This window comes from Microcoleus sp. PH2017_09_SFU_O_A (genome assembly GCF_020738625.1).
Lineage (GTDB): Bacteria > Cyanobacteriota > Cyanobacteriia > Cyanobacteriales > Microcoleaceae > Microcoleus.
In genome coordinates this window covers 1-56,598 of sequence record NZ_JAEQCF010000013.1, presented here as the reverse complement: position 1 = coordinate 56,598, position 56,598 = coordinate 1, and the positions used below count along the sequence as shown (strand labels likewise).

General features: G+C 45.1%; 58 protein-coding genes (1 of these 58 only partly in view). 26 read left to right on the top strand and 32 right to left on the bottom strand.

The window, feature by feature from the left end; all coding sequences use genetic code 11:
* Together JGK16_RS07765 and JGK16_RS07760 are read left to right on the top strand one after the other, a co-directional pair.
* Positions 1 to 3,480, top strand: the 3' portion of a protein-coding gene (locus JGK16_RS07765) for a hypothetical protein (protein WP_293190125.1). Its footprint begins 30 nt before the window's first position; the window shows 3,480 of its 3,510 coding nt (coding positions 31-3,510); the start codon falls outside the window, past its left edge; its stop codon occupies positions 3,478 to 3,480.
* Positions 3,470 to 4,642, top strand: coding sequence for a hypothetical protein (locus JGK16_RS07760; RefSeq protein WP_293190124.1), 1,173 nt, complete (start codon positions 3,470 to 3,472; stop codon positions 4,640 to 4,642). Before JGK16_RS07765 ends, JGK16_RS07760 begins: the two co-directional genes overlap by 11 nt.
* A gap of 157 nt (positions 4,643 to 4,799) precedes the next feature.
* Here JGK16_RS07760 and JGK16_RS07755 read toward each other — a convergent pair whose 3' ends face one another.
* The 3 genes from JGK16_RS07755 to JGK16_RS07745 all read right to left on the bottom strand — a co-directional run bounded on the left by JGK16_RS07755 (position 4,800) and on the right by JGK16_RS07745 (position 12,411).
* The gene (locus tag JGK16_RS07755) at positions 4,800 to 6,914 is read right to left on the bottom strand and encodes a TIGR00300 family protein (protein ID WP_293186324.1); all 2,115 of its coding nucleotides are present in this window, start codon (positions 6,912 to 6,914) and stop codon (positions 4,800 to 4,802) included.
* Between the two features lie 423 nt (positions 6,915 to 7,337).
* Positions 7,338 to 10,493, bottom strand: coding sequence for a PAS domain-containing protein (locus tag JGK16_RS07750; RefSeq protein ID WP_293186322.1), 3,156 nt, complete (start codon positions 10,491 to 10,493; stop codon positions 7,338 to 7,340).
* A 979-nt stretch (positions 10,494 to 11,472) separates the two neighbouring features.
* The gene (locus JGK16_RS07745; RefSeq protein ID WP_293190123.1) at positions 11,473 to 12,411 is read right to left on the bottom strand and encodes a glycosyltransferase; all 939 of its coding nucleotides are present in this window, start codon (positions 12,409 to 12,411) and stop codon (positions 11,473 to 11,475) included.
* A 308-nt stretch (positions 12,412 to 12,719) separates the two neighbouring features.
* On the opposite strand from JGK16_RS07745, the gene JGK16_RS07740 reads away from it, so the two are divergent.
* Together JGK16_RS07740 and JGK16_RS07735 are read left to right on the top strand one after the other, a co-directional pair.
* Positions 12,720 to 13,922, top strand: coding sequence for an argininosuccinate synthase (locus JGK16_RS07740; protein ID WP_293179989.1), 1,203 nt, complete (start codon positions 12,720 to 12,722; stop codon positions 13,920 to 13,922).
* 269 nt (positions 13,923 to 14,191) lie between these two features.
* Positions 14,192 to 14,818, top strand: coding sequence for a Uma2 family endonuclease (locus tag JGK16_RS07735; RefSeq protein ID WP_293190122.1), 627 nt, complete (start codon positions 14,192 to 14,194; stop codon positions 14,816 to 14,818).
* 39 nt (positions 14,819 to 14,857) lie between these two features.
* Here JGK16_RS07735 and JGK16_RS07730 read toward each other — a convergent pair whose 3' ends face one another.
* A complete protein-coding gene (locus JGK16_RS07730) occupies positions 14,858 to 15,637 on the bottom strand; it encodes a pentapeptide repeat-containing protein (RefSeq protein WP_293190121.1) in 780 nt (259 codons plus the stop codon).
* A 159-nt stretch (positions 15,638 to 15,796) separates the two neighbouring features.
* Here JGK16_RS07730 and JGK16_RS07725 point away from each other — a divergent pair, with 159 nt between their 5' ends.
* From JGK16_RS07725 to JGK16_RS07715, 3 genes are all read left to right on the top strand, one after another.
* Positions 15,797 to 16,231, top strand: coding sequence for a hypothetical protein (locus JGK16_RS07725; RefSeq protein WP_293190120.1), 435 nt, complete (start codon positions 15,797 to 15,799; stop codon positions 16,229 to 16,231).
* Positions 16,232 to 16,360: 129 nt separating this feature from the next.
* The gene (locus JGK16_RS07720; RefSeq protein WP_293190119.1) at positions 16,361 to 16,618 is read left to right on the top strand and encodes a hypothetical protein; all 258 of its coding nucleotides are present in this window, start codon (positions 16,361 to 16,363) and stop codon (positions 16,616 to 16,618) included.
* A 2-nt stretch (positions 16,619 to 16,620) separates the two neighbouring features.
* Complete coding sequence (locus JGK16_RS07715; RefSeq protein ID WP_293190118.1) at positions 16,621 to 17,532, top strand: hypothetical protein; 912 nt, start codon at positions 16,621 to 16,623, stop codon at positions 17,530 to 17,532.
* Between the two features lie 117 nt (positions 17,533 to 17,649).
* Here JGK16_RS07715 and JGK16_RS07710 read toward each other — a convergent pair whose 3' ends face one another.
* From JGK16_RS07710 to JGK16_RS07690, 5 genes are all read right to left on the bottom strand, one after another.
* Entirely contained in the window at positions 17,650 to 18,078 is a 429-nt protein-coding gene (locus tag JGK16_RS07710) for a hypothetical protein (RefSeq protein ID WP_293190117.1), read from the bottom strand.
* 80 nt (positions 18,079 to 18,158) lie between these two features.
* Positions 18,159 to 18,731, bottom strand: a complete 573-nt coding sequence (locus tag JGK16_RS07705; protein ID WP_293190116.1) for a Uma2 family endonuclease — start codon at positions 18,729 to 18,731, stop codon at positions 18,159 to 18,161.
* A gap of 74 nt (positions 18,732 to 18,805) precedes the next feature.
* Positions 18,806 to 19,426, bottom strand: a complete 621-nt coding sequence (locus tag JGK16_RS07700) for a Uma2 family endonuclease (protein ID WP_293180010.1) — start codon at positions 19,424 to 19,426, stop codon at positions 18,806 to 18,808.
* A gap of 63 nt (positions 19,427 to 19,489) precedes the next feature.
* On the bottom strand, positions 19,490 to 20,224 hold the full coding sequence (locus tag JGK16_RS07695; RefSeq protein ID WP_293190115.1) for a hypothetical protein: 735 nt from the start codon (positions 20,222 to 20,224) through the stop codon (positions 19,490 to 19,492).
* A gap of 197 nt (positions 20,225 to 20,421) precedes the next feature.
* A complete protein-coding gene (locus JGK16_RS07690; protein ID WP_293151269.1) occupies positions 20,422 to 21,045 on the bottom strand; it encodes a DedA family protein in 624 nt (207 codons plus the stop codon).
* Between the two features lie 345 nt (positions 21,046 to 21,390).
* Here JGK16_RS07690 and JGK16_RS07685 point away from each other — a divergent pair, with 345 nt between their 5' ends.
* A complete protein-coding gene (locus JGK16_RS07685) occupies positions 21,391 to 21,735 on the top strand; it encodes an STAS domain-containing protein (protein WP_293180016.1) in 345 nt (114 codons plus the stop codon).
* 97 nt (positions 21,736 to 21,832) lie between these two features.
* On the opposite strand, the gene JGK16_RS07680 is transcribed toward JGK16_RS07685, so the two are convergent.
* From JGK16_RS07680 to JGK16_RS07670, 3 genes are all read right to left on the bottom strand, one after another.
* Positions 21,833 to 22,486: a hypothetical protein gene (locus tag JGK16_RS07680; RefSeq protein ID WP_293180019.1), complete on the bottom strand. Its 654-nt coding sequence runs from the start codon at positions 22,484 to 22,486 to the stop codon at positions 21,833 to 21,835.
* On the bottom strand, positions 22,479 to 23,033 hold the full coding sequence (locus tag JGK16_RS07675) for an Npun_F5560 family protein (protein WP_293151059.1): 555 nt from the start codon (positions 23,031 to 23,033) through the stop codon (positions 22,479 to 22,481). The genes JGK16_RS07680 and JGK16_RS07675 overlap by 8 nt, the downstream gene beginning before the upstream one ends.
* A 413-nt stretch (positions 23,034 to 23,446) precedes the next feature.
* The gene (locus tag JGK16_RS07670; protein WP_293190114.1) at positions 23,447 to 24,040 is read right to left on the bottom strand and encodes a class II aldolase/adducin family protein; all 594 of its coding nucleotides are present in this window, start codon (positions 24,038 to 24,040) and stop codon (positions 23,447 to 23,449) included.
* A gap of 514 nt (positions 24,041 to 24,554) precedes the next feature.
* Here JGK16_RS07670 and JGK16_RS07665 point away from each other — a divergent pair.
* The gene (locus tag JGK16_RS07665) at positions 24,555 to 24,761 is read left to right on the top strand and encodes a hypothetical protein (protein WP_293190113.1); all 207 of its coding nucleotides are present in this window, start codon (positions 24,555 to 24,557) and stop codon (positions 24,759 to 24,761) included.
* 275 nt (positions 24,762 to 25,036) lie between these two features.
* Here JGK16_RS07665 and JGK16_RS07660 read toward each other — a convergent pair whose 3' ends face one another.
* Entirely contained in the window at positions 25,037 to 26,032 is a 996-nt protein-coding gene (locus tag JGK16_RS07660) for a hypothetical protein (RefSeq protein WP_293180025.1), read from the bottom strand.
* Between the two features lie 175 nt (positions 26,033 to 26,207).
* Between JGK16_RS07660 and JGK16_RS07655 the strand changes: the two genes are divergently transcribed.
* Positions 26,208 to 26,465: a hypothetical protein gene (locus JGK16_RS07655; protein ID WP_293180028.1), complete on the top strand. Its 258-nt coding sequence runs from the start codon at positions 26,208 to 26,210 to the stop codon at positions 26,463 to 26,465.
* Positions 26,466 to 26,885: 420 nt separating this feature from the next.
* Here JGK16_RS07655 and JGK16_RS07650 read toward each other — a convergent pair whose 3' ends face one another.
* The 3 genes from JGK16_RS07650 to psbN form a co-directional block, all read right to left on the bottom strand.
* The gene (locus JGK16_RS07650; RefSeq protein WP_293180031.1) at positions 26,886 to 27,797 is read right to left on the bottom strand and encodes an MBL fold metallo-hydrolase; all 912 of its coding nucleotides are present in this window, start codon (positions 27,795 to 27,797) and stop codon (positions 26,886 to 26,888) included.
* 1 nt (position 27,798) lies between these two features.
* Positions 27,799 to 28,899 (bottom strand): chorismate synthase, encoded by a 1,101-nt coding sequence (gene aroC / locus JGK16_RS07645; protein ID WP_293151084.1) that lies wholly within the window; start codon positions 28,897 to 28,899, stop codon positions 27,799 to 27,801.
* A gap of 254 nt (positions 28,900 to 29,153) precedes the next feature.
* Positions 29,154 to 29,285: a photosystem II reaction center protein PsbN gene (gene psbN / locus JGK16_RS07640; RefSeq protein ID WP_193971847.1), complete on the bottom strand. Its 132-nt coding sequence runs from the start codon at positions 29,283 to 29,285 to the stop codon at positions 29,154 to 29,156.
* A 216-nt stretch (positions 29,286 to 29,501) separates the two neighbouring features.
* On the opposite strand from psbN, the gene psbH reads away from it, so the two are divergent.
* The 6 genes from psbH to JGK16_RS07610 all read left to right on the top strand — a co-directional run bounded on the left by psbH (position 29,502) and on the right by JGK16_RS07610 (position 31,967).
* Positions 29,502 to 29,705, top strand: a complete 204-nt coding sequence (psbH, locus tag JGK16_RS07635) for a photosystem II reaction center protein PsbH (RefSeq protein WP_293127124.1) — start codon at positions 29,502 to 29,504, stop codon at positions 29,703 to 29,705.
* A gap of 150 nt (positions 29,706 to 29,855) precedes the next feature.
* Entirely contained in the window at positions 29,856 to 30,107 is a 252-nt protein-coding gene (locus JGK16_RS07630) for a TatA/E family twin arginine-targeting protein translocase (RefSeq protein WP_293180036.1), read from the top strand.
* Complete coding sequence (pth, locus tag JGK16_RS07625; RefSeq protein WP_293190112.1) at positions 30,108 to 30,770, top strand: aminoacyl-tRNA hydrolase; 663 nt, start codon at positions 30,108 to 30,110, stop codon at positions 30,768 to 30,770.
* Positions 30,767 to 31,033: a DUF3146 family protein gene (locus JGK16_RS07620; protein WP_293190111.1), complete on the top strand. Its 267-nt coding sequence runs from the start codon at positions 30,767 to 30,769 to the stop codon at positions 31,031 to 31,033. Before pth ends, JGK16_RS07620 begins: the two co-directional genes overlap by 4 nt.
* A gap of 130 nt (positions 31,034 to 31,163) precedes the next feature.
* Complete coding sequence (locus JGK16_RS07615; protein WP_293190110.1) at positions 31,164 to 31,532, top strand: type II toxin-antitoxin system RelE/ParE family toxin; 369 nt, start codon at positions 31,164 to 31,166, stop codon at positions 31,530 to 31,532.
* Between the two features lie 105 nt (positions 31,533 to 31,637).
* A complete protein-coding gene (locus JGK16_RS07610; RefSeq protein ID WP_293190109.1) occupies positions 31,638 to 31,967 on the top strand; it encodes a helix-turn-helix transcriptional regulator in 330 nt (109 codons plus the stop codon).
* On the opposite strand, the gene JGK16_RS07605 is transcribed toward JGK16_RS07610, so the two are convergent.
* Complete coding sequence (locus tag JGK16_RS07605) at positions 31,929 to 32,249, bottom strand: S-layer protein (protein WP_293190108.1); 321 nt, start codon at positions 32,247 to 32,249, stop codon at positions 31,929 to 31,931. The genes JGK16_RS07610 and JGK16_RS07605 overlap by 39 nt on opposite strands.
* A gap of 56 nt (positions 32,250 to 32,305) precedes the next feature.
* Between JGK16_RS07605 and JGK16_RS07600 the strand changes: the two genes are divergently transcribed.
* The 3 genes from JGK16_RS07600 (at position 32,306) to JGK16_RS07590 (ending at position 33,507) form a co-directional block, all read left to right on the top strand.
* Entirely contained in the window at positions 32,306 to 32,536 is a 231-nt protein-coding gene (locus JGK16_RS07600) for a hypothetical protein (protein WP_363319191.1), read from the top strand.
* A gap of 139 nt (positions 32,537 to 32,675) precedes the next feature.
* Positions 32,676 to 33,140, top strand: coding sequence for a hypothetical protein (locus tag JGK16_RS07595; protein WP_293190107.1), 465 nt, complete (start codon positions 32,676 to 32,678; stop codon positions 33,138 to 33,140).
* Positions 33,130 to 33,507: a HEPN domain-containing protein gene (locus JGK16_RS07590; RefSeq protein ID WP_293190106.1), complete on the top strand. Its 378-nt coding sequence runs from the start codon at positions 33,130 to 33,132 to the stop codon at positions 33,505 to 33,507. Before JGK16_RS07595 ends, JGK16_RS07590 begins: the two co-directional genes overlap by 11 nt.
* An 85-nt stretch (positions 33,508 to 33,592) precedes the next feature.
* On the opposite strand, the gene JGK16_RS07585 is transcribed toward JGK16_RS07590, so the two are convergent.
* From JGK16_RS07585 to JGK16_RS07560, 6 genes are all read right to left on the bottom strand, one after another.
* Entirely contained in the window at positions 33,593 to 33,913 is a 321-nt protein-coding gene (locus JGK16_RS07585; RefSeq protein ID WP_293190105.1) for a DUF5615 family PIN-like protein, read from the bottom strand.
* Position 33,914: 1 nt separating this feature from the next.
* The gene (locus tag JGK16_RS07580; protein WP_293202927.1) at positions 33,915 to 34,133 is read right to left on the bottom strand and encodes a DUF433 domain-containing protein; all 219 of its coding nucleotides are present in this window, start codon (positions 34,131 to 34,133) and stop codon (positions 33,915 to 33,917) included.
* 87 nt (positions 34,134 to 34,220) lie between these two features.
* On the bottom strand, positions 34,221 to 34,466 hold the full coding sequence (locus JGK16_RS07575; protein ID WP_363319189.1) for a hypothetical protein: 246 nt from the start codon (positions 34,464 to 34,466) through the stop codon (positions 34,221 to 34,223).
* A complete protein-coding gene (locus tag JGK16_RS07570) occupies positions 34,438 to 34,860 on the bottom strand; it encodes a hypothetical protein (RefSeq protein ID WP_293190102.1) in 423 nt (140 codons plus the stop codon). Before JGK16_RS07570 ends, JGK16_RS07575 begins: the two co-directional genes overlap by 29 nt.
* Positions 34,853 to 35,071, bottom strand: coding sequence for a hypothetical protein (locus tag JGK16_RS07565; RefSeq protein WP_293180061.1), 219 nt, complete (start codon positions 35,069 to 35,071; stop codon positions 34,853 to 34,855). The genes JGK16_RS07570 and JGK16_RS07565 overlap by 8 nt, the downstream gene beginning before the upstream one ends.
* A 63-nt stretch (positions 35,072 to 35,134) precedes the next feature.
* Complete coding sequence (locus JGK16_RS07560) at positions 35,135 to 35,971, bottom strand: type II CAAX endopeptidase family protein (RefSeq protein WP_293190100.1); 837 nt, start codon at positions 35,969 to 35,971, stop codon at positions 35,135 to 35,137.
* A gap of 212 nt (positions 35,972 to 36,183) precedes the next feature.
* Between JGK16_RS07560 and JGK16_RS07555 the strand changes: the two genes are divergently transcribed.
* The 5 genes from JGK16_RS07555 (at position 36,184) to JGK16_RS07535 (ending at position 42,424) form a co-directional block, all read left to right on the top strand.
* Positions 36,184 to 37,632 carry a GTP-binding protein gene (locus JGK16_RS07555; RefSeq protein WP_293180065.1) on the top strand — a complete coding sequence of 483 codons (1,449 nt, stop codon included), beginning with the start codon at positions 36,184 to 36,186 and terminating at the stop codon, positions 37,630 to 37,632.
* A gap of 132 nt (positions 37,633 to 37,764) precedes the next feature.
* Positions 37,765 to 39,165 carry a 3' terminal RNA ribose 2'-O-methyltransferase Hen1 gene (locus JGK16_RS07550; RefSeq protein WP_293190098.1) on the top strand — a complete coding sequence of 467 codons (1,401 nt, stop codon included), beginning with the start codon at positions 37,765 to 37,767 and terminating at the stop codon, positions 39,163 to 39,165.
* Positions 39,166 to 39,224: 59 nt separating this feature from the next.
* Entirely contained in the window at positions 39,225 to 39,485 is a 261-nt protein-coding gene (locus JGK16_RS07545) for an AbrB/MazE/SpoVT family DNA-binding domain-containing protein (RefSeq protein ID WP_293180071.1), read from the top strand.
* A complete protein-coding gene (locus tag JGK16_RS07540) occupies positions 39,479 to 39,802 on the top strand; it encodes a type II toxin-antitoxin system PemK/MazF family toxin (protein ID WP_293180074.1) in 324 nt (107 codons plus the stop codon). Before JGK16_RS07545 ends, JGK16_RS07540 begins: the two co-directional genes overlap by 7 nt.
* A gap of 12 nt (positions 39,803 to 39,814) precedes the next feature.
* On the top strand, positions 39,815 to 42,424 hold the full coding sequence (locus JGK16_RS07535) for a polynucleotide kinase-phosphatase (protein ID WP_293190096.1): 2,610 nt from the start codon (positions 39,815 to 39,817) through the stop codon (positions 42,422 to 42,424).
* 153 nt (positions 42,425 to 42,577) lie between these two features.
* Here the strand turns inward: JGK16_RS07535 and JGK16_RS07530 are convergent, their stop codons facing one another.
* Together JGK16_RS07530 and JGK16_RS07525 are read right to left on the bottom strand one after the other, a co-directional pair.
* Positions 42,578 to 43,381, bottom strand: a complete 804-nt coding sequence (locus tag JGK16_RS07530) for a Uma2 family endonuclease (protein WP_293190095.1) — start codon at positions 43,379 to 43,381, stop codon at positions 42,578 to 42,580.
* 113 nt (positions 43,382 to 43,494) lie between these two features.
* On the bottom strand, positions 43,495 to 45,174 hold the full coding sequence (locus tag JGK16_RS07525; RefSeq protein ID WP_293190093.1) for a mechanosensitive ion channel: 1,680 nt from the start codon (positions 45,172 to 45,174) through the stop codon (positions 43,495 to 43,497).
* Positions 45,175 to 45,251: 77 nt separating this feature from the next.
* Here JGK16_RS07525 and JGK16_RS07520 point away from each other — a divergent pair, with 77 nt between their 5' ends.
* Positions 45,252 to 45,716 (top strand): SRPBCC family protein, encoded by a 465-nt coding sequence (locus JGK16_RS07520; protein ID WP_293180086.1) that lies wholly within the window; start codon positions 45,252 to 45,254, stop codon positions 45,714 to 45,716.
* Between the two features lie 162 nt (positions 45,717 to 45,878).
* Here JGK16_RS07520 and JGK16_RS07515 read toward each other — a convergent pair whose 3' ends face one another.
* Positions 45,879 to 46,556, bottom strand: a complete 678-nt coding sequence (locus JGK16_RS07515) for an alpha/beta hydrolase (RefSeq protein ID WP_293180089.1) — start codon at positions 46,554 to 46,556, stop codon at positions 45,879 to 45,881.
* A 318-nt stretch (positions 46,557 to 46,874) separates the two neighbouring features.
* Positions 46,875 to 47,696, bottom strand: a complete 822-nt coding sequence (locus JGK16_RS07510; protein ID WP_293190092.1) for a transglutaminase-like domain-containing protein — start codon at positions 47,694 to 47,696, stop codon at positions 46,875 to 46,877.
* Between the two features lie 489 nt (positions 47,697 to 48,185).
* Between JGK16_RS07510 and JGK16_RS07505 the strand changes: the two genes are divergently transcribed.
* Positions 48,186 to 49,406 carry a hypothetical protein gene (locus JGK16_RS07505; protein ID WP_293190091.1) on the top strand — a complete coding sequence of 407 codons (1,221 nt, stop codon included), beginning with the start codon at positions 48,186 to 48,188 and terminating at the stop codon, positions 49,404 to 49,406.
* Between the two features lie 223 nt (positions 49,407 to 49,629).
* Here the strand turns inward: JGK16_RS07505 and JGK16_RS07500 are convergent, their stop codons facing one another.
* From JGK16_RS07500 to JGK16_RS07480, 5 genes are all read right to left on the bottom strand, one after another.
* Positions 49,630 to 51,120, bottom strand: a complete 1,491-nt coding sequence (locus JGK16_RS07500) for a hypothetical protein (RefSeq protein WP_293190090.1) — start codon at positions 51,118 to 51,120, stop codon at positions 49,630 to 49,632.
* A gap of 143 nt (positions 51,121 to 51,263) precedes the next feature.
* A complete protein-coding gene (locus JGK16_RS07495; protein WP_293180101.1) occupies positions 51,264 to 51,965 on the bottom strand; it encodes an FHA domain-containing protein in 702 nt (233 codons plus the stop codon).
* Between the two features lie 345 nt (positions 51,966 to 52,310).
* Positions 52,311 to 53,591: a VWA domain-containing protein gene (locus JGK16_RS07490; protein ID WP_293180104.1), complete on the bottom strand. Its 1,281-nt coding sequence runs from the start codon at positions 53,589 to 53,591 to the stop codon at positions 52,311 to 52,313.
* Between the two features lie 561 nt (positions 53,592 to 54,152).
* Positions 54,153 to 55,127, bottom strand: coding sequence for a protein phosphatase 2C domain-containing protein (locus tag JGK16_RS07485; protein ID WP_293190088.1), 975 nt, complete (start codon positions 55,125 to 55,127; stop codon positions 54,153 to 54,155).
* A 238-nt stretch (positions 55,128 to 55,365) separates the two neighbouring features.
* Positions 55,366 to 56,541 carry a tetratricopeptide repeat protein gene (locus JGK16_RS07480; protein WP_293180109.1) on the bottom strand — a complete coding sequence of 392 codons (1,176 nt, stop codon included), beginning with the start codon at positions 56,539 to 56,541 and terminating at the stop codon, positions 55,366 to 55,368.
* Positions 56,542 to 56,598: the final 57 nt, after the last annotated feature.

The following is a 56,598-nucleotide window of genomic DNA, read 5'->3' as shown; positions in this document are numbered from 1 at the left end:
AAATCTTTCTACCAATCCGAACCCTTAATCGCCCGGTTAAGAGGGATTATCCGAGATTATCCCGAAGGCGTTGGCATTATCAAAGAGTTGATCCAAAATGCTGACGATGCTAAAGCAACGCGGGTAGAAATTACTCTCGATTGGCGGCAGCATCAGCCTAAACAATTGCCTGACGATCGCATGATACAGCTCATGGGGCCGGCGATGCTAGTCTACAACGATCGCGTTTTTACAGACAAAGACTTTGACAGCATCCGCAGCCTCGGACAAAGTGAAAAAGCGCGAGACTTGCAGAAAACGGGTAGATTTGGCGTCGGGTTTAATGCCATATATCACGTTACAGATTATCCCAGCTTCGTTTCGCGCGATCGCATTATTTTTTTTGACCCCCACGGCGCAGCTATCCCCGGCACTTCCAGACAAGAACCCGGGCGCGAGTGGAATTTAGCAAACACTAAATGGTACGAAAAATATCCCGATTTTATGCAAGTCTACGCAGCGGGAGGATTGCCATTAGGAGAGACAAATTTTCAAGGCACTTTGTTTCGCTTGCCTTTAAGAACCGCAGAACACGCGAAAAATAGCGAAATTCGCAAACAAGCTTTCACCGAATCCAACATCAAAGAACTGCTAGACGAACTGATTAATTCAGGTGAAGAGTTACTGCTATTTTTGAAATCTGTTCAGGAAATTAGAGTTTACGAAATTCCCGCCAACAGTCAAGAAACTAGGCAAGAAATTCTCGCAATTGTTACCCAGAACCAGCAAGAAGTACGAGAAGCACGCCAACTCCTCCTCGATGCAATTCCCGATACACCAGACAAATTGCTGGAATTGTGCCACCATAATCCAGCAGGTTTAGTATCAGTTTCATACCGCCACGACATAGAAACAATTAGCCGGAATCGAAATACCAAATCAACTTGGAGAACAGTCAGTTTAATTCGGACAGACGAAGGCGGGGAGTTGGCAAAAGTCATACAAGCAATGTACGAAAGCCAAGAAAAAGTATTGCCTTGGGCGGGCGCTGCTGCAAGAATTAATGCTGTGAGTACCGAGGGAAATCCTCAACCTGTCAACGGAAAAGTTTACTGTTTTTTGCCGCTTCCCCTCGAAACCGGGCTACCTATTCACATTAATGGTTTTTTCAACTTAAATAGTTCGCGCGACAACCTCAGCAGCGACAGCGGACAAACTGGAAAAGATAGACCGAGATCTATTTGGAACCATCTACTCGCACAGCACGTTTTGTCCCACGCTTATGCTAATTTAATTGTTGATTTAGTGCAAGATATCGGCAGGTATCAGCCAGAGGGATTTTACAAGTTTTGGCCTGTTGGCAAAATTACTGTCAGCAAAGCTCTCGAAGAACTGCACCGCTGTGTCATACAGTTATTGTATCAGAGATTAGTTGTGCGATCGGCTGTAGAACACACTGTAACTGAACGTCAATTCAGCGGGGTAGCGATGTCACAAACAAAATGGGTGACACCTCCGACAGTTAAAAATTTACCCTCGAAAAAGTGGTGGGACGAATTATTAGCAGCAATGCGCGCCGACAATATCGACATTCCCGAACCGCCATTACCAGATTCAATTTTAGCAGCTTTTAAAGATGCAGGTTTGCCATTACAAACATTCACTCCGGCTAATCTGCGCCAGCACTTAACTGAAAACAAACAGCTAGGTGTGCCGTTGCAAGATGCACCGAAACCCAGCCTGCAAAATAGACAGTGGATTGCGAATATGCTGCGCTATTGCATCAGCGACAATCATCGAGATTTGCGCGGTTTGCCGCTAGCTATTCTCGCGAATAATACTTTACAAGTATTTGGTTACAACCCGATAGGCACTATTTACTTTTCCGAGGATACATCAAGGCAGATATTTGCCAATCATCTAGAATGGTTTTTGCACCGAGATTTAACTAATGTAGTGCCTCGACATAACATGATTGGTGTGTCAGAAATGAATGCTACAGAAGTAGCTAAAAAATTGATTCATGTCATTAGTTCAACGCAGTCAGAATGCGATTGGCAAGCTGATGCACTACATCCACCAAATACAGACTGGTTGACTCTCGTATACAATTATTTTTCTAATATCTCGCCTAGATATCTGTCGTCAGAAACAGTCGAGGAATTAAAGAAGGTTCCGCTGGTTCCGGGAAATGATGGTAAGCTCCACAAAGGAGGAACTGCGGGAACTCCTTTGTTGTGCGGTGATAATATTGCAGCGGAAATCATCGAGGCTGTACAGTATTTTGGGGTGACGCTTGTCCGAGCACCGGCAAAACTTGAAAGTGCGATCGCCCAATTTGCCCAAAGACACAAAAATCTGTTAGTCTATTTTCTGACAGGCCCAGATGTCCTAGACACGGTATCTTCGCGGTGCGATCGAGGTTTGCCACCCTACCACCAACAGCATTATACATCTCTCCTCAACTTCCTAGCAGCTTCAGAACCAACAAATTACGACCAAGATAGCCTCCACAAGCTGCGTCAACTTCCAATTTACCCCACAACTTCCCACGAAATCGTTTCCCTCAACGATGAAAATGTCTACCTTCCGGGCGGCGGATACGAACCGCCGGAAATTGCAGGTACGTTGAGGCTTTTACGGACAGAAAAAAACCAAGAATGGCTGCGACTGTTCCAATTTTTGCAAGTTCCGGTACTCAATCGTGCTAGACTGATTCGCGAGTGTTTGTTACCTGAGTATGCCTCATTAGCGCCGGAAGAACAATTAATCGCGCTGGCGTGGATTCGAGAGCATCTCACTGAAGCTTATAAAGAACTAGAAAAGGCAGGAGAGGATGCTTTTTCATTCAAAGAAGAGCTGAAAAAGGCGCGTTTGGTACGCTGTAGCGATCGCAGATTGCGCTCTGTCGAACTAATTTACAATCCCGAAAGTCAAGTAATCCGCAACATTCTCGGAAATTTAGCAGCTATTCCAGATATGGAATTTTACTCGCAGGATTATCCACTGTGGCTCGAATTCTTTGAGAATTTGGGAATGCGAAAAACCTTGAGTGCAGATGACATTGTAGTTTGTGTTGACAATCTAATTCAAACTGCGAATCGTTCAGGTGCAGGCGCAGTAACCGATGCTTCGATTGCGGTTTTTAACTATATCATTGATAATTGGGATGCACTAAAATATACCTCAATTGGAAACACCAACAAAACACTGGCTGAAACACTCGCAGATAAACCTTGGCTTCCTGTTGAGCAAAATCCTCAAAAGTTAAGCCAATATCCCGCCGCTGCTATACCTGAACCGAGGCTGTATCGCGCTAAAGATGTCTGTTTCATTCAAGATGTTCGGTTAGTTGCAAGCCAAAGATTCGTATTTGCACGCCCTCAGCGGGATTTGCTGAAACCCGAAATCAAAACAGCACTTGGTTTTATGCCTGTAGATACAAGTACAGTTATTGACCACTTTGATACATTAATAAAAACTTGGGAAAATGACAGTTGAAATCACAATATCCGACGATTTAAACGCACAAATACAATCAGTCAAGGCAATTTACAAATATCTTGATGAGACTTTCATCAAAGGCAGTATTTCCAGCGAACAACGCCAGCAAATTCAACAGCGATTTGCTGGGCGTCAATGTCTGTGGGATGATTCTAGGGGCAAGTTTTGGCGGCCGAAACACGCTTTTTTGGATGACGTGCCTTTTTTCGGGAACCGCCGCACAACGATAGATGTTTCTCATCCATTTTCCGAAGTCTATCAGCTTTTAGGACAAGGGCGATCGCCCGTTGTGCAAGATTACCTAGATTTTCTCGAAGAATTAGCAGCCGAATACAGCAATACGCCGTTAAACGCAGCAGACAAAAACTATGCAATCGAGGTAATCAGTCGCCTAGAATCTCAACAGTCATTAGAAGGCCGTCCAGTTAAAAATCCACCGATTCTTACTGCAAACAACACACTTGCTCCCGCCTGTCAAGTTCTCATCCCGGACGCACCTTGGCGCAAAGATTATATTGACTCCAATCAGATACTGCACCAGCAAATCTCCCCAAAGTTTGCCAAATTAGCCGGAAGTCTTTCTTTATTAAAAGATGTGATTGAACGTCCGGCGGCAGTCAAAAATGCCTTAAATGCTCAAAGTAATGATTGGTGTCGGGAATGGCAAAAAACTCTCAATTCTCCGGAATTAATCTCTGGTTTAAAGCGGCTGATTTTTCACGAGTATGACTCTGAACCAATCCTCGATATCGTCTGGATTGCTAAAGCTCAAGTTTTGCCAGCCAGTCAAATAGATGTAGATTTATTCTGGAAGGGTGAAACAAAAATCGCTTCAGCTATACCGGGAACTCAATACTTTGACGAGTTCAAGAAAATATTTCATATTATCAGCAGCGGTAGCAGATACATTATGCTATGCTATTTAGCAGAAAGTATTAACGCTCAACTCGGCGAATATGCAGTGCAAAATCTGCTCCCGTTAGCAAGTATTCTGGATGCTGAGCCGCATCATATTAATGGTTTGCTCAACGAGTTGCGAATTCGGTCTTTACCGGGCGATTTGTCTCCCGTCACCGCAGCTAATTCGGAAATTAAATCCCCTCCAAGTTCCAGCGGCGATAAAAAGGGCGATAGTTCAATTTATTGGGGCGCTTTTTGAGCGAAAATAATCAGCATTATCGGCTAAGGAAGGTGCTTGTGGCGCACCCTACCAGCCTCTATTATTCAGTCCCTCTGAGCTCGGACATTGTTTGTGTAGACGCGGTTTCAACCGCCGAGTCTACACGGTTTAAATCGCCGATTCTAAATCGATTCAGTTACACCGATTGAGTTACATGATGGCGGCTAGTCAACTTATCCAATTGATTCACCAACAAACTCAGGAACAATCCCACATCGGTGACAACTCCAGTAGATTCGATCGACCCCCGATCGCTCAATTTCGTCACCACAGCCGGATTAATGTCCACACAGACCATCTTTACACCCGCAGGAGTCATATTTCCCACACCGATCGAATGCAGCATAGACGACAGCATTAACACCATATCCGCGCCCCGTAACAGCTCAGTATACTCTTCTTGAGCCTTCACCAAATCCATTTGCGTGTCGGGAAGCGGCCCGTCATCGCGGATCGAACCAGCCAGCGAAAACGGTATATTATGCTTCACACACTCGTACATTACACCGCTAGTAATCACGCCTGCTTCAACGGTTTTAGCAATACTGCCATAACGGCGCACAGTGTTAATCATTTTCAAGTGGTGGCGGTGTCCGCCGCGCACAGCTACGCCGCGTTTCATGTCAACTCCCAAAGAAGTTCCCATGCTAGATTGTTCCATGTCGTGAACTGCGATCGCATTTCCACCTAACAATGCTTGTACGTAACCTTCGCGGATCAAATGCGCTAAATGTTCGCCGCCGCCGGTGTGAATCACCACAGGCCCCGCCGTCACCACAACTTTACCGCCCCGATCGCGAATTTGGCGCAATTCCCACGCTACTTGTTCCACTACCAATTCTACCCGGCGCTCGCTAGAAACGCTACCGGACATAAAGCTAAATTCTTGAGAATTGCGCTGTTCCCGCGATTCTGTTTTGCGGATAGTACGGATACCAACCACATCAACAACGACTTTTTCACCTATTTTTAAATCGCGCAACAATTTGCACGTAGCCACCGGGCCTTCTGCGGTTTCAGTAATTGCAACTGCACCATCCATCCGCTGATTTCGCGCTTTCACCCACTGACCGTTTACCCGCACTTCTGTAGGATAAATGGTACTAACGTAAAAGTCGTCTGGGCCGACACCATCTTGCACGACATCTTCTAAAATAGCGTCGCAAATCTCTTGCGGCGGTGGCACTGCACCCAAGTCAATCAGCAATCCCATGATTTCTTCCATCACATCGTGGGAAGGTGCCGAAACTTTCACATCCGCGGATGATGTGCTTTGGCGCTGTTCTCCTAAATTGAAATTGAGCACTTGGAAACTGCCACCGTTTTCGATAATTAAGTCTAAAGCGCGGCTGATTAAACCGGCATCAAGCAGGTGACCTTCCATGCGAATGGCACGGCTTTCTACCATCACGTTTGCCGATCGATCTTCTTGCACAGGTTCATTCACCCGCAGCGTCAAACACTTACAGGCGCCACCCGCTTTCAAAAATTCGCTCATCGGCGTTTCAATGACTTTGAAGCCCGCTTGAGTGATGCGCTTGTTTAAGCCTTCGCTCACCTTATTCATTACCACAACTTTGTCAATATTCACAGCATTGCAAGCAAAATTAGCGGCATCTGCTTCTTCGATCGCAATCCGTTTTTCCGGCGCTACTCGCATTTCAATTAAGCGGTTTGAGTAAGAGTCAAATGCTGCTGGATAGTAGAGCAAATATCCGCCTGTGAGCGGACAAAAACAGGTGTCTAGGTGATAGAAACGTTCGTCTACTAAACGCAGCGACAGCACTTCAATGTTCAGCCAGTTTGCTAGCAACGGATGCGAGTCGAGTTCGGAACGGAAGCCGTATCCTGCCCACAACCAGCGTCCTTCGCGATCGAGCAAAGCGTCACCAGCACCCTCAAACGGCAAGTCTTTCGGGAGTTCGTGCACGGTGAAACCTTGGTTTTCAAACCATGCTTTGAAATAGGGTTCTTCGCCTTGGCGTTCCTTGTGATAGAAGCGGCTGAGGACAAAAGTATTGCCTAAAAGTAAGCCAGCGTTGGCGGTGAACACCATATCCGGCCAGCCTTTTTCGGGCGGTACCAGGTCTACAACGGCGTTGTCTTTCAACACGTGGTAAAGTTTCTCCCACTGTTCGACGGCGCGATCGCGCGATGATTTGTGTACGTTACCCTCCATCCAAGGGTTAATCACGTAATCTACATCGTAGTGGTCGGGAGCGCACATCAGGAAGCGAATTGAGTCGGTCATAATTCAGTTAAAATGTGGTAGATGCTACAGACTTAAGTTGAGATAGTATGTATGAAATCAACTGTAAAATTCACTCCCAAGAGAAAGAGTGCAACGTCTAGCAGCGAAAAAAGTAGCTCTCAATTATATCACAGTTAGGTTAAAATCAAACTCAGCCACAGACGGTTTGCATGAAATATCGGATAAAATTTCAGGTTTTGACATTATTTTCGGTAAATTACTCTTCATAAAAGGTTCGTAGTGAGGACTTTAGTCCTTCTTTCTGAGGGGATCATCTCATTTTTGCAAAAAGCATTTTTTCTTTCATTTCTTTCAGTGCGAGCGTCCCGCTCGCGTGCTTTATAAAGCACGCGAGCGGGGACAGCACTACAAATGCAAAACTGAGATGCTCCCGAAAGAAGGACTTTAGTCCTCACTACAAACCTATTTTACTTTCAACTTTTTTTGCGAAATCGGCAGTTCGATCGCAAATTCTGTACCTCGGTCAACTTCTGAATGACACCACAAATTACCGCCATGGCGGTCTTTCACAATTTGGTAACTAATCGACAATCCCAAACCAGTGCCACTGCCGATCGGCTTTGTACTAAAAAATGGGTCAAACATCCTTGACTGAACCTCAGGACAGATACCGGGCCCGCTGTCAGCAATCCGCACGCACACTTGATTTTCGCTGCTGACTTCCGTAATAATGCGAATCTGATTAACTTTGTCATTACAGGCTGCTGATGACTCTTCCACAGCATCGATCGCATTTGACAGCAAATTCATAAATACCTGATTTAATTGCGCCGGATAACACTCAACATTGGGCAGTTCGCCGTAATTTTTAACAACTTGAATTTCCCGACGTTTTGGCTGTGACAGCAATCGATGCTGCAAAATCACCAAAGTGCTCTCTATCCCTTCATGAATATCGATTACTTTGCGCTCTTTTTCATCGAGTCTCGAAAAGTTTCGCAAGGACAACACGATCTGCTTAATTCTGTTAGCACCTGCTTGCATTGAAGCCAGCACTCTGGGGAAATCCTCAGCGATAAAATCCACTTCTATTTCTGCCAATCTTTCGGCAATTTCTGGCACTGGTTCGGGATAATTTTGCTGGTAAAGCTGGATCAATTTTACCAAATCGTTAGCGTACTGTGCGGCGGGAATAATATTGCCGTAGATGAAGCTGACGGGGTTATTAATTTCATGGGCAACTCCCGCCACCATTTGCCCAATACTTGACATCTTTGCGGCTTGAATCAGTTGTGATTGAGCATTTTTTAAGTATTCCAGAGTTTGTTCTAACTGTTGGGCTTTTTCTCGTTCTCGCTGTTCGCTATTTCGCAAACTTGCTTCGGCTTGTTTGCGATCGCTAATATCGATATGCGTGCCCGTCATCCGCAAAGGATTTCCCGAATCATCACGTTCCATCACCTTAGCTTGAGCCAAAATCCACTTCCATTCACCGATTTTTTTCAGCATCCGAAATTCTGCTTCGTAGGTCGGTTTTTTGCCTACCAGATGAGCATTTATCGCTGCTGTAGCCAGAGGCAAATCATCTGGATGTACAAGTCTTTCCCAGGCTGCATAACTATTTTCTATTTCCTCTACTTCATATCCCAGCATCGTCTTCCACCGTGAATTCAAATAGACTTCTCCCGTGGCAAGATTCCAATCCCACAATCCCGTCGCACTGGCTTCAAATGCCAGGTAAAAACGTTCTTCGCTAATTTGCAGCGCTGCTTCCGCTTCTTTGCGATCGGTGATATCCATTACTGTTCCAAACAGTTTAATTACTTCTAGGGATTTGTTAAAAATAGCTTCTCCCCTTGTTTCGAGGTATCTAATTTGACCGCTGGGATGCAAAATTCGCAACTCTTTTTTGTAGGAAGTTCCCTGTGAGATACCAAGGCTGACAGTTTGTTGAAACAACTCTCTGTCCTCTGGATGATACATCTGTAAAAGTTCGATATATGTCGGTTCAGGTGCGGCTGAGTCCAGACCAAAAATGCGGAATACTTCTTCCGACCAAATATTTTTATTGGTGACGAGATCGAATTCCCAATTGCCGATATGGGCAATTTTCTGGGCTGCTGCTAGACTAGCTTCGCTTTGTTGCAATTTAAGTCGCTGCTCTTTATCTTGTTCCAGAAGATTGGCTTGAGCGATCGCAATTCCCATTTGTGCAGCGACAGCTTTCAATAATCTGATCTCATTTTGCGTCCAGTGGCGGGGCTCATCGTACTGGTGCAAGCACATCATTCCGTTGGGTTTTCCCTGGTAGGAAGTGCGGATGGCTATCATCGACTTCAAACCTATTTGACGGCACAAATCAGTAACATTTTCCAGCAGCGGTTCAGCAAAAACATCGTCAGAAACTACAGGTTTATCTTGAGACAACACCAACTGAGCGTGAGGATTTCCCAGGACGGGAATTTCTACTACATCGCACAGCGTTGCTGATTCAGATTTCCTGTACTGAGTCATACAATAGATGCGGGGCAGTGGGTGTTCTTTGTAGGTGTGAATCAAGCAAGAATCGGCATTAAAAACTCGACCTATTTGAGCAGCCGCTGTTTGATAAACTTGGTCTTGCTTTAAGCTGTAGCGAATTTCGAGAGTAATTGTTTCTAGCAGAAATCTTTGCTTGATTTGCCGCTCCAAAGCAGACAAAGCTGTTTTAAGATCGAATTCTGCTTGTTTGCGATCGCTAATTTCAGTAGCAGTTCCCAGAATTTTCCAAGGTTTGCCCTCCACCGTCCTTGAAAACACCGTATCCCGGCTAAAAAACCAGCGAAATTCACCATTTTTGTGTTCTATTCGGTATTCAAACTCAAAGCTTTCACCATCTTTTGATGTCTGAATCCTCCTCATATGTTCTGAGAATGCTGGCAAATCGTCAGGGTGTATTAAGTTAGGAAGAAATGCTGCTGGCATTTGCTGTATTTCTTCCAGCGAGTAGCCAAGATCGATATATAGTTCGCGATTGAGATACAGAATTCGCTGTTCTATCACATCGTAAACGTACAAAACATTAGGATTCATTTTAATTACTGCCGACAGCCATTGCTGACTTTCTCGCAGTTGTGCTTCGACCCGCTTGCGTTCTTCTATTTCTGCTTCCAGCCGCGCATTTTGTGCTACTACTTGCCGAGAAAGCCTGCTCAGATGCATTTGACTTTCGACGCGAGCGACCAATTCTTCTATTTGAAATGGTTTAGTAATGTAGTCTATAGCTCCCAGCGAAAAAGCTTTAACTTTATCAAAAGTTTCATTTAAAGAGCTGATAAAAATTACAGGAATATCTTTGGTTTCAGGAGCAGCTTTTAGCTGTTTGCAGACTTGATAGCCATCTATACCGGGCATCATAATGTCCAGCAAAATTAAATCCGGTGGAGTCGATCGCGCAAACTTAAGGGCTAATTTTCCATCTAGTGTTGGCCGCACTTGATATCCCCGCTCGGACAACAACTTGGATAAAAGACGCAAGCTTTCTGGGTGGTCGTCAACAATTAAAATGTTTTGTTTTAAGCCAGATATTTCAGATTTTTTTGTTGTTATTTTGGCGTATTTTTGGTCAATTTTATTCACGATAACCCCTCAGAGTCTTAGGAATATCTACGCAGCTTTTCTATCTATAGCGTTTACTATTTTGTTTTCATATGATAATTTTGCTGCGTAATATAGTGTGTATTAATCAAATTGTAAGAATCATTAAAGCGCAAGTGCTTATAGGTAGAACTATGAGCTTGCGGCAACAATAAAATTGGGTAGATGTTGATTTATGGCGCGAATTTGAGCAGTATAAGTTTCTATCAGCTCCGCATCCTGTTTATCAATCGCTGGTCATTCTATTTTAGATTGGAGATTTCGGGATCAGACGTTCGATCAGGGAAATCGTCCAACGATTTTAGATTTACAAGGGTAGATGAATCTGGGAGATTGAACTTTTATCTAAAATTTTGGAATGCTCGTGACAGAAGAATGTGAGACGGTATCCGTTTTTGGACAGGAGTCAATGAGTGGCTGTATGCGATGCTTTTATTAGCTATGGCAGCATAAATCAGACACACAGCTTCCCTTTTGTGCTATGCCAGTGGCACTGTCCGATCGCCTGCCAACATAGCGCACCCCTTAATTTGTATTCAGTCTATCAAAAATGTCTGCATCTTTAATTCTTTGTTTCAGCAAATTATTGCAGGCGATCGAGAAAACAGCCGATATTCCTCAAATCAGGCATAAATCCGGCAAATTTCATTAAATATAAAATTCAAACAGTGATTAGAACGCGGTTTCGCTACTATTGGGCTAGTTGCTCAATGTTTGTTTTTAAGTATATCTACTGGCTCTGCACGGCAAGCAAATCGAGCCTGACAACCTGCTACCGTATCTTAAGTTTTGTTGAGGCGTTGGCGCGATCGCCTGTACAGCATCTAGATTGTCTGCGATCTTAAAGGAGGAGAGGATTTGACGAGTAGGGAATAGGGCCTTGAAATCTACAATTTAAATGCCGTACAGCTTACTCATCAGTCAATATCAATCTAAAATCTAAAATCTAAAATGGCACGATCTATGGCATCTTTGTAGGAGCGTGCAATTCATCGCAAGCAGCATACACGGCTTTGACATTATACCAATTCAGAAAAATTCGAGCAATTTCTAAAGCTAACTGCGACTTACCTCGGTCAATCAACCACTGCAAAAAAGGTTTCATAGTGCGCTCGTTCAGCATCCCGCCCAAAGATAAAACTCCCCACAGTATTTGGTGCAAAACAGTCATTTGAATCATCAGCCGCACTTCCCAAGTGGGGTGTTTTTGATAAAACAAAACTCCCATTCTTCCGCGCTGAATTTCTCGGTCAATCATCCCAGGAATTTGCTCTAAACTAAAAGGTGGATGCCAGTGATAGCCAACAGCAGTCGGACATTTAATCAATTTTAAACCTAATTTTTTCAACCTGACACCCAATTCTAAATCTTCCCATCCGTAAAGTTGAAAGCGAGTGTCAAATAGTCCAGCTTCCAGTAGCCAGTGACGGGCGATGCCGACATTTCCCGTGGCAAAATAAGCAGCCGAAAAATCAGTTATTTTGTAAGGTTCGGCAGTGGGATTGTCGAAATTGCAAGTATTAATCACGCTGCCGTAAGTAAAAACCGCATCAGTATCTTTGTAAGCCTGTAGCAAAGCATCTGCGTGTGCTTGCAAAAAATCCTTTGTAACGACTAAATCGCTATCAATAAAAATAATTGTCTCGCCTTTAGCATCTTCAACGCCCAAATTCCTGGCGGCGGCGGGGCCTTGATGAGATTGACAGATCGATCGCACGTGCGGCAAAAACTCAGCATCTGCGGCCAACCAGTCGATCGTCCCGTCCGTCGAACCGTCATCGACTACAATCACCTCATAATCTGTGACAATGTTATCAAACTGCTGATTTTCTAGAGCCAGTAGACATTTTGCCAAAATCGGTTTACGATTGTACGTCGGAATCACAACACTAAAAAACACGGCTTTACCCCATCGCCACAGTTACCGTATCCCACGGTAGCAGATTTTTCGCAGCAAGTCCTCAGAAAAATAGGCAAGTTGAGCAAAAAAAGAATATCTAAATCTGTACTATTTCTGACAAGAATCGAGGTCAATTAGGTGCATAATACAAAGTTGGTTAAATATCACATCTTGCACCATTATCCAGAACAGGCAAGATGCCTGTTCCACAAAAATTTAATTTTATGGTGGGGTGGGCATCTTGCCCGCCCTAAAAAGCTTAGTGATAATGGTGCAAGATGTCAGTTAAATTCAGGATGTAAATAGCAATGAGTCGCGCTAAAAAAGTTGTGCTAGCATATTCCGGCGGAGTCGATACTTCTGTCTGCATTCCTTACCTGATGAAGGAGTGGGGAGTCGAAGAGGTAATTACTCTGGCGGCGGATTTGGGACAGGGAGATGAATTAGAACCCATCCGCAAGAAAGCTTTAGCATCTGGTGCTTCGGAATCTTTGGTGATTGATGCTACGGAAGAATTTGTCAAAGATTATGCCTTCCCAGCAATTCAAGCTAACGCGCTTTACGAAAATCGGTATCCGCTATCTACGGCGCTAGCGCGCCCGCTGATTGCTAAATTGTTGGTAGAAGCTGCCGAAAAATACGGTGCGGATGCGATCGCCCACGGTTGTACTGGTAAGGGAAATGACCAAGTACGGTTCGATGTGTCGATCGGCGCACTGAATCCCAAGATTAAGATTTTAGCACCAGCGCGGGAATGGAAAATGAGCCGCGAGGAAACCATCGCCTACGGTGAAAGATGCGGTATTCCGTCGCCGGTGAAGAAGTCTTCACCTTATAGTATCGATCGCAATTTGTTAGGAATGGCGATCGAAGCCGGCATCCTCGAAGATCCTTGGGCGGAACCGCCGGAAGAGGTGTTTTTGATGACAAAGGCGATCGAACAAACTCCCGACACACCCGAATACATCGAAATCGGTTTCGACTGCGGAAAACCAGTCAGTTTAAACGGCAAAGAATTAGCACCAGTCGCCCTAATTACCCAACTCAACGAAATAGCTGGAAATCACGGAGTCGGCCGCATCGACATGATTGAAAATCGTGTAGTCGGGATTAAATCGCGGGAAATTTACGAAACACCAGCGATTTTAGTTTTGATGCACGCGCACCGAGACTTAGAAAGTTTGACTTTGACAGCAGATGTCACGCGATACAAGCGCGGCATCGAAGAAACCTACAGCCAAATGATTTACAACGGCCTTTGGTACAACCCTTTAAAAACAGCTTTAGACGCATTTATTCTAGACACGCAAAAGCGAGTAACTGGAACCGTGCGCCTAAAAATGTTCAAAGGAAACGCCACAATTGTCGGCCGCAAATCCGAGAATTCGCTGTACAGTTTCGACTTAGCAACCTACGGCGCCGAGGATGAATTCGACCACAAGGCTGCGGAAGGATTTGTCTACGTTTGGGGATTGCCAACCCGCATTTGGTCGGAGAAGAATCGGGGTTAGAATGTGTTAACAGGACTTGTGCAAAGAAACCGGGTTTCTATCAAAAATCTTTGCTTTCTAAACTAGAGATTTAGGAAGAAACCCGGTTTCTGACCTCGGCATCCAGCAAGACTGACAAACAAAGTCCCAGCAGAGTGGGACTAAGAGTAAGGTGGGCAATGCCCACCTTATTTGTTAAAATATGGATCAAATAATTTAAAAATCCTAGTGGGTTTGGTATAATAGAAGTGGTCGGAATCTACAATCATAAAAAACTCAATATAAAGCCAATGGTTGCAAATCAAAGCCAAAATTACATCTCGCCGGAAGAGTATCTGAAATTAGAAGAAATCAGCCAGGTTAAACATGAGTATATTCAGGGCGAAACCTACGCAATGGCGGGTGCAAGTGATGCTCATGTAACTATTAGTGTCAACTTAGTTACCTTGTTGAGAAATCATGTTCGGGGTAGTGGCTGTCGTGCTTATATGTCAGACATGAAAGCTAGGATTGAATCTAGGAATATTTATTACTATCCCGACGTGATGGTAACGTGCGATGAACGGGACAAAGCATTTCAATCTTTTAAAAGACATCCTTGTTTAATTATCGAGGTTTTGTCAACAGGAACTGAAGGATTCGATCGCGGTGATAAGTTTGCTGACTATCAAGAATTAGAAACGCTTCAGGAGTATGTGTTAATTAGTCAAAAGCGGCAGCGGGTTGAGTGTTTTCGCCGCAATGCTGAGGGGTTGTGGGTTTTGTATTCTTACACCCAAGGAAGCGAAATTCACTTGGCTAGTGTTGACTTTCGCACTAGCATGGATTCTATCTATGAGGATGTAATCTTTACCAACGAAAGTCAGTCGGCGATTGAAATCGCTTCTACACAAACGAAGTCCGCCTTCGCGGACTGAAGAATAGAATGGATATTATGGTAGGATTTGGTATCATAGCTATGCCTGACTTAATATTTCCAAAAACTCCTGTACAACTAGATCGGGTTGTTCGCTGCATCGGGTAGCATCGTAATGTTTGACAAGACTGATGCCAGAATCTATGAAAAGCTGGCACATTTCATCTTCTGTTGCGTTTTGATGCGATGATTCGCTGTCAATTTTCAGCATCCCTAATTTACCTTGATGAAATATCAGAAAGTCAGCTTCTTGGTTTTGTCTCCCTTCTGGTGTTGCGAGTCGGAGTTGGGAGTTGGGGATGAAGAGAGTGGATGTGCGATCGAGTATTTCGGCAATTTTCACTTGTGCTTCTGAATGGAAGCAAAAACCGTTCCAGTTAATTTCGTTTTCTGAGTCAGATAATTCAGTTTCACTGTCAGAAGTTATTATTTTATCTAAATCAGTTTGAACATAATCAGCTTCATTTAAATTGGCGAATAATCTTGCTCCACTTAAGTTTGCTCCGCTGAGATTAGCACCAGTGAGATTAACTTCGATGGTTAGATTTCGCTGTAGATTCACTTTACCTCGTCCTAAGTATCGTTTCAATACTGACTTGAGATTATCTTTTTTAACTTTTTCTTCTAGTGCTTTTGAAAGTAGTTTCCATAGTTTAGCACCAGCATCTTTGATATAATCATAATCATAACCTGTGCTTGTAGCAATTTCCATATAAGACACCCCTTCCCAAGATTGACGAAACACTAGCTCTTGAACTTTGTTGAGGCGATCGTAGTTGAGGGCTGTTTCTGCGATCGCTATGGCTTCGTCAACGGTCATATGTTAAAGTCCCTTACTAGCGGAGCGTTAAGGTAGGCTGAGTATAGATTGTACCGCAACAGGGAACAAATCTTACTTTTTTATTACTTTTTTATTACTTTTTCTCACTGTAAAAGCTGATATTAAGTCGGTATAGTTTAAAAAACTAATGAATTTTATATGGAACCTGTAACATTGACAGCCGGGGCGATCGCAACTTTGGTCTTAGTCAAAGCCACTGAGAAGGCTGGTGAAAAGCTAGGTGAGCTAGTCGTTGAGAAAGCTGGTAAGTTGCTATCACTGCTTAAGACAAAGTTACCGAGAACAGCAACGGCTATAGAAGTATCTGAACACCAGCCCTTAGATTATGGCAAGGCTGTTCTTGAGTTAGAAGCAGCCATGAAAGACCCGGAAGTCGCTAAAGCAGTCGAGGAAGTAGATACAGCAGTAAAGGCAGACCCGGAAGTTGCTAAATTAGTTGAAGATGTTGCAAATACCCTTAAGTCTAAATCACCAAGCACTCAAAATTTTATGAATATAGTAGAAAAAGTAGTGAACTTTGCTCAGGGAGATAAAGCTTCCATTGTTATCGAAAACCAGAACATCAACATATGACCGGAGTCGCCCGCTAGTTTACGGGAAAAGCAGAAACATACTTTTGATAGCTTTGTCAAAAAAATTGCCGATGACTACATCTATTTAGAATATCTGCCTCCTCGTGTAGCCGATCGAAAGTGGGAAGTTGTGAAATCTGCTTCTGTAGAAGAATTTGGAAAAATTGAGTTAAAGGCTCTTAAGCTAGTTGTTAGCTATTGCTACTATTTTAGTAAAGGTTTTCCAAGACCTTCAGCAGAATACCAAGCTATCACAAGTCGAGAAGATTACTATTATATGGCAAGACAGTTAACAACAGAAGGCAAATTAAGGGTTGGCAGTGCTAAGCTAAGCTCTATCATAAAAGACTCAAAAATGGCTGAAATAATCCGATCAATGGAGGCATAAAAATGACAGTAAACCAGTCAGAAAAAACTAAATTAATCCGACAGTATTTTGAATGCTTAAAAAAACGAAGAACAGCCACTGAATCATTTGGAGAACAAGTGATTGCAGATTTCTTAGAACACTTGAAAAATAAGAGAGCGCCAAGAGAAGGAATTTTTGTGTACGTTGTAGTAGGAGGATTATTAGTATCACTTTTAATCAGTCCTACATTGACTTTTATTCTGGCTGTAGTAGTTTTAATTATAAGTCAACAAAAAACACCTGTCAAAATCAAGATGACAATAGACGAAGAAAGACAAATCGATAAATGGCTCTTAGAAGGCAAAAGAAAACTCTTCCAAAAAGCTCCCAATGAATTAGGTTTGATTTTAGGAGTAAATCCACCTCAAGCTCTTAATGTAGTCTTGAATCAAGATGCTCCTATAGCACTTTGTACTGGATTTATAAAAGATAGCCCTTCTTCACAAGACACTCAAGATTATTTAATTGAAGATTACTTTGTGGAGAAAGGACTAGATGGCAATACTAGATACAGTATTCATGTATTTCTGGTGATTTTCCTATGTAAAAATTTTATGGCATACTACAAGTGTCATTGGAATTTTATCAATAATGTGGAAACTTTAGTTGAAACAGGTGAGTATCTATATGACACAATTGTTTCTGTAAAGACCCAGGAAATGTCATTAGCAATGCCAGGGAATGATACTGGAAACAGGTTAACATACAAGAAAATTTTGCAGATTAGCACTACAGACAGCAAAGACATTGAGTTTCCAGTTATAACAGACATAAGGTTGACTTCCGACCAAGATAGCATAACAGTTAAAGATGCAGCACATATTATTCGTGAAATGCTGAGAGAAAGACGTATTGATATGCAAATAGTGAAGCCGTTTGATGCAGATGATTGAGAATAATATAGGTAATAGCGAACTTTTACGATCGCACTTTCTATTCTCTCATTTGTTCACAGCACTCTTTGACGGATGGGTAAATAGGTTTGTGAAGTGCGATCGCACCCAGGTCAATTACCACATAAACAGTTCTTTGTCAACATAAACATCTTTCCCCAAAACCGTCAGCGGCATCATCTCCCCGCTGCCAAGCAAATCAATTGAAACCCCATCTCGAATCAAGATTTTAAACAATTCCTCGTCATCTTTTATCAAACTAGCATCTAACTCAATAACTTGACCTTCTTCCCTCATTACCTCCAATAAATCAGCAGTAGATACCTGAAATATTTCCTGATTATTGCACCGCGCAGTCAAGCAATTGCCGTAACTGCCCGTAGCTTCAATATCTGATATTACCCATTGCTTTAAGAGATAATTTTTATCTAAATACTCAAGGATTTTTGCAACTCTCAATTCCAGTTTTTCCTCTGCTTCGCAGCAAAGTGTCACAGCCCATTTTTGACCAATATTGTAGGTAATAGCCGACTTTTCAGATTTCATAATGCTTCCGGGATTCTACTATATCACTTCACTCTTCAGACTCAAAATCCACGCGATCGAACATTTCACCCAACGACATCTTAACTCAATCCAGGAACATCCTCATACAAAGCAGAGATTGGACACTGAAAATTGATACTAGCCAACTCCAGACATTCCCCCTCACCGCAGGAAGAAAAAACCCAACGCCCTTCCACATCGCGACGGTAGCAATCTACATTCATCCGTTGTTGACCGATTAACACATATTCTTGTATAGTTGAGAGCGATCGATAATCCGCAAATTTATCTCCTCTGTCAAACGCCTCAGTTGTTGGAGATAGGACTTCCACAATTAGCGAAGGATAGCAGATAAAATCGGCAACAGAAGTAGTATCTCGTTCATCGCAAGATACAGCTACATCTGGATAATAAAAAGTATTAATTGTCTCAAATCTTAGTTTTGTATCGGCCATAAAAACCAGGCAACCAGTCCCGCGCAGATGATTTCTCAGCCGAGTTGCTAAATTTAGACAAATCAAAACGTGGGGATTACTAGCCCCTGCCATTGCATAGATTTGTCCGTTCCTGTATTCATGCTTGATGGGACTTACCAGTTCACCTTCTAAATAGTCTTTAACTGAAACGTCAGGATGATTTTTGCTGGCAATCATTACGTTTTCCTCGATTTTTATGATTAAATTTACTCGCTTAATTCGATCTTACTTAATCATGTTTTTTATGGCTACTAATCAGACTCCGACTCAAAATCCACGCGATCGTACATTTCGCCCAAAGACATCTCAAACTGCACCGAGCTCAACACCAGAACCGCTTCAGCACCATCATACTCAGACAAAACCCACTTATTGTCATCCGTCTTAGAAAACTGTTCGACGTGCATCTCGTACTGATCGATCAAAATATACTCCCTCAAAGTGGGAATCGATCGCAAAAGTTTAAATTTTTCACCTCGATCGTAATTTGCTGTCGATTTCGATAAAACCTCAGCCACCATCACCACATTAGTAATCGCATCTTTCCTCCCCTCCGCAAACTCCAGCTTACCCGCAACCACCATCACATCAGGATAAGTACAAAATTGCTTTTGTGGTATCCACAAACGCAAGCCCAAAGCAAATAAATGATAATGTTTCTGTCCTTTAAAAGCAAAATTCAAAGGAGTAATAATATCACCTACTATCATATTGTGGTTGGCGGAATTCGCAGGCATTGGTAATATTTGACCGCGACAATATTCACTTTTGTCCTCTGCTGCTTCTTCTAAAGCAAAATACTCGGCTGGAGTGTAATAAGGTTGTGGCTTACTCTCAATTACTTCTTCGCGAATTTCTGTTGATGCCGTCATACTACATCCTCCTGCGATCGTACTCACAATTATAACCGGATTATCCGCAATCAAAACAACCGCTCAAAGCTCACTATCTGTCATTTTAATTACCTTCCCCTCAAACTCAAAACCCCTCTCCCAACCATCCAAATACTTATCCATATTAGGCTTGAACCACAGCGCCGCTTCCCCGTGTCCCAACTCCACCGCCCGATCGACTAATTCATACCAATGTGTCAGAGGCTTCCCCGTCGCTTCCACCGCTTGCAAATAATCCCAAACCACCTTTGGCACTGATACCGGCGACACCGCATACCTCAACAATTCCTGTGCACCCTCCGGCGAAACAATCACATTATTCTCAACCCAAATCATACCCACATCCGCCGCCTCTTCCCCTTGCCAATTCACCTCGCCTCTCAAAACATAACCCCAAGGTTTGATAAAATTGTCAATCAGATACTGCAACCATTCCACATAATCATAAAATTTTTCCATGCCATTCCACTGAATCCCCCCGCCGTCAGCAGTCGGAATCCACTGACACCACAAACCGGGCTGAGTCTTTGGCGGGCGGTTGTAATTTACGATCGACAATTCCGACTCTTCATCCCACTTTTCATTGACAAAATAGCAGCCTTCTTCGCCCACAGGCAAACCCACGGCTGTTCTCGCCGCATCGGGAACATCTTGCAAAATTTCAGGATTTCGCTTCATTCGCCTCGTCCGAGAAAACTCTAATAAATAAAGAGTTTCGCTATCCAATAACCGCTGATTTAAATGAAATGTGCCTTCAAAGATTGTAGTGTATCCCATGATTTCTATCTATTATAAATGTAGAGATATCGAAGTCTACCTCAGAATAAGTTTTATTGTTTGTGGAACGGGCTTCTAGCCTGTTCCTGACATTGGTGTAAAATATAAGTTTAACCTCAGATGTTACACTATTTTAAGAACGGGCAAGATGCCCGTTCCACAAGAAGATTGAGTCTTTTTGAGAAGAGTCTCCAACCCTACTTAGTCTTGTCCAAATTCCGCGACTCCAACCAAATAGGAATTGCAATCCAAGCAACTGTTAATAGCAAAGCAACTACCGCAAATTGAGCAGCCCAACCTACTAACTTCTCTAAAGACACAACCTGTCCTAAGAAGTATGACAAACTTACCATTACGGATGCCCAGCTTGCGGCACCCAAAATATTGAAGAATGAAAATTGCAAAAAGGGCATTTCTGCAATTCCCGCTAGGGGGCTGGCAAAAATTCGCAGCAGTGCGATGAAACGGCCCAAAAATACGGCTTTAGCTGCATTTTCGCTAAACTTTTCTTTTAAGTCAAACAGTTGTTCTTCCCGAAAGCGGAAGATTTTTCCCAGCTTCAGCAGCAGGGGCCAGCCGCCGTATCTGCCGATCGCATAACCGAAATTTCCCCCCACAGTCGCACCGGCGATCGCACTTCCGAGCACGTACCAGTAATTCAGTTCCCCGCTGCCAGCCAAAAATCCGCCAGCAATCGTAATTGTCTCGCCTGGAAGAGGGACTCCCAGATTTTCTAGCAAAATCCCGAAAAATACAGCCCAGTAGCCGTAATCTCGCGCCAATTGCTGAATAGTCTCTAACGATAAAAACTCAAAAGACATTTCGATATTGCCTTCGTAAACTTTTGCAAAGCTCAATACTTTTATATATTGGCTCGATTCGGCCAATAGTGCAATCTTTCGCTGTGATGAAAAACACACTACACTTGCGATCGCCCGCTCAAGCAAAAACTAACCTTTCAGAGATAATCAATTAATCAGGAATTGTTGCGCTTGCATTCCGATCGAAAGCCAGTCATCTTACTTAATCTACCACAAGTGCGATCGCCTCCGATTATTTAGTCAGCCCGATCGCCTCTTGAAACTTTAGCTGAAATTATTCTGTCTTTTGACAGAAGCAGCAAATCAATTTACTTAGTCGCATTTTACAATCTTAGGGTAACAGTTATGCAATTTCCCAACTTCCACCAACACATCGTGCTTCAGCCTCAAAACTGCCTCGACTCCCAAGCCGGTAGTCTCCTGCAACAACAGCTAGCAGAAATTTTGCCCGATCGCCACAATCTGTGGGTAATTGACATGACTAGCGTCGATTTCATCGACAGTTCGGGGCTGTGCGCTTTAGTCGGCGGGCTCAACGCCGCCCGCCACCGGGGATGCCGCCTGGTTATTTGCAACCTCTCAGTTACAGTCAGGCTCATTTTTGAAATTACTCAACTCGACCAACTATTTGAAATTTTTGACACTTTCGAGCAAGTTATTTCAATACAAACTCCCGCTTTAGTTGCTTAATAAAAATTCTACTATCTCCCGTTAATTACCCATAATTAGGTTCGTAGTAAGGACGAAGAGTCCTAATTGATTCATCAAGAAAGGACTAAAGTCCTCACTACGAACATAAAGAAGTAATTTGCATATCGTAAATAGGCTTATTTGTCAAGCAATACCAATAACAGACAAATAAATCCGGTACTTGAACGCCGACAGAAGCGATCGCAGGTGCAGCCGGAAAAGGCAAAAGTCGATCGAAACAAATCCTGTCCCCAACGAACCCGAACTGCATCAAATAAGTCGCCGGCGGCGCATTTAAAAGATCCACGAGCAAGCGGAAAGCCAACTCGTACAACTGCTGCCGCCAAACATCAGACAAATGCAGCGGTTGAGAGTAACTCAACTCGCTCGACAACTTGTCAGATTCCCCAGCGATCGCCTCAGCATACAGCGGCCCCTTTGCCGTCAACACCACCGGCAGCCAAAAATTGCCATCGCCGACGGACACTTGTAGTTCCCGAGCCACTCGATCGCGCGCCGCCGCAACATTAGCGCCAAATCGAAACACATCTTGACCCGGAAAAACCAGATTGGACGGAACATCCAGCGTCAAAGGGCAAACGATCGCCCCCGAAAGAGCGATCGCGCCAGAATTGAGTTCAGAAATCGCACATATCTCGACTTCAGTTAAAGGATCGGATTGAGCGATCGCAGCCTTGAGGCGATCGGCCGAGCCTTGTTCGTAGCCTGTTACAATCACAACTTTAGGCATTGCCAAAGCTCGGCATTTGAATACCGCGATCGTCCTCAGGATCGACGCTGGGCAGATCCAGGCCCTTAGCCTTGCGGTTGCGTACCGCCAGACGGTAAGTCACGCTCTGTAACTCAGTGTGCAACTGGTTGTTTTCCTTTTGCAGTTGCTGCAACTTTTCCTTAATCGGCTCGATCCGCTCGGCAAACTTCTGGCGGTAAACTCCCGGCAATTCCTGAACCACCTGTTCGAGCATTCTAGAGCGATCGGTCAATTCTTGCACCGACTGTCGCAGTTGGTAAACCTCAGCATCGCGCTCGGCGATTTGTTCTTGATAAAAACCAACTTGCTCTTCCACGGCTTGCAATTGTTCTCGCATCGCCTGCATTTGAGCTTGGTGGCGATCGGAAACTTCCGGCGCCGGGACAAAACTCGAATTTCCCTTGACCAGTCTGAAAAGTTCTTGAGATAACTGCTGCACCAATTGGTCGCGCATTTGCAGCTCTTCGGTGAGACGAGATACCTCTGATTGCAGTTCTTTTGAGCTTACAAGTTTCGTCTGATTCACAATGGCCCTCAGTTTTTACATTATATATTTCTTTAAAATATCTTTACCTTACCTCAGAGGCAAGAGGCACTTGAAAAGTTTTGAACCCGCAGTCGCTAGAGCGATCGGTGACAAATCAACGACCAAGCCCAGTTTAACCCCGATCGGCACCAACATCAGCCGATTTTAGATTTTAGATTTTAGATTTTATAAGGGATTGAAGCGCACACCTACAGTTGCATGATTGCGGTTTGAGTCAAATATTTGGTTAAAAAAACCGCTTTTGAGAGACAAGTTCATCTGTGTGGCCTCGCTTACCTCAGAAACCAGGTTTCTGCGTAGATTTCTTATCCCTGTCGCAAAATTGGTAGAAACCTGGTTTCTAACTACATATCACGATGAGCTTTTTCTGGCAAGAGTGCGAGATCTCCAGTTTACCCGATCGCCGCCGAGAGCACTTTGCCAGCTTCATCCAAGGTGCCGCCAAAACAGATAATTCCGTCCTCGTGACCGGCCATGGCCAGAATTTTGCGATCGGCCAAATTCTCCTCGTCAAAAAGTCTAAACATTTCTAGCGCCATTTGAGGAGTGCCATAGGGTATCTCTTTTCTAGTAGTAGGAATTTTAAACAGCAGTTGCTGCCATAGTTGAGGATTGTGAACGTGAATTATCGCACGCACATCATCTCTGCGAAGGTACAGTGCAGCGTGAGTTAGAGACTCCGACGAAGCTGGTACGGGGCCGCGACAGCCGAGGAAATTTTGTTCTAAGTTAAATTCGGTAACAGTACAATAAAATTCAGGCCCCAGATTTGGCAAGTGTGCCGTCTGGGTGCCTGAAATAATGAACTGACAAGAATTGCCAATTCTGATACTGATGTTACCAAAACCAATACTATTTTCGTAGACGCCTATTAGTCCCCAAGAGTGGAGTCGATCGCGCCAGTCCATCAAATCTGCTATGTTCTCGGCAGCTAAAGGATCTGCCTCTTGCCATTCGCAGCGGTACTTAACGACTCCTTCATCCATCTATTTTTATTCCTAGCAAATCCACGACACACAAGTCAGCTTCTGAGACTTCACCGAAGTTGTCAAACTGTTTTTTTGTCTGCTGCCTTCTGTCGAGAGTGCCTGAGTGCCTTCAATAATTTACATTCCTGTGTCACCGTAATTGGCGATCGACATTAGCAAAAAGTATACTACGCAAGAAGAACAAATTATTCCAAACATCATAAGTCTAGCCTCAACAGGTCATTGCAAAAGTGGAAGGTAAAAACACACGCTTTCAGGCTGGGAGTTTGATTCTTGGCTCTTGCTAGATCGAGTCTCTTATGTGAAACTATCTAACTTCCCTCAACAAGTTATTGCTTGAGATTACAGTATTTCTACTGAGCTTGTTAACCCTCTCAACAATATTTAACGATCGAGTAGTCCTTTATCCGGAAACTTAGGTAAAATCAACCGTACATTTACTTATTTTTTATTATATAGATATTTAAGTGAGCTGAACACAAAATCAAAAAAGTTTACCAAATCAACACAAATGCCAGCCGATCTGGAGTTGTTAATTACTGAAACCCTTGCTATTATTGCTTTTCCGTTTTCTCATACAACTCAATCAGGTTCAGCTAAGACCGTCCGATCGCCAAAACAAGCTGAAACCCTTGCTGTGATTGATTTTTCCTTTTCTCGTATCGCTCAATCAGGTTCAATTAAGACCCTCCGATCGCCAAAACGATGTGAAAAATAGACACGGAGATTGCTGTCACGCGCGATCGCAATTAAGTACGTCGGCGCTCTAAAAGGCAACTATGTTAAGGATCGTAAAGTATCCAAATGGGAAGAAACCAGAACTCGTCAGTCTATTTACATACTGTTACATGGTTCTGTTTAATCTCGCCGACCTAACCAAAAAAACCTTAACTGCAACATCTGCTCGCCGTTGTTTACCCCAAAAAAGCAAGCCGATCGAGCAGTGGCTCGATCGGCTAAACTCTTCTGTGGAGGGCTCGCGCCCGCAGCCCTTTAAATGTGGAAATGATACAAAATGCTGCCGTCGTCTTTAATTTCACAGTTGGCATTAAAGACTTCAGCTTGTTGGTTCAAAAAACGCTGGGCGACATCCGGCGACAGCCGCGTCTCCATCGCAAACCGTACCAGAGTGATTTCGCCGCTGCCTTCCTTGATCAGTCGGTACAAAGCACTTTGGAGCCTTTCGCTCTCTTCTCGCTGAAAAGCTGCTTTGTTCCTCCAATCCGCCACTGAAGGAATCAAACCGCGACTTACCAAAATCGCTAACAGCAGGCCAACTCCCACAATCAGAGGCACAGTTGGATCGCTCGTGGGCGTCGCCACAATTTGTGGCGCTGTAGCGGCGGCCAAACTGCTCACCATTTCTTTTTCCGAGGCTTGCGTATCCGCCATCGCAAGCTGAGTTTTGTTGTAAACGTCTTGCTGAAGCTTCATTTGCTGCAACAGGCGAGCGCGCTCTCTTTCGTATTGGTCGAGTTTTTGCTGAGCTTGTTTCAGGTCTTGAGTGACTTGTGCCAAGCGTTGGTTGAGCGTCTGATTGACTGATTGCCAGCGATATCTGTTAATCAGCCGGCTTTTTTCAACCATGCCCTTCATCAACATATCCGCTGTTTTGATTGCTTGCTGCTGATCGAGCGAGCGATACCCAACAGCAATCTCTAGCGGTTGTTCCGGCTTAGAAATCTGGACGCTAGCATTTTGTCGAACTTGCTGTGGCGACAGTTTAACTGCATCTGCCACTGCTTTGACAACATTATCTGCCAGTAGAACATCCGGAGTCAGTTGCTCTCCCTGCTTGAGAATTGTCGTGCCCGTGCTCGAAAATTTGACTGGCGGATTGTTAGAAGTGAGAGTGCCTTGGGCCATGAATCCGGGTGGCGGAGCTAGGCGGTAGGCAAGGGCCCCTGAAATACCCATAATTACAGCGAAACTGCCTAAGGCAATCCATCTGTACTGATTTGCTGAAGATCTAAAACGTAAATTTCCCATTTTGATAGTCAAGTCATAACTTTCACTTTGCTTGCAGCTAGTCCCAAACCAAAGAGCGATAGTCTCTTTCTTTTGAGTGAAATTGACTGCTGAAAAATTCCTCAGATTGTAACGAAAAGCTCTCAAATCGGCTTTTCAGAGTTGCCAATATTCATGTTCGGAAAAAAGCATCGCAATGCTGTATTTTTTCGTAAATCTAACCTCAGCTTTTATCTTTAGGAATTCTCAGAAAATTACTGGGCGATCGGGATTTGGGAAGTTTGCTGCCACCAGCCGCTCATCGCGAGAGTCTGCTCTCACGAGCTTTGCCGTGTTTGTTGGCACTCAAAACGTTGACCTTTTCGCCTCTGGCAATCCTCCAGTTATTTTACTTCTTGCTGTGCATTTTGCGGAAGCGATCGGGCCAGATGCGTCGTTACTCGATCGCAAATAATAGCACGTCGCAATAAATTTTTGCTTTGGTTTAGGGGCGACGTTAGTTCTGTCGTGGCATTTGGCGAAAGTCTGAGACCTTGCTTGCACTAGATATTTTTTCCGGTCGGCATATTTCTACCCATCACAGTCACAGAAAGTCCAGTAATCGGGTCTACAGACTTGAGCAGCTAAACTCCCGCTTTGAATAACAAACTGCCAATTTTGTTCGATTTTCTCAAATAAGAGCCTGTCAAACAATGAAAAAAACCTTAAATATTCTTCCTAAAAAGTTACCAAGTCAGAATTATACCACGTACCAAGACTCTTTGCTACACATAAAAAAGTTGTGGAGCAGGCCGCGAGACCTACTCCACATCATCATCATCATCATCATCATGATGATTTGACAAAGGATACGATCGACCGTACCGACGAAAGTTCAGAAGCCGATCGGCAAAATAAGACCCTCGCGGGCCATAACAGCCTTGGGAAAAGCGATTTGCACGTCTTCGGCGATGCGATCGAGAAAATCGTCAGTATGAGCCGGATCGTGGTGAAAAATCACCACCCGTTTCACCCGGGCCTCCTTAGCCATTCTCACCGCTTCCTGCCAAGTCGAGTGTCCCCAACCCACCTTCGGAGACTTGGGGTTGTGATATTCCTCGTCGGTGTACATCGCATCGTAGATCAGCACGTCAGCGTCGAGGGCTAAATTGTACACATTTTCATCTATTCGATCGGGAAAATGTTCCGTATCCGAACAGTAAACAACTGAACGTCCCTGCCAAGTCACCCGATATCCCATAGCAGTATTCGGGTGATTCAGAGAACCAGTTCTAATCTCAATATCGTCCAGCATCATCGTCTGGTTGTGATCGATCTCGTGAAAAGTCAGATCTGCCGGCAAACCCATCAGCGGTACCGGCGAATTGGAGTGCAAAACCCGTTCGACGAAGTGCCGTTTCAGGCAATCTCCATCGGGGGGAATTGCCCCATAAATATCAAAGCTATTGCCGCGAATGAAAGCTGGGGCGAACATTGGGAACCCTTGAATGTGATCCCAGTGATAGTGAGTAAAAAACATATAAGCTTGCACGGGCATTTCTTGCAGCAACTGGTCTCCCAGCATCCGCAAGCCAGTTCCGCCGTCAAAAATCAAGCGTTTTCCACCGACTCGCATTTCCAAACAAGAAGTATTGCCACCGTAGCGAACAGTTTCCGATCCGGGTGTCGGAACACTGCCCCGCACGCCCCAGAACTGTACTACAAAATCATCTATACCTTTTATTGCTTCGGAGGGTTGAGGGCAATCAACGGGATTTGCCACTACAGAGGACAAGCTGATTTCCATTTTAAAATTCAGACTTTAAGGTTCCACATTGTCCGTGATGGCGCAGCAGATGGTCGCACAACACTAAAGCTACCATTGCTTCGACCATTGGCACAGCTCTTGGTAAAACGCAAGGGTCGTGCCTTCCTTTTGCCGCCAGCAGCGTTGCTTCCCCCTCTCGGGTGACTGTGCGCTGTTGCTGGCGAATTGTTGCAGTTGGCTTGAAAGCCGCGCGCAGAATGATATTTTCACCGTTAGCAATGCCACCCTGAATTCCACCGGAGCGATTCGTGACTGTACGAATTTCTCCTTGTTCATCAGTATAGTATTCATCATTATGTTCGCTGCCCAAAAGCAGAGTCCCCGCAAAGCCCGAACCAATTTCAAAGCCTTTGCTGGCGGGTAATGACATAATCGCTTTGGCCAAATCGGCTTCGAGTTTGTCGAATACCGGCATTCCCAGACCTTTGGGTACGTTGCGGGCGACGCATTCGACTACGCCGCCGATCGAATCTCCACTGTCGCGAACTTTTTCGATCAGTTCAATCATTTTAATGGCGCATTCGGCATCGGGACAGCGAACGATGTTGCTTTCTACTTGTTCTAAGGTAACAGTGTCCGGGTCGGCGACGCATTCTAAGTCTTTGATGCGTTTGACGTAGCCGACTATTTCTACGCCTGCTGCTTGTTGGAGAATTTTTTTGGCGATCGCCCCTGCTGCTACTCTACCAATTGTTTCTCTCGCCGACGATCGACCTCCGCCTTGCCAGTTGCGAATTCCGTACTTAGCATCGTAGGTAGCATCAGCATGGGAAGGACGGTAAGTTGTGGCCATTTCGCCATAATCTTGGGGACGAGTGTCTTGATTGCGGACTAAAATGGCGATCGGCGTTCCCAGAGTTTTGCCTTCAAACACACCCGACAGAATTTCGCAGGTATCTGCTTCTTTGCGGGGTGTGGTAATTTTGCTTTGTCCGGGGCGGCGGCGATCGAGTTCCGCTTGAATTTCCGATGGGTCGATCGACACCAGAGGCGGGCAACCGTCAATTACCACTCCCACACCCCCGCCGTGAGATTCCCCAAATGTCGATATCCGAAATAGATGCCCAAAGCTATTGCCCATAATGCTTTTCCCTGAAACTTAATAATTTTTACTTTAACTGGAAGATAGATTTCTCAAATATAGATTTAGCGTATTTTAAAGAATATAGCATTGAGCAGCAGGAGACGGTGATTCGCGCAACGCAGAAGTTCGATCGCAGCGGGGAGGGGGAAAATTGGGAAAGGGGGAGAGGGGGAGATGGGGAGAGAGGGGGGAGGGGGAGATGGGGAGAGAGGGAAAATCTTCCTTCTTCCCTCTTCCTTCTTCCTTCATTTCTAATCTTCGTGTTCTTCAAAAGGATCTCTCAATTCCTTAGCAGGAGGGCCGAAAGCCGTGTAGATCGAGAAACCGGTGATTGCCACCAGACACATACCGAGAGAAATGCCGAGAACTGCTGCTGGTTCCATATTGAGGAGCGATTATGAGTGATCCCCTCTATAATATTACAAAAAATAACAATTCGTCTAAAAGTCTAGTAATTTGAGGCGCGGTACGGTATGGCAGCCTCTGAGTGGGACAGGGAGAGGGGGAGAGTGTCCGAGTGGGGGATCTGAGAAATTGCGATCGCAATTAGCGGTGGAAATATGTCAAACTTTTCTGTAGAGATTCATTGCAGGTGACTTATGGCACAACGGACTTGGTTGGGAGACAGACTCAAACCCCTTAACTCAGAATACGGCAAGGTAGCCCCCGGTTGGGGAACCACCCTATTGATGAGCGTTTTCATTGGACTGTTTTTCGTGTTCTTGTTGATTATTTTGCAAATCTACAACTCTTCTCTGATTCTAGAGAATGTGGACGTTGATTGGTCGAGTCTCGGCCGCTAAACTTTGAGCAGCGAAATTTAAGACTAACAGTAAAAGCTGAGGGTAGAGGAGAAAGGGTAAAAGCTAAGTTTTCCCATTTCCCCTTGCCCTTTCCCGTTAGTGCGTCGGAATTAAATTCTAACTAATTAAACAAATTGCAGGAGAAACAAAATGAATATTTTTGGCATTGGTTTGCCGGAAATGGCAGTAATTTTCACGATCGCGCTGTTGGTATTCGGCCCGAAAAAGTTACCAGAAATTGGTCGTAGTTTCGGGAAAGCACTGCGGAGTTTTCAGGATGCTTCGCGGGATTTTGAGTCGGAGTTTACGCGGGAAACGAAGCAGTTAGAAGAAGCAGTCGCAATCAAAAAGCCGGAACCGGAAAAACTCGCGGCTGTTAAGGAAGATAGCACAGACATTTAAATGAACAACACTCAGAAGTCGGAAACTCCAGCAGAGTTGGTGATTCCCCAGCTAATTGTAGGTTTGGGGAATCCAGAACCAAAGTACGATCGCACGCGACACAATATCGGCTTTAATGCAGTAGATGCTTTGGCTCAAGCTTGGCAGATTTCGCTGTTGGAAAATCGCAAATTTCAAGGCATATTCGGCGAGGGAAATCGGCCGCGCGGACAGAAAATTCGGTTGCTGAAACCGCTGACGTACATGAATCTGTCGGGCCAATCGATTCGGGCGGCTGCGGATTGGTACAAAATACCTGCGCCTGCTGTGTTAGTAGTGTACGACGATATGGATTTGCCGATCGGGAAAATGAGAATGCGCCTAGCCGGTTCAGCGGGCGGGCACAACGGCATGAAATCCACAATTTCTCATTTGGGGACAGACAAATTTCCCCGATTGCGGATTGGCATCGGCAAACCTCAAAGCGATCCTGCTAAAAATGATAAAGATACGATTTCCTTCGTATTAGGAAAATTTTCCTCAGAGGAAAGTCAGTTAGTAGAGAAGATGCTGAAATTGGTTGTAGAGGCGATCGAGCTAAGTCTGCAACAAGGAATAGAAAAAAGCATGAGTCTCTACAACAATCGTACCATTATAGAAACAAACGCGGAAACAAAAAGGTGAGTTCGAGACGTTTGCCTGAAACTACAGCCCATGTCCGAGTTACGGGTCAATCTTGGCTAAAAGGCACGATTGAAGGTGAAGTAAGTGCCGGCAGTTTTGAGTGGCACTTTCAATGGCGTTTTCGGGAAGAAAAAACACTAATTCTGGAACCTTCTCAGGGTAGGGCATTGATTCAGGAACCGCTGCACCGTTTTCTAGAAAAATGGGATTATCAGCTTGAACCAGGTGGCGATTATTCGTTTACGGTTCGGGCTCAGTTTTAAAATTGATATTTATTTTGGAATAATTCTTGACACTTTATGCTAAATCTAGCATAATAGAATTGTAGGCACAAACAAAAACAACAGGAATCGATAGCCATGAGAAAAAACTTCTTGAGACAATATTGTAAATATGACAAAAATATCATTCAAAACTATTGTATGGATTGGAAGTTCTCTGAACGATCTTAGAGAATTTCCAGAAGATGTACATGACATCATGGGCTATGCTCTGTATCTAGCACAAACAGGAGATAAATACGAATCTGCTAAACCTCTCAAAGGATTTGGAAGTGCCAAAGTTTTGGAAATTACCGATGACCATGATGGGGATACTTATAGAGCCGTTTACACCGTAAAATTTGCAGATACAGTATATGTTTTGCACGCTTTTCAGAAAAAATCAAAAAAAGGAATTGCTACACCACAACAGGATATTACCTTAATCCAAGAAAGACTAAAACGAGCTCAAGAGCATTACGAAGAGTTCAAGAATAAGTAGCGGTGAAAATAAGTAGTAATAGCAGTTACTTATATTTCTAAATAAGCTGGAAATTAACCGCTACTGTTGTAGAGATAACCAAGACAATATAAAAAGGAGATAATCGTGAGTAAAGAGATCGATATTCAAGTTAGTAGTGGTAATATATTTGCGGATTTGGGTATGCCTAATGCTGATGAAATGCTGATGAAGGCTGAACTGGTGCGCCAGATCAATGAGATAATTACTCAAAGGAAACTGAATCAACTTCAAGCAGCAGAAGTATTAGGAATTGACCAGCCAAAAGTTTCAGCCTTGATGAGAGGGAAACTGACAGGTTTTTCTACAGAAAGGTTGTTTCGGTTTTTAAATGCTTTAGGGTGCGATGTACAAATTGTAGTGAAGCCAAAGCTAAAATCACCTGAGATTCCTGGAATTAGTGTTGTCACTATCTGATGTCGGAAAAGCAGGCGCAGTTGCTTCTCGGTAAGCGCCACAATAATACATCGTCAAAACTGCCTTGTAAGCCCAGTGATTTGGCGGCACATCGGTAAAAGGATTTGGCAGAGTTTCCGCGCGATTCTGTACGCAAGCATTCAGGATTTGTTCGCGGGTTGGCTGGACTTGAACTAAAGAATTACTGGGCTTTATTGGTGCAAGCTTTTGTGCTTTTGCGGGAGATGAACAACAGGCACTAACTAGCAGTACAAATGCGGCAACGATTCTGATTTTAAGCATCTCATTACTTTTTGTGCGACAATATATCCTAACTTCCACTGCATTCCCTGCAAACTATGCCGAGTCCTATTCTCCGCAATCGTTATCAAACGATCAAAGACTTGGGACAAGGCGGTTTTGGCGACACATACTTAGCCAAAGATTTAGACTTACCCGGACATCCCCACTGCGTTGTCAAACATCTTCAGCCGAAACACCCCAATCCTGCTATTTTACCAGCTAAACGCTTACTCGACAACGACAGCAACGGTTTTCGAGTTGTGTGTGTGACTCCGTGGACTTCTTAGCCCTTTTCCCCTTTACTCTTCTTTCTTTTTCCCTCTCGCACGTAGCGCTAAAAATATGTTTTTTCAGATTCACCGCCGAACAGATTATAATTAGAAATATTGATTTTTATCACGAATAGTCCCATAGGAGATTTATAAAATGAATAACCTATTAGCAGAAACTTTTGCCACTGTCTCTCAACTACCCGAAGCAGAACAAAATGCCATAGCATCCTTAATTTTAGACAAGATATCAGCACCAAGAGTCGCGCCTTTCCTCATTTCCCAATCAGACATCGAAACCCTAGAAAAATCATACATTTTCCGAGACAAGACAGAAGTTATTAAATTTATTAACAAATATCCGTTTTTACTTCCCGTTGTGCTAGAAGCACCGGTTCAGATTAGCCATTATTTTCCCGAACAAAAACTATTACTTCAAGTCATCAATGACCCCGAAATTCCTAACTATATTCATCTGGTTCTCTCAATCATCTTAACAGACCTCGCTCCCGATGAAGCAATGGATAAAGAAGATGAATTGCGTAAAAATTGGTCTCGGGGATTATCCCATGAAATTCGGGAGAACTTTTATACGATTTTGGAATATACTGATGAGTTTTGATTGGTTGCAATATCTAAATTTAGCAAAAGAACTTGCTGGTCAAGCAACTATTCCTGCTGAACAGGAGGCGCGATTGAGGGATGCTATCAGTCGTTCCTATTATGCTGCTTTTATCTTAGCGCGGAACTATTTGCGAGATAAACAAGGTCATTCCCTGCCAAAAACCAGCGATATTCACCGCTATGTTTGGCAAGAATTTGATATTAATCCTGACTCAAGATGTCAATTAATCGCCGATAATTTAGCAGTGCTGCGCCGATATCGAAATCAAGCAGACTATGACGATAATTTTCCCTTATTATCTGCGATTGCTACTATTGCGATCAAGCGTTCTCAAGAAATAATTTCTAACCTAAGTAGTCTCTAAATATCAATTTAATCTGATTTTTTTTTTGCTGGAGTCAGGATTGTTTCTTAATCAGCGGGTGGAGTCATGGATCAAAATATCGCCCTTACGCACTAACAACCGTAGCTTGACCTTTTACTACATTAGCTAAGATTGCCAAAATATTCGGCACCACAGGCTTCAAATCTGCCAGGCGGTTAGAGGATGCTTGCAAAACAACCACAGCAATGTTAAACTGTGGCAGATTTTGCTGAAATGACAAGTTGCGATCGACCGTAATAAAAACATCAAACTCTGCCTCTACTAGAGCCAGAAGTTGACCATTTTTAATTCCTGCCCATCCCATCTGTGGAACTGTTTTTACCTCATAGCCCACAAACTCTTTTGCCAATCTGCGATCGATACACTCATCCAATATCAGCTTCATTCTACGCCACCATCGCAATCAATTGTTTTCTAAGAACTTCCAACAGAGCAATTACTTGCTCCCTAGTTACAGTTGGAAATCCCTCTAAAAAATCATCAATTGATTCTCCAGCTTCTAAATAATCAAAAAGTGTTTGGACAGGAACTCTAGTGCCAATAAAAACAGGTGTTCCGCCCATGATTTCACCAGAAATGCTAATCATCTGAAAATTCTGAGACATAAGCCTAAGTAGTTGTAGGGTGTGTCGCCTGCGATAAATTCCTAACTCAATCCCAACAATCTGATAGATCCGCACCTGATGAATATATTACAAACCTTTGGACTGTTCGGACATCTGCCGCATTCCCACAGCCAACACGCTCAAAAACAATAGCCCGATCGCACCAGCCAGCGGATTACCGTTAACTCCCGTCACCCAGTCGGGTACAGAGCCAGAATATCTGATTAATTTCCCGACATTAATCGTATAATATCCCCAGACGATACCTGCATGAAAGCCGATCGACAAACCCAATCTATCTTTGCTAGCCTCTCCTTTTAGGACTAATTTCAAATAATAATTCAGCCCGGTATAAGCAGACATCAAACTCCAGAAAGAAATTCATGTGTCCTAGAATTAATGGAGCATTCCTGTCTTTTGTCCAAGCAAAAGCTAAATCCACTGGAGGAAAGCGCTCAATGTTCGCCCTCAATACCAAAGCCCGCGCCTCAAACCTAGCCAAATTGCCTCCTAATGGAACAGAAAGTGTTTGACGTTCCCAAATTGCTCCTAATCTTAATCCCATTTCGTAGGGCAATACGTTAACACTAGAACCTGTATCTAGCAAGCCTGATGCACTTAAAGAGCAATTCTGATAAGTTAAAGTTAGTGGCAAGTAAGGCAATGTACTTAATGCACCCAGTTGCGGATCGATTTCGGTAAACGCAAATCTGACTTTATCAACCATGTTTTACTGCTTTTTCTTCTGATAATGCCTTTGCTAATACAGCAGCGGCTTCAAAAGAGTTGTAGGAATTAGTGCTAGATACTTTGCCTTGCTCTTCTAGCGGAACTATACCTGATTCTTGGAGTAATTCTGATACGATAAAATGCAGTAGTAAAAGTTTGTCAGTGTGAGGCAAATCTTTGACGAGTGGTAGAAGTTCAGCAAGCTGCATAAAAATTTCCCCAGGTTGGTTGTAGAGTATGGTCTGATATATTATGCCATTTTCAAGAATTGATTAATCCGATCGCCCTTTGGACTGTTCCGACATCTGTCGCATTCCCACAGCCAACACGCTCAAAAACAATAGCCCGATCGCACCAGCCAACGGATTGCCGTTAATTCCAGTCACCCAATCCGGGACAGAGCCAGAATATCGCACTAACTCTCCGACGTTAATTATATAGTATCCCCAGACTAAACCTGCATGAAGCCCGATCGACAAACCCAATCGATTTTGACGGCTTCGCTTTGCCAAAACCAGGATCAAACCCAGCAACAACAGCCCCGGAAACTGAGGCCAAGTCCGCAGCATTCCCTCCACGGATTTGATAAAATGAGATAGGGCAAACACCAGACTGTTCGCCCGCACAGACATCGGATAACTGTAATCCCGCTGCAACTCGTCGAACAACCAACCCCGGAATACCAACTCCTCTGCAAAACCCACTCCCAGGGCGCTTAATAGCCCTTCTGCGATGATTCTCGGCAAATTATGAGAATTTTGCCATGCGACAAAACCCAGCAGCCCTTGCACCAAAAATAGGGTGAAAGTAATCGAAATGCCGATCGCCAATCCGGTCAAAAGCTCAAAACCGTTTTGTCGCGTATTCACTAAACCGTAACTTTTGAGCAATTGCGTTTGTCCGTAAACCTGTTTTCCCCAGCGCGGAAGTAGCAACAAAAACTCGGTAAACAGCAATCCCATTGTCAGAATAGTTGCGAGATTGCTATCTTTAACTAAGAGATAAATTGGTGCGGCTAGCGGTAGCCAGATTGCTGCTAAGATTAAGAGGAAAATTATTACACGTAATGGAAATGGATAACTGGCTATTATTTGGAGGCGGTTAATCATTGTTGTAAATTAAACAAGTTTTACATGATATCTGTAGGGACACAGCATTGCTGTGTCCTTACCAGGATGAGGACACAGCATTGCTGTGTCCATACCCGGATTATAAACACGCCATTGCCCTACCCCTAATGTACAAAGCCCACAGAAAAAGCTAGAATAGCATCATATCGGTAGAAACTTTAAGTAAAGCAAAGCTATAACATCAGGTAACAATGACTGAAGTATCGGATTTTTCAAATGTCGATCGCGAATTAGACGACACAATATTAAGCTTCGCAGACATTCAAGCAGAACTAAACCTGCGCCGCGCCAAAGATGCTCTGCGAGATATAGTAGAAAATCTCGATTTGACAGCACAAGAGCGAACTGGACTGGAGCCGGAAATTGGCGGCTTGGAAACCATGCTCGACAAGCTAGAGCGCGCTTGCGTGCAAATCGCTGTGTTTGGGATGGTAGGAAGGGGAAAATCTTCGGTTTTGAACGCGCTTTTGGGTCAAAATGTGTTTGAAACGGGCCCGACTCACGGGGTGACTCGCACCACAACTATTGGCCAGTGGGATGTCGGAGATGGTGTTGATGATGATTTACCCGATAGACTTTCGCCGGTTATTTACCGTTTGTCGCAAGTAGAATTAATCGATACTCCGGGAATTGATGAAGTTGACGGCGAAACTCGCGAACTTTTAGCCCGTCGCGTCGCGCAACAAGCCGATTTGATTTTGTTTGTGGTGGCTGGCGATATTACAAAAGTAGAATACGCAGCACTTTCGCAGTTGCGGGAAGCCGGAAAACCGATGTTATTAGTGTTTAATAAAATTGACCAGTATCCCGATGCAGACAGGCTGGCAATTTATCATAAAATCCGGGACGATCGCGTGAGAGAATTGCTATCTCCCGATGAAATTGTGATGTCGGCGGCTTCACCTTTGACAGCGCAGGCGGTGCGCCGTCCCGACGGAAGTATGGGAGTAAAAATGACGCGCAGTTTACCACAAGTACAAGATTTAAAATTAAAAATTTTGGAGATTTTAGACAGAGAAGGTAAATCTTTGGTGGCGCTGAATACGATGCTCTGTGCGGGGGATATTAACGAGCAGTTGGTGCAGCGAAAAATGGAGATTCGCGATGATGCTGCTAACCGGATTATCTGGAATGGGGTAATGACTAAAGCTGTGGCGATCGCCCTGAATCCAATTACAATAGTTGATATTCTCAGCGGGGCGGTAATTGATGTGGTGATGATATTAACTCTATCTAAAGTTTACGGCATTCCGATGACCGAAGCGGGGGCGGTGGAATTGCTGCAAAAGATTGCGATTAGTATGGGGGGAATTACTGCGGGGGAATTGTTAGCGAATTTTGGCTTAAGTTCTTTGAAAGGATTGCTGGGTTTGGCGACGCCGGCGACGGGTGGTTTGGCTTTGGGGCCTTATGTTTCTGTGGCTGTGACTCAAGCTGCAATTGCTGGGGTTTCTTGCTACGGAATTGGTCAAGTTACTAAGGCTTATTTGGCTAATGGTGCTTCTTGGGGTGATGATGGGCCGAAGGCTGTGGTGAGCAAAATTTTGGCTTCTTTGGATGAGGATTCTATTTTAAATCGGATTAAGGATGAGTTGCGGGCTAAGTTGAATTTGGGAAGTGTGGAAAAACAGCAATCTTAGTAGTCAGTAGTCATTAGTCAGTAGTCAGTAGTCATTAGTCATTAGTAAAAAGAAGTAATTATGAAATAACAAACACCAATTCCCAATGCCCGATGCCCGATGCCCGATGCCCGATGCCCAATTCCCAATATTATGTTATTAACTATCTCCACAACTCGCGTCCCTGCTACGGATTTAGGCTATTTGCTGCACAAACATCCCGATCGCCTTCAATGCTTCCCGATGACTTTCGGACAAGCCAGCGTGTTTTATCCTGAAGCAAATGCAGACAAGTGCACGGCGGCTTTGCTGTTAGATGTCGATCCGGTTGGTTTGGTGCGCGGTAAGTCCAAATCGGGCGATCGCCCTTTGGAACAATACGTCAACGATCGCCCCTACGTAGCCTCATCCTTTCTCAGTGTCGCCCTCGCCCAGGTCTTCCGTACCGCCCTATCCGGGCGCTGCAAAGACCGTCCAGAACTCGCAGAAACTGCCATTCCGCTGACAGTTAAGCTGTCGGTTTTGCCCTGTCGCGGGGGCGAGAAGTTCCTGCGCCAAATGTTTGAGCCGCTGGGCTATCAAGTCGCAGCAAAACCGCTGATTCTTGACGAACAATTTCCCGAGTGGGGCGCGAGTCCTTACTTTGCTGTGGAACTGCAAAATACACTGCGGTTAGCGGATTTGTTGAGCCATCTTTATGTACTAATTCCTGTCTTAGATGACGATAAACATTATTGGGTGGGCGATGATGAAATCGAGAAGTTATTGCGTCACGGCGAAGGTTGGTTGAACTCGCATCCCGCCCGCGAACAAATTGCCGATCGCTATTTGAAACGCCAGCGCCGTTTGACTCGCCTTGCTGTGGCACAATTAGCAGAAGAAGATAATCTTGACTGCGATGCAAGCGAAGTTTCTCGTGCTTTAGAAGAGGAAGTTTTAGAACAGCGAATTAGCCTCAACGAACAGCGTTTAGAAGCTGTGATGACTGTTTTAAAAGCCCGCGGTGCTCAGCGAGTGGTAGATTTGGGCTGCGGTGAGGGAAAACTGCTGCGATTGCTTTTAGCCGAAAGTGCGATCGCCCAAATTACCGGAGTCGATGTGTCCTTTCGGGCGTTGGAAATCGCCAAGGAACGATTGCAGGTCGATCGCTTTTCTCCGGCACAGCAATCTCGCTTACAATTGATCCAAAGTTCCCTGATTTATCGGGACAGCCGCTTGACGGATTTTGACGCAGCAGCGGTGATTGAGGTGATCGAACATCTCGATTTAGAACGGTTGGCTGCTTTTGAACGGGTTTTGTTTGAGTTTGTGCGGCCGAAATTTGCGATCGTCACAACTCCCAACGTTGAGTACAATGTTCGGTTTGAAAACTTGCCGGCGGGTAAATTTCGCCACCGCGATCACCGCTTTGAGTGGACGCGCGCAGAGTTTCAGACTTGGGCGAATGGGGTGGCTGAACGGTTTGGTTTTAGGGTGGAGTTTCGATCCGTTGGATCGGAGGATTTAGCACTTGGTTCGCCTACACAAATGGCAATATTTGCTTTGATAGAATAACTGCTACAGTTTTTTGTGCTTACAATGTAGTTAAACTTGGAAAAAGGCAGGCTTCAGCTATGAGCAAATCTATCCAAACCCAGATAATTAAAGTCGATCGGTCTCAAGGAATTCGCATTCCTAAATCTTTATTAGAGCAAATTGGTATTAGTGAAGCAGTAGAAATCGAAGTTCAGGGCGATCGAATCGTCATTCGTGCAGCTATAAAACCGCGTGCTGGTTGGGAAGAAGCGTTCGCAAAAATGGCCGAACAACATGATGATGTCCTGCTTGATGATGTCATAACTACTGAGTGGGAGGAGAATGAGTGGCAATGGTAGTCAAACGTTTTGATGTTTTTTTAGTTAATCTCGACCCCACTGTTGGCAGTGAAATTAAGAAAACAAGACCTTGTTTAGTGATTTCACCCGATGATATGAACAAGCGCATTTCCACTGTCATCATTGCTCCAATGACAACGAAGGGGCAAGCATATCCCAGCCGGATAGCTTGTAATTTTCAAGGCAAAGATGGACAAATTATCCTGGATCAAATTCGGACTGTTGACAAAAATCGATTAGTTCAATATCTCGGTAAAATCAGCGCTGACGAACAAAAAGCTGTTTTAGATATTCTGGCGCAGATGTTTGCTGAATAATATTATTAAACCATGAAAATTACAATTCCCGAACTATCTTTAGTCCTGCTCATCGGTGCATCGGGTTCCGGCAAATCTACCTTTGCGCGCCAGCATTTCCAACCGACAGAAATCATTTCATCCGATTACTGCCGCGGCCTGGTTTCCGACGACGAAAACAATCAAGCGGCTACCGCTGATGCTTTTGAAGTGCTGCATTTAATCGCTGCTAAACGTCTGGCTGCGGGTAAATTAACTGTGATTGATGCTACGAATGTGCAGCCAGAAAGTCGCAAACCGCTGTTAGAATTAGCCCGAAAATATCATTGCTTTTTAGTAGCAATTGTGCTGGATTTACCCGAAAAATTGTGTGCCGATCGCAATCAACAGCGTCCAAACCGCAATTTTGGCAGTCATGTCATTCGCCGCCACGTTCAAAATTTAAGACGATCGCTCCGAAATCTCGATCGCGAAGGCTTCCGCTACGTTCACATCCTCCGTTCCCCAGAAGACATCGCAGCAGCCCAAATCGAGAGACAACCGCTGTGGAACAACCGCAAACAGGACACAGGCCCCTTTGACATCATCGGTGACGTTCACGGATGCTGTGGCGAATTGTCACAATTGCTGCAACAGTTGGGCTATCAAATTGTCGAACCATCCAGCGCATCTGGCTTTTGGGATTATCCCACCTACGCCCATCCAGAAGGTCGTAAAGCCGTGTTTTTGGGAGATTTGGTCGATCGAGGCCCGCGCATTCTCGATACCCTCAAACTCGTCCGCAACATGGTAGCAGCATCAACCGCTTTGTGCGTCCCCGGAAATCACGACATCAAATTATTGCGAAAACTCAGCGGCAAAAATGTCAAAATCAACCACGGACTCGAACAAACCTTAGCAGAAATTGCAGATTTACCCGAGGAATCGCGCGAATCAGCAGTTAGTCAAATCACCCAATTTCTAGATAGTTTAATCGGGCATTACGTCCTCGACGGCGGCAAATTAGTCGTCGCCCACGCCGGAATGAAAGCAGAACTTCAGGGACGCGCATCCGCCCGCGTTCGAGATTTCGCATTGTACGGAGAAACCACAGGCGAAATCGATGAATTCGGCTTACCAGTCCGCTACAATTGGGCCGCAGAATATCGAGGTCAAGCTGCTGTTGTTTACGGACATACCCCGATTCCCGAAACAGAATGGTTGAACAATACTGTTGATATTGACACAGGCTGCGTTTTCGGCGGCAAGCTAACAGCTTTGCGGTATCCTGAAAGAGAATTTGTCAGCGTTCCTGCTGCGATGATTTACTGCGAACCAGCCAAACCGATCGCATTTCCATCCATTGCAACTCCAGATAACAGTTTTCCCGCCACAAATCTCACCGCCCAACAGCAGTTTGATGACGTGCTGGATATTGCCGACGTGCTCGGAAAACGCATGATTTCAACCAGGCTGCAACGTAACATAACAATTCGCGCAGAAAATGCGATCGCAGCCCTAGAAGTAATGAGCAGATTTGCCGCCAATCCCAAATGGCTGATTTACTTACCGCCCACCATGTCTCCCGCTGCTACCTCCCAAGAACCCGGACTTTTAGAACATCCAGCCGAAGCCTTTAACTACTACCAACAGCAGGGCGTATCAACAGTTGTCTGCGAAGAAAAGCACATGGGTTCCCGTGCAGTTGTCATTGTTTGCCGCGATGAATCGGCGGCCAAACGGCGCTTTGGGATTCTCAACAACAGCATTGGCATTTGTTACACCCGTACAGGTCGCCATTTCTTCGATAATTCTACCTTAGAAACCGAGTTTTTAACGCGGGTAAATCGCGCTCTTTCTGCCAGCAATTTTTGGGATAAATTTAAAACCGATTGGGTGTGTTTGGACTGCGAATTAATGCCTTGGTCTGCCAAAGCTCAAGGTTTATTGCAAGAACAATATGCTGCCGTGGGAACCGCATCCCGTCACGGGTTTGCAGAGGCGATTCAGCAGCTAGAACAGGCGAAACAGCGGGGAGTTGAGGTTGATTCTGTGTTGGCTAGCTACCGGGAACGAGCCGATTTAGCCGATCGCTATGTCAATGCCTACCAGCGCTACTGCTGGCCCGTGAAATCCATCTCCGACCTCAAGTTAGCGCCTTTCCACATCTTGGCAACCGAGGGAAATGTTCACACCGATCAGAATCACTGCTGGCACATGGAACAGATAGCAGAAATCTGTAATTTTGACCTAGAATTGCTGTTAGCTACTCAATACAAAGTAGTTAGAATTGCCGATCTTGACAGTCAATTTGCAGGGATTCAATGGTGGGAAAAAATGACTGAGGCTGGGGGCGAAGGGATGGTGGTTAAACCGATGGAATTTATTGTGAACAATAGCAAAGGACTCGTACAGCCTGCGATCAAATGTCGCGGTAAAGAGTATTTGCGAATTATTTACGGCTTGGAATATTCTTTGCCGGAGCATTTAGACAAATTGCGATCGCGCGGGCTTTCCGGGAAGCGTTCTTTAGCTTTGCGAGAGTTTGCTCTCGGTGTAGAATCGTTGGAGAGATTTGTGGCTGGTGCTCCGTTGAGGCAAGTTCATGAGTGCGTTTTCGGAGTTTTAGCGATGGAGAGCGAACCTGTCGATCCGAGGCTGTAATCTGAAGGTTGGATGCGCTTAGGAATGAGAATGAAATAACTTATAATCTTTATTGTTCTTGTGGGATGGGCGTCCCGCCCGTCCAGAAAAGACGGGCGGGACGCCCATCCCACTTTTAAGAGTGTAAATTATTTAATTTGCGATCCTTATTGCTCATTCATTTCTCCCTACTAATCGCTCAACTTCCGATGTCGATAAATTCATCATTTGTGCAACTTGCTCTAAATTCATTTCCGATTTTAACAGTTGAGAAACGAGCGATCGCAAAGCTGATTCTGCCGCCAGTCGTGCTTGTTGTTCGGCCAGCCGTGCTTGTTGTTCGGCCAGCCGTGCAGAATGTTCTGCCCGCCGTTCTTGTTCTGATTGCTGATAAGTCTTCAGAAACTCTCCCGTTTGAGGATTTCTAAACCTTAATTCTCCAGAAACTAAGTGCAATTCCAGTCCCAATACTTCGCTGTACAGCCACAGCGTATCGAAGGCGATATTATTGACAGGAATCGGATCGTACTGGTTGTTTACTAAACGCACTCCTTGCAATATCGGATTCAAATAATCCCCAGACGGATCGTACTGGAAGTATTCCCTGACTCCCAAACTTCGATATATTTCTGGTTTGGTTTCTTGGTCTACATCTTGAGTTGTTTCTGAGGTTATTTCTAAGACAAACTGCGGTGCTATCCCTGCTTCTTTCCAGATTTTATAGTTATCTCTCTGGCGTTTTCTGACTCCAAATACTACATAAATGTCGGGAGCAACTACTGCTGATTTGTTTCCTTCTTCGTAATACACGAAAGAATTTGCTGACACATAGACATCCGATCGCCCTTGAAAGTGCTGCTTCAGAGCTTCCACGCCGTAAGTCATGTAATCGCGCGTGATGTCACTTTCCGCCATCGGTTCTCCGTCGCTGCTGGGATATTCTATTTCTTCTTCGATTTGTTGAGTTAAAACTGTCACGGTTTAAGTCTCCTCAATTCTCGCTGATCTTATTTTAGCAGGTTCGATAAATTTAAGCATAAAAAAACGGCGTTTGTTAAGGACAAACGCCATTTTTTACCGATCAATTAGACTTACGAACGTGGCGTCTTATCTTGTTTAAATGACGCTAGCCATCCGCGAAGTTCGTCGGCCGCAATCTCGCGCCCGCCCAAACCAAAAGCTAGAGCAATCCCAACGGCGATCGCCCCGAGCAACAGCCCGAAAGCCAAATTCACAATATCGCTGCCAATGCCCATCTGTTGCAGCGCCAAGGCTCCAACAAAAGCAATCACCGCGATTCGAGCCGTTTGGCCCAACAGCCGCGCTTGGCGAGTTCCAGAGCTAGCAATCAAACTAAACGCCAGATTCGCCAAATACAAGCCGATCGCAAATACCACCAAACCAGACAGCACCCTACCAGCAACCAGCACAATACCGCTAACAATCGCAGTCAGCGCTGGAATCTTCAGCACGTCGGTAGCCGCCACCACAGCAAACAGCATGATGCCTACCTGCACCACAATGCCGACAAATTGCGAAGGCGTGCGTGCCGCAACATCCGGTTCCTGAAGTACAGTTGCGTCGGGATCCGTCGAACTCGACGGCGGTAGTCGCAGCGGCTGTTTCGGCTGCATTCCCAACCAAGAAAAGACATTGTTAAAGCCAATTCCCGTCAAGATATTCGTCACCAAATCGCCGATCCAGCGCCCCAAAAAGTAAGCAACCGCGAGAATTATCGCTGCTGTAAAAATGTTAGGAAGCGCGCCCAGAATCGTATTGAGCATCGCGATCGCCGGCAAGGAAATCGCTTGGATGTCCAAAGCATTCAAAGCTGCGATCGCCGTAGGAATCAAAATCAACACATAGACAATTGTGCCGATAATCCACGACAGCGATTGTCCGCCCGAACTCCGGGAAATGCCAAACCGAGCGCCCAAACTGTCCGCGCCAGCAGCAGCCAGCAGATTCGTAACAATCCGCTGCACAACTTGAGCCAGCAGCCAGCCCACAAACCCAATCAGCACAGCTTCCAGAATCTTCGGAATTGCCGCCAAAATTTGGTTCAGCAAATTATTCACTGGCAGCAGAGCCTGCTGTAAATCCAGCGATTCGAGAACCAACGGCAAAAACAGCAGAAAAATGAACCAGTACAGCGCATTTGCCAGAGTATCGCTCAGCAGCAAAGGAGTCTCGGTGGGTGCAGTACCCACCTGCTGGTTCAAGCGCTCGTCTACGCCAAAAGTCCGCATCGCCCGCGACAAGGCTAATTTGGCAACTGTCGCCACCACCCAAGCAATCCCCAAGAAAATTAGGGCTTTAGCCAACTTCGGCAAAGCACCAGCAATTTGGTTGAGAAAAGTATTCAGCGGTTGCGAGACAGCCGTGAGATTCAGCCTGTTGAAAAAGGCAACTAGGAAAAAGATAAAAATGATCCAGAATACCGCACCGGAAATCCATTTTTCCACTTGCGGCGATCCTTCTCCTTCCGGGCGCCCGGTAATCCAAGCAGCCAGTCGGTTGTCGATCGTCGTTTTCTTGAGCAATCCGCCGACTAAAGATGAGACGAGGGCTGATACGATCAAGCCAATTAGCAGGATGCCGATCGCCCAGACGAGATTTTCAATGTCTTTGCCCGCAAATAGATTGTTTAATCCCCGCTCCGCTTCTGAGAGCGGATTCGGGGCTACCTGGGCCTGTGCCAAGATTCGATCGGACACAACCGCCATTGGGCCCGATATCGGTTGAGTTATTTCTTGCCAAGTTTCATTCATTGTTTTTTCAGGTTAAGGTCAGATTTGACAAGGAAAATAAGAAACTGTAAGAATACGCTTCTAGCTTGCAGGTTCTCATGTCAATTCGTCAAGTTTTCGAGCAATCCATTGAAATTCGCGCTGCTGCTACGTTGGTGGAGCGCTGTATAGTCGATCGCACTTTAATGCACAAATGGCTCAATCCGCTGCTGCGTTGCGATCCAGAGGGCGAATGGGATACTGCTGTAGGAAGTCGCAGTTTATTTATCATAAAAATTCCCGTTTTGCAACCCACTTTAGAGAGTGTTGTGTTGGAGCGACAACCCGGTTTAATTGTATGGGGGTTCGACGGATATTTCAAAGGATGCGATCGCTGGGAATGCCAGCCCCAAATCCAAGGGACTCTCTTGATTAACCGCTTTGAATTTCAAATTCCCAATCCTTTAATTAGATTTGGATTCAATCGCTTTGCAGCCCCTTGGACGCAAAAAGATATGAAAAGCCAACTGCGCCGGCTCAAACGGGTAGCCGAGCAATTATCTCAAGAAATTGGCAAGGTGTAATGGGGAATTGGTAATTGGGTAATGGGTCATCGGTAATGGCTGAAAAGTAAGAGATAATAGGAAAAGAAAGCACCAATTCCCTATGCCCTATGCCCTATGCCCTATGCCCTATGCCCCATTCCCCATTCCCCATTCCCCATTCCCAATCCAGAGCAAAATGATTTACTTCCCAGCCCCCGATGATGAGTTGGGCTGACAAATCATTTGTCTTGCTTGACCAGCCGTACTTTGCAAACCCGGGGAATTCTGATACATAGCTTGCAAATCTTGGATATCTTTAATCACTCGCTGGTAGATAGCCATAGCTTGATTGCCATCAACTTCTAAAGCCGGAGGAGTGTAATTTTGCATCACTTCCATCAGGGATAGTTTGCCATCTTTGGAAGCTGCAACCAAAGCATCGCGCAGTGCCGGCGCGCTTTGTGCCTTTGTAGCCGGGGTATAAGCAACCTCACCCAATTGCTTGAAAACAATTTCCCCAAAATAAGTATTTGCCAGCCGCGAAACCATTTGGGGATCTAAAGCCACTTCTCGCGTTAATATTTCGCGCACCGATTCGGGAGTTTGTTTCGCAAGACTCAAAACACTTTGCAGTTGAGATGATGGTTTGCCGGTTTGTGCAAAGCTTTGCAAATCGCTCATTGGTAAAGTTACGTCAACAGCACCGTATTTTACGGTAACTTTGTCTAATGCAAAGGCTTTGCTACTGCTCAGCAATACTGTACTTGTTCCCACCAAAAGCGCCAAACCTAATGATAAAGACTTTGAGATTCTTTTGGCTAAATGGGCTGACTGCGGTTGCATTCCGTTAAGATAACCTTGTTGAAACTTAAAGTTCATGAGTTTATGCCTCTTTACGTCAAAATACTTTTTCGTTCGATCGAATGCCCAGGTATCAGTCGGGAAAGTGGATTCAGAAGTTCCGTAAATGACCTAGGTATTATACAGTCATGTCAAGCCAATTGAACCTATCAAAAGATAGGTGTTAATTCATAATTTATATGTTATACTCCGATTTTTGACAATTTTATATACCTTTGCAAAACTTATAAAAGCGAGATTTGGCGATCGCCCTGTAACTATATAGATTGTCGGTTTCACCTGTGATGTTGTGCGAGCCAATAGCTGCAACCTTGACTAGCGATCGCAAATTTAAGTTTAGTTTTGGTCGAGCCTTTCGAGCAATAGGCGAATTCTAGCAGCATCCTCAGCATTCGGAGCATTGGTAATGTATAGTTCCAAATCGTGCCGCGCCTCGGCCAAGCGCCCCAGTTGATAATAGAGAATTCCGCGATCGCGCCTTTCCAAGAGTGCATCAGGAAACAGCAGCAAAAGCCGATCGATCGCCGCCAGAAACCTCATAGCATCACCCTGTTGGAAGTAAATCGCCTTCAGATTTCCCAGCATTCGCCCCAATAACTGCCGCGGACTTACCGGCGCGAGAAAAGCCGGCTGCAACTCCATAGGTTGACCGTAAATTTGAGAAAGCCTCCCTTGACAATCTTCAGGAAATAGTATCTCGCCACCATTAAACGCATCCACAAAAATCCCAGCATCCTCAAAATCCGGCCTAATCAAAAAATGTCCCGGCATCCCAATCCCCACCATCGGAAAATCAATCCGCTTAGCAACCTCCAAATAAACCAAAGATAAAGAGATGGGAATACCAGTGCGGCGATCGATCACTTGATTCAAAAAGCTATTGCGGGGGTCGTAATAATCAGCATTATTGCCGGAGAATTCCAAATCGTCATACAAATAGCGGTTAATAGTTTGAATGATCCGCAGCGGATAATTCTGTGGCGGGAGGCGCAAACGCACTCGATCGGCGATCGTGTCAAGTGCGTTGATATAATCCAGAGGCTCAAAATTCGGGTATTCTTCCAAAGCCATGTACAGCGCAGCTTTCGCCAGGTCGATCGCAGCGTCTGGCTGATTAATTTCTTGATAAAAGAGTTGTCGGGCGATCGTCAAATCCATATTTATAATTGATTAATTTTTTAATAAACATCGTGCGAGATTGCCTCTGGCGTATTTAAATTGTATATCCTGATTGAGAGGTAGAGAGTCCGATGGGGATCGGGGGATAGAATTCTCCATCGTCATCGAAATATACAATTTAAATGCTGCAACAGCTTAGACATCCTGTAAATAACCTATGAATGGCAGAGTGCGAGTTCGATCTGGAGCATCTCAGTTTTACATTATTATTATTATAGTGCTGTCCCCGCTCGCATATTGTACAATACGTGAGCGGGGACAGCACTCAAAGAAAAAATGCTTTTTACAAAACCCAGATGCACCCAAATGCGAGTTCGAGCGAAGATGGCAGAGACTCCTATTTTACCTGGAAATTCAGCTTCGGGAATACACCCGGACTCATCTAGATAGAGACAATACTTTAATTTAGATTTAAAATTGATAAAATGGTAATCTACTGCACAAATATAGATAATCGAAATTGCAACCGTGAATGTAGAACAAATCGATCGCCTGCTAGCTCAGTGGAAACAGAATCTCGATCGCATCAGTCAAAATCTGATTGATTTGCATGGATTGCCAACCTATCAACAACTCACTGCAATGCCATCTGACGTTGAGTTAACTGGCAAAACAAAAGCAAAGGTTGTTCCCGCACTCAGTGCGATGAATGACCTCTTTCAGAATTTTGATTTGTTAGTTAAAACGATCGATCGGGCTGTGATGCTCCGCAAGCAAGTTCCTAAGTTTTTGATTTCCAGTGCAGAATCTCAACTGCGTGAAATTGAATATCTTTTAACGGGTAATTCCATCCAACTTGGCGAACAACAAATTCCTCTAGCACAGCGAGACTTACTAAGTGCAGCCCAAACCCAAAATGCAATTGCACCTGCGAAATTACTGGAGGTGATGACTGCTGCTTTTCAAGTCGCGAAAGATGTGGTTGTCGCAGTGGAGACGGCACGATCGCATTTAGCAGCACAACTGACGCGAGCCCAAACTGAAATGCGATCGCTCCAAACTTTAGCTGACTCTCTCGGTATTCGGAGGAGTAATGAACTAGCAGTTGCTCAGCAAAATTTGCTCGATTTTGGCGATCGCATTATCTGCGATCCGTTAGGTGTCAGCGATGAGTTCGAGCGAGAAATTGAACCAATTATCATTCGATCGAGACAGTATTTAGAGGAAATAGCTCGGCAAAAAGCATCGGTTAAACAAGAATTATCTCAAGCGCATCAACTTCTGCAAAACTTAATTCATTTAAATCAGCAACATCAAACTATTTTTGCAGAGTATCAGGAAAAAATAACAGAAGCTGCAACGCGATCGCAGCCTTTAGCGGACGAACAAATTGAAGCTTTAAATCAGTGGCTCGCTCGACTAGAAATTAAGTTCAAAGAAGGCATATTTCAACCAGTTAAGATTGGTTTACAGAATTGGCGAGTCAGAACGCAAGAGTATTTATCCGCTCAACAACAAGCCTATACAGACAATCAAACTGCGCTAGAAATGCGTCAAGAATTGCGAGGACGACTCCAAGCACTGCAAGCTAAAGCATTAGCCAAAGGGATGGCAGAAAACGAACAATTGAGTCAAATTGCCCAACAAGCCAAGCAATTGTTATATACTCGACCTACTCCGTTAGGGCAAGCAATCCAGCTTGTCAGTGAGTATGAAAAGTTATTGAATCGTTCTTTTAAGTCGATATAAATGACATCTTGCAGCATTATCAATAATCCTGTAGGGGCTGGTTCGCCAACAGCCTAAAAGGTAGCAGACAGGTTAAATAAACCAGCCCCCACCCCACTGACATCTTGCAGCATTATCAATAATCCTGTAGGGGCTGGTTCGCCAACAGCCTAAAAGGTAGCAGACAGGTTAAATAAACCAGCCCCCACCCCACGAAAAAGCCCCAATTGACTTCTTTGGAAGATCACGAATATTCCTTCAAACGCAAATTGAGTCCAAAAAAGGTTAAAATAGCGATCGCACTAATTAACGCAAGACTCCACATCTCAAATTGGTAGGTATTTTTAAACGATCGATCGAGCAGAGACAACTGCAAAATATCATCACTTGATTGCTTAGATTTATCGGGCACATAACCTACACTTTTAAATCCCCGATCGAGATTCTCTGTAAACGCGGTTAAATTAATGTCTGTTACATCATTGTGTTTTTTAAGGAATTGAGTGAACGCCCAATTAGATTGCCCTTGTTTATTTCCCGTACATAGTGCGATCGCTTCAGCTCTTTTGTCGCTATTTACCAGCGAGCGAATTTGTTTGTCAATGTTAACATAAACCCCAAATGCCGATAACATTTCCACCGCCGCGTCTCGCTCTCCACCAAAAGTAATATTGGCAAATTCTTGGGCGAATAATCCAGTAAAACCCGCGACACCCTGGACGTTGGATGGCTTGAATTCCTTAGCGACAGACTCAAAATCCAGCAGATTGGCGGGGATGACGGCAATTTTCGCCATTTTCTCAACAAATTTGCGTTCGTGTTGAGCCGCAAATTCTCGATCGAGCAAATAGCGGCTTTCATCGGCATTAGCACTGTAGGCAAGAGCGCGAGCCTGTCGCAACGGCAAAAGCGAGTTAAAGGCATCCTCCTTAGCGACTTTCAGATGATAGGAAGCCGCATTTAGTGCATTGGTGATATAAAAGAATAAGACGATCGCACATAGGGTAGCTCCCAACAAATAGGGATTGAGATTGCGGCGCATTCGGTGGTAGAGAAACAGTTGTAATAGTCCCAACATGACAAGTGGCAAGAGGTTGCCAATAACTGCGAGGAACAAGAGGTTAGCCGATCGCGCTTTTTGTGAGATATAAGCTCGATCCAGACTCTCTAAGTTAACATTTTGCAATTGTTCGGCAGCAGGTAGTAAAATTGAGTCCAAAATGTTTGCTGCTTTGCGATACGCCTCCAAAAGCGATCGCGAATCCCCCCGTTCGTTCGCCAATCGCGCCCGTTCGATTTGCGTCATGTAGTCCCCCAACGATAGGATCAGCGTGCGAATCTGTTGGCGTTCTGCATCCCCCTCCGTAATGTTCTCCGCCGCTAATGCCAGGAGTTTAGACAGTTTTTCTTGCCGTCCCCGATAATCTTTAGCGGCTTGAGGATTCTCGCCCGGTTTGACGAGCAATTCGTTAGCAGCATTGGCATCCAAATCGGCGAGGCTATCTTTAATTCGCTGGGCAGTTAAGACGCTGGGTGCGGTATTTTTGCCGATGGTTTCGATCGCATCGCGCTGCATTTTCACTGCTTCATTGGCAGTCCCCAAGGCTAAAAGGCTGACTCCCCACACCAGGTACAATCCCCATCGCAGAATCTGAGGGGTGGTGAATTTTGTCTTCCAATTTGCGATCGAACTGGGCTTTTTTCTTGAAGCAGAATTGGTGGTAACTTGGCTCATAAATTTGGTAATGGGTAATTGGTTAAAAGATGCGGACTTAAGTCCGCACTACGAACTGTTTTTGTTATTGTGGTAATCTATCGGACATGATATAATTTGTCATTGGTGGGGGAGTTTTTATCAATTACCGATTTGCCTGCTAGTTAAGACTGGGTAATATTAACAATCATCTTTGTCCAATGTCCCAACGTAATTTCATCCCCATCTTTCAGACTAATATCTGTCATCGGCACAAGTTCAACCCCATTGAGAAACGTACCGTTGGTGGAACCGATATCGCGCAGGATTAATGCCCCATCTGGTTGGCGGTGAATGACGGCGTGGCGGTGGGAAATGGCATCGTCCAAATCGAGGGCGAGATCTGGATAAATGGCGCGGACATCGCTAGTGCGTCCGATGAGGGTACTGGGTTTTTCCATAGGGAAAGTCATGGGGGTAAACGCGGGCGGTTCCGGGCTACCTTCACAGCGCAAAGTGCGATCGACTGTGATGAGAAGTTCGGGAGTTCCTGTCGTTGTGGGTGAGGTAGATGTCGGGGAAACATGGGTTGCGCCCGCATCTATAGTACCCGCATCCAAAACAGAAGATGCGATTCCTGATGCCTTGGGAATCGGAATTTCTCCACTCGCACCGGTGACGAAGTTATAGCCACAAATTTCGCAGAAGTTGCCGCTATCTTCCTCGTGTGGAGTCGCGCAATCGGGACAGTTAATGGTAGCTGTGGCAACTCGAACGGGCGGACTTTTGGCTTCGACAGCCGCACCTCCATTAATCTTCGCGCCGCATTCCGAACAATAATCGGATTCGATCGATTCGTGACCTTTTGGACACTGATAGACTGACATAATTATCTATACGATTTTGGATTTTGGATTTTGGATTGCCGATTGTGGATTCTAGATTTGGGATTGTATAGCAACCGCCACATAGGTTAGGACATAAATCAATACGATTGCGATCGGAGATTGTCACAGGGAAAACTCATGAAACATAGACACTGCGTTGGCGAAGCCTGCCCGAAGGGCTTATGCTTCGTTCCTCTCTTCGGACAATCTTAACTGAACCGTATCGGGACATAAATAATGTCATAAATAGATCCTAATACCCTTGAGCAGAAACGGTTAGATGCTCGTACTATGTAACTGTCAACTGTCAACTGTCAACTGTCAACTGCTATAGATTTGGGATGGCTAATTTCTCGAAATTCGTGCTGTTTTGGTCGATCGAGTTTCCAATGCCATTTCATCTTCCTTCGCCACATTCCGCTTCAAACGAACTGTTCCCGTGGGTGCATCTTCCACCTCCACCACCTGGCGCAGCAGTTTCGCCGTTCCCTCATTTCCGGAGTCATGGGCGAGTTTGACAGCCCTTCCCAGCTTAGCCGTCGCCACTTCTACATCACCTTTATCGCGGGCTTCAAGTCCTTCCTGAATGGTTTGCGCGAGTTCTGCTTGTCCGGTGTAGTGCGCCACTCGCCGATCGATTTTCGTAGATTTCTGTTCGTCATCCGTCCACACCGCTAGAATCCGCGCCTCGGTAATTTTCGTTTCCACCCCATCAGCGGTGTAAATTAAACTCGCCCTTCCCGCCAGCATCTCATCTCCCACATTACCGGGATTCACCTCAATGCAGAAGTGGTAATCGCGCGATTCTGCCGTTCCCCAAGCCCCTGTCGGATAGTCGCAAACTTGCGGTTTAATAGATTGGGCGCGATCGGTCAAATCGACAATTTCGGGACTAACTTGCTTGCAAAATCGCACCTTTGCCCCTTGGGGAGTCCACAAACGCAAGGCGACATCACTCACCGTTTTAGTCATTGCTTGGGCGAGAATGGTTTGGAAATCCGCTTCTATTTGCACCGCGTTGGCGATGATATCGGTGGTTCCGAGTAGCCTGTTGGCAATGAACTGAAGCTGTTTGACGCGCCAGTCGGTTCCCACGCCCCGACAATCGCACTGAAATACACCTTCGCACGCTTGCAGCACCTTTTCTAGGCGTTTTTGGTCGGAATCATCGTTCTGCCCGTCGGTAAGCAATAGGGCTTGTCTGACGGCATTGGGCATCTCTTTGAACTGCGTTAGTGAAGCTTCCAGCCATTGAGACATTAATGTACCGCCACTGGCTTGGACTTCTTTAATTTGGGAAATGGCTTGGGATTTGTTTTCTACTGTGGCTAGGGCAGTGGGAAAAATTACCTGGGCGCGAGTGGAACCTACCACGATAAAAAAGGAGGTATCCGCCGGAATTAACTGCACGAGTTTAATCATCGCATTTTTGGCGGCGTGGATTTTTGCGCCCTGCATCGAACCGGAAATATCGCAGATAATCCCGAAGAGTTTGCCTCCTGTTTGAGGTGCGATGCCAATATTTTCGTCCCCACGGACGGTGACGGTCATAATGGCATTGACTTCTCTGGAACCTTGATGAAGGTAGGGATTTTGGAAGACTTCGGCTTGGAATTGGGTAGACATTGTTTTTGAGTTTTTTGAATGAATTTTGAGTAAATGCGATCGATGCTTTTTTCAGTAAAAATGATGCTAATTTACAGATTGAGAAAAGAGATTAGAGTGTAGGTTGAGTAGAACTGAGATCTTGCAGTATTATCAATTATCCTGTAAGGGCCCGTGAGCCCACTATCTATAATGAACATCGACAATTTACAAAAACTCGCCCTCACCTAACGACAGAAATTCGTGAAGCGCAGCTATCCCGTAGGGAATCGCACAATCTCAGAAACCGGGTTTCTTTTTATATGCTTCGTACTCAGCAGACCTTATTCGCAGAAACCCGGTTTCTCGCCAGCCAGCGATAGAATTGCGATCGCACATTCCCCAATTATATCAAAGAGCGCGATCGTGAATCTCTCGTTGGGTGGGGGCAGGTTTATTAAGATTGTTGGTACTCATTAGATATGGTTGGCGAACCTGCCCCTACAGGTTAATGGAGAACGTTGCAATATCTTATTTACATCCGTTACATTCCGTACACAGCTTCATTGCCAAACTTCCTTCTTCCTTCTTATAATATTATCCTCAAACGACTAACAGAGTGACAGTAATGTTATCTCGACCGCCACAAGAGCGAGCAAATTCTACGAGATGGCGCCCCATGCCGATCGCATCTTCTGAAGCATTGCCCTTGACAAGATCGGCGAGTTGTGGGGCGTCGGGTGCATAATTCCACAATCCATCCGTACAAAGTAACAAATATCCAGAACCGGGAATCGGAAACTGCACGATCGAAGGAACAGCATCCTCTTTAGCATCCACACCCAGCCAGCGCGTAATGGCATGAGCTTTATCGGACTTGCTAGCTTCGGCTGCGCTCATTTGTCCCGATGTAACTATTTCGTTCAACCAAGAATCATCTCGCGTCAGCAGTTGGGAGTTTTCCCGATCGATCCAGTAGGCGCGACTATCTCCCAACCAAGCAATTGTCGCGATCGAATTTTGTACTACCGCCGCAACAATCGTCGTCGAAGGTGCATCTTGATTCAAACTCCTATGAGGAATAACACAGACTTCATTGAGTGCGGCAGCGATTCCGTGTTGGAGAGCTGTTTCTGGGGAAAGATGTTTTTCTAGAGCAGTGACAATGCCATCTCTGGCACCTTCTGCCGCTGCTTTCGATGCCAATTCGGGAAACTGAGAACTCGACACCCCATCGCAGGCGATCGCAATATAAGTGTTACTGCTTTCTATTACCGCACAAGCCAAGTAATCTTCATTGCGTTCGTGTCTCAATCCCCGATCGCTCACTCCCGCGAAATTAGGCTGAAGATTTACTTCCATGCGATCGGTTTCTCGGACTTGCCGATATTCATTTTTGAACCCGCAAACCGAACAGTATCCATCGGCATCGATCGCCTCGGGTGCCGCGCCGCATTTATTGCATAGTTTTGTAGAAGTTTCAGTAACATTGACGGGTGAATTGACCAGTGGCGTACCGCATTCTTCGCAAAAGCGATCGTCTATTTGAACTAAAGCTTCACAGTTGGGACATTGCATAGTTTGGGTCTTAAAAAAGCATGAGTAATATCGCTTCCTGCTGGATCGGAATGATTTAACCGCAGAGGGCGCAGAGAACACAGAGAGAGACAAGAGAGATGAATAATTCTGATGTTACCGGATTTGATATAACAAGAAAATATGGCGGTTCAAAACGCGGCTACAGGAGTAAAATCGGCCTGTGCAGGTTGAAAATTCCTGAGTCCGCGTAGGCGTGAATTCCATTCGCTTTCCTCTCCTACAACCATGTTCTCGGACGCACGCGATTCGCCTCATCAACCAAACGAATCTTTTCCGCTCCCGTGGATAAATGTGCCATGGCGCGCAAGGCTTTTTCTAACCCTTTTCTGAGCTCAACTTCTTGCAGTTGATGCCCCAAAAGGACGATCGCCGATGGCTGAATCGCTTTTGAAGCGATCGATCCTAGGGCCGTTTCTAAAAGCTGTTTCGTCAAGCGATGCCGCTCCATGCCTTCGAGCGTTAAGGCTTCGAGCGTCGTGGCTGCTAGGCTCAACTCCTTGGCTCCTGGTGCGGTATGTTTTCGATCGATCAGCATCCGCGCCGTTTCCACCCGCGATCGCACCGACAAATTCGAGGTTGGCGGCACTCGTCGCAACGCCTCCACCGCCGCCTGACGATCGCCTGTAGCACTCAAACACCTGGCCAAGCCAAACGTCGCGCTGACGTAACTGGGGTCAGTCCGACACACGCGATCGTAGAGCTTAATTGCCTGCTTGCGATCGCCTGCCAATTCCGCCGCCAGCGCCAATGCTAGTTGAGGAGACAGTTCCCCCGGCAATTCCGAGTAAACGCGATCGAACTGTTCCTGTGCGGGTTTTGCCTGACCCCGCGCCAGCAGCAACCTACCGCGATACCAACGCACGCGCCAATCCCAAGCATCGAGTTGTTCGGCTTGCGTTAGTGCCGTTTCGGCGGCTGGATAGTGGCGAATCTCGATCGAACTGTCAGCCAGTCGGAGTAAAGCTTCGCGAGAGTTGGGATACTGCTGCACCACCTGCTCCAAATTCACCTGACGTTGTATGGGATCGGCGATCGCTTGGGCATTCAATACCGCGTTAAAAGCTGGATCGTTGCTATCGATCGTCGGTACGGGCAACTGTCGGAAGTCCGCGCCAATCGGTTCCAAGTCTGAAGATGCCGTCAGCGCGAGCATATCCGAGCCGAACAGGGTACTGGCAGCCGGATGCGGCGTATTTGTTTCCAGTGCTACCACTTCCCGCAACACTCCCAACAATCGATCGGCCATTTCCTCCGCCGACTGGAAGCGATCGTCAGCGTTGTACGCCGTGGCTTTGAGCAAGAAGCGATAGAGGGATTCTTGGTGGGCGAATAGGGGTTCTTCTTGCGGACTGGGTTTGAAACTGTAACTTAATTTATGGACAAAGCTACCCATCCTTGACTATTTGGGTAGCTTTGTCCGCAACTCGGGCGATCGCACGAGACTATTTGC

What these genes read in the sequence shown, in the direction of transcription:
- JGK16_RS07555 (WP_293180065.1), top strand. Translation starts at nt 36,184, where the DNA reads ATGACTGAAGTATCGGATTTTTCAAATGTCGATCGCGAATTAGACGAC.
- JGK16_RS07570 (WP_293190102.1), bottom strand. Translation starts at nt 34,860, where the DNA reads ATGGTTGATAAAGTCAGATTTGCGTTTACCGAAATCGATCCGCAACTG.
- JGK16_RS07540 (WP_293180074.1), top strand. Translation starts at nt 39,479, where the DNA reads ATGGTAGTCAAACGTTTTGATGTTTTTTTAGTTAATCTCGACCCCACT.
- JGK16_RS07500 (WP_293190090.1), bottom strand. Translation starts at nt 51,120, where the DNA reads ATGAGCCAAGTTACCACCAATTCTGCTTCAAGAAAAAAGCCCAGTTCG.
- JGK16_RS07710 (WP_293190117.1), bottom strand. Translation starts at nt 18,078, where the DNA reads ATGAAATCTGAAAAGTCGGCTATTACCTACAATATTGGTCAAAAATGG.
- JGK16_RS07730 (WP_293190121.1), bottom strand. Translation starts at nt 15,637, where the DNA reads ATGACCGTTGACGAAGCCATAGCGATCGCAGAAACAGCCCTCAACTAC.
- JGK16_RS07515 (WP_293180089.1), bottom strand. Translation starts at nt 46,556, where the DNA reads ATGAACTTTAAGTTTCAACAAGGTTATCTTAACGGAATGCAACCGCAG.
- JGK16_RS07490 (WP_293180104.1), bottom strand. Translation starts at nt 53,591, where the DNA reads ATGTCTACCCAATTCCAAGCCGAAGTCTTCCAAAATCCCTACCTTCAT.
- JGK16_RS07600 (WP_363319191.1), top strand. Translation starts at nt 32,306, where the DNA reads ATGCCGAGTCCTATTCTCCGCAATCGTTATCAAACGATCAAAGACTTG.
- JGK16_RS07595 (WP_293190107.1), top strand. Translation starts at nt 32,676, where the DNA reads ATGAATAACCTATTAGCAGAAACTTTTGCCACTGTCTCTCAACTACCC.
- JGK16_RS07755 (WP_293186324.1), bottom strand. Translation starts at nt 6,914, where the DNA reads ATGACCGACTCAATTCGCTTCCTGATGTGCGCTCCCGACCACTACGAT.
- JGK16_RS07520 (WP_293180086.1), top strand. Translation starts at nt 45,252, where the DNA reads ATGTCAATTCGTCAAGTTTTCGAGCAATCCATTGAAATTCGCGCTGCT.
- JGK16_RS07725 (WP_293190120.1), top strand. Translation starts at nt 15,797, where the DNA reads ATGGAACCTGTAACATTGACAGCCGGGGCGATCGCAACTTTGGTCTTA.
- JGK16_RS07650 (WP_293180031.1), bottom strand. Translation starts at nt 27,797, where the DNA reads ATGGAAATCAGCTTGTCCTCTGTAGTGGCAAATCCCGTTGATTGCCCT.
- JGK16_RS07735 (WP_293190122.1), top strand. Translation starts at nt 14,192, where the DNA reads ATGGTTGCAAATCAAAGCCAAAATTACATCTCGCCGGAAGAGTATCTG.
- JGK16_RS07695 (WP_293190115.1), bottom strand. Translation starts at nt 20,224, where the DNA reads ATGGGATACACTACAATCTTTGAAGGCACATTTCATTTAAATCAGCGG.
- JGK16_RS07705 (WP_293190116.1), bottom strand. Translation starts at nt 18,731, where the DNA reads ATGATTGCCAGCAAAAATCATCCTGACGTTTCAGTTAAAGACTATTTA.
- psbN (WP_193971847.1), bottom strand. Translation starts at nt 29,285, where the DNA reads ATGGAACCAGCAGCAGTTCTCGGCATTTCTCTCGGTATGTGTCTGGTG.
- JGK16_RS07715 (WP_293190118.1), top strand. Translation starts at nt 16,621, where the DNA reads ATGACAGTAAACCAGTCAGAAAAAACTAAATTAATCCGACAGTATTTT.
- JGK16_RS07630 (WP_293180036.1), top strand. Translation starts at nt 29,856, where the DNA reads ATGAATATTTTTGGCATTGGTTTGCCGGAAATGGCAGTAATTTTCACG.
- JGK16_RS07480 (WP_293180109.1), bottom strand. Translation starts at nt 56,541, where the DNA reads ATGGGTAGCTTTGTCCATAAATTAAGTTACAGTTTCAAACCCAGTCCG.
- JGK16_RS07485 (WP_293190088.1), bottom strand. Translation starts at nt 55,127, where the DNA reads ATGCAATGTCCCAACTGTGAAGCTTTAGTTCAAATAGACGATCGCTTT.
- JGK16_RS07690 (WP_293151269.1), bottom strand. Translation starts at nt 21,045, where the DNA reads ATGTCTTTTGAGTTTTTATCGTTAGAGACTATTCAGCAATTGGCGCGA.
- JGK16_RS07655 (WP_293180028.1), top strand. Translation starts at nt 26,208, where the DNA reads ATGCTGTATTTTTTCGTAAATCTAACCTCAGCTTTTATCTTTAGGAAT.
- JGK16_RS07680 (WP_293180019.1), bottom strand. Translation starts at nt 22,486, where the DNA reads ATGCCTAAAGTTGTGATTGTAACAGGCTACGAACAAGGCTCGGCCGAT.
- JGK16_RS07545 (WP_293180071.1), top strand. Translation starts at nt 39,225, where the DNA reads ATGAGCAAATCTATCCAAACCCAGATAATTAAAGTCGATCGGTCTCAA.
- JGK16_RS07525 (WP_293190093.1), bottom strand. Translation starts at nt 45,174, where the DNA reads ATGAATGAAACTTGGCAAGAAATAACTCAACCGATATCGGGCCCAATG.
- JGK16_RS07550 (WP_293190098.1), top strand. Translation starts at nt 37,765, where the DNA reads ATGTTATTAACTATCTCCACAACTCGCGTCCCTGCTACGGATTTAGGC.
- JGK16_RS07685 (WP_293180016.1), top strand. Translation starts at nt 21,391, where the DNA reads ATGCAATTTCCCAACTTCCACCAACACATCGTGCTTCAGCCTCAAAAC.
- pth (WP_293190112.1), top strand. Translation starts at nt 30,108, where the DNA reads ATGAACAACACTCAGAAGTCGGAAACTCCAGCAGAGTTGGTGATTCCC.
- JGK16_RS07560 (WP_293190100.1), bottom strand. Translation starts at nt 35,971, where the DNA reads ATGATTAACCGCCTCCAAATAATAGCCAGTTATCCATTTCCATTACGT.
- JGK16_RS07670 (WP_293190114.1), bottom strand. Translation starts at nt 24,040, where the DNA reads ATGGATGAAGGAGTCGTTAAGTACCGCTGCGAATGGCAAGAGGCAGAT.
- JGK16_RS07585 (WP_293190105.1), bottom strand. Translation starts at nt 33,913, where the DNA reads ATGAAGCTGATATTGGATGAGTGTATCGATCGCAGATTGGCAAAAGAG.
- psbH (WP_293127124.1), top strand. Translation starts at nt 29,502, where the DNA reads ATGGCACAACGGACTTGGTTGGGAGACAGACTCAAACCCCTTAACTCA.
- JGK16_RS07580 (WP_293202927.1), bottom strand. Translation starts at nt 34,133, where the DNA reads ATGTCTCAGAATTTTCAGATGATTAGCATTTCTGGTGAAATCATGGGC.
- JGK16_RS07605 (WP_293190108.1), bottom strand. Translation starts at nt 32,249, where the DNA reads ATGCTTAAAATCAGAATCGTTGCCGCATTTGTACTGCTAGTTAGTGCC.
- JGK16_RS07660 (WP_293180025.1), bottom strand. Translation starts at nt 26,032, where the DNA reads ATGGGAAATTTACGTTTTAGATCTTCAGCAAATCAGTACAGATGGATT.
- JGK16_RS07495 (WP_293180101.1), bottom strand. Translation starts at nt 51,965, where the DNA reads ATGTCAGTCTATCAGTGTCCAAAAGGTCACGAATCGATCGAATCCGAT.
- aroC (WP_293151084.1), bottom strand. Translation starts at nt 28,899, where the DNA reads ATGGGCAATAGCTTTGGGCATCTATTTCGGATATCGACATTTGGGGAA.
- JGK16_RS07615 (WP_293190110.1), top strand. Translation starts at nt 31,164, where the DNA reads ATGACAAAAATATCATTCAAAACTATTGTATGGATTGGAAGTTCTCTG.
- JGK16_RS07565 (WP_293180061.1), bottom strand. Translation starts at nt 35,071, where the DNA reads ATGCAGCTTGCTGAACTTCTACCACTCGTCAAAGATTTGCCTCACACT.
- JGK16_RS07760 (WP_293190124.1), top strand. Translation starts at nt 3,470, where the DNA reads ATGACAGTTGAAATCACAATATCCGACGATTTAAACGCACAAATACAA.
- JGK16_RS07665 (WP_293190113.1), top strand. Translation starts at nt 24,555, where the DNA reads ATGCCAGCCGATCTGGAGTTGTTAATTACTGAAACCCTTGCTATTATT.
- JGK16_RS07740 (WP_293179989.1), top strand. Translation starts at nt 12,720, where the DNA reads ATGAGTCGCGCTAAAAAAGTTGTGCTAGCATATTCCGGCGGAGTCGAT.
- JGK16_RS07510 (WP_293190092.1), bottom strand. Translation starts at nt 47,696, where the DNA reads ATGGATTTGACGATCGCCCGACAACTCTTTTATCAAGAAATTAATCAG.
- JGK16_RS07535 (WP_293190096.1), top strand. Translation starts at nt 39,815, where the DNA reads ATGAAAATTACAATTCCCGAACTATCTTTAGTCCTGCTCATCGGTGCA.
- JGK16_RS07590 (WP_293190106.1), top strand. Translation starts at nt 33,130, where the DNA reads ATGAGTTTTGATTGGTTGCAATATCTAAATTTAGCAAAAGAACTTGCT.
- JGK16_RS07700 (WP_293180010.1), bottom strand. Translation starts at nt 19,426, where the DNA reads ATGACGGCATCAACAGAAATTCGCGAAGAAGTAATTGAGAGTAAGCCA.